This window comes from Aliirhizobium cellulosilyticum (assembly GCF_014198105.1).
GTDB lineage: Bacteria > Pseudomonadota > Alphaproteobacteria > Rhizobiales > Rhizobiaceae > Neorhizobium > Neorhizobium cellulosilyticum.
The window spans coordinates 346,029-403,699 of the sequence record NZ_JACIGW010000003.1; the positions used below are offsets into that span (position 1 = coordinate 346,029).

A 57,671-nucleotide genomic window follows, 5' to 3' on the forward strand; every position below is an offset into this window, starting at 1 on the left:
GTCGCCGTTGCCGGCCATGGAAAGCCATGCATCGGTGAAGCGCCAGCCAAGCGATGGGTCCTTTTTGCCATAGTCCATATGGCCATAAACCTTCTTCCCATTCACCTCGCGGCCAGTGAAGAATTCGGCAATGTCTTCATAAGCAGACCAATTGACCGGCACGCCGAGATCGTAGCCATACTTGGCCTTGAAATCGGCCTTGTTCTTTTCGTCGCTGAACCAGTCGTAACGGAACCAGTAGAGGTTGGCGAACTGCTGGTCGGGCAACTGGTAGAGATCGCCGTCCGGTGCGGTGGTAAATTTCAGACCAATGAAATCCTGAAGGTCGAGGCCCGGATTGGTCACGTCCTTGCCTTCATTCGCCATCCACTTGGTCAGCGAACGGGCCTGCTGGTAACGCCAATGGGTGCCGATCAGGTCCGAGTCGTTGACATAGGCGTCATAGACATTTTCGCCCGACTGCATCTGCGTCTGCAGTTTTTCGACCACATCGCCTTCGCCGATCAGGTCATGGGTGATCTTGATGCCGGTGATGTCACTGAATGCCTTGGCGAGAACCTTGGATTCATATTCATGCGTGGTGATGGTTTCCGAAACCACCTTGATATCCATGCCGGCAAAGGGTTTTGCTGCATCGATAAACCACTGCATTTCCTTTTCCTGCTCGGCGCGGGAAAGCGAAGACTGTTCGCCGATTTCCGCATCGAGGAATTTCGTGGCGGCCGCCATATCGGCATGGGCCGCACCTGTCATTGCCAGCAGCATGACTGCCGTCGTCGTCATAAGATGCCGTCGCATATCTAGTCCTCCCGGTTGATGCGATTGCAGTTCACTTTAGTCCTGGCGGCTGGACCTCCTCCCGCCGCCCTATTGTCTTGGCCCTAAACGAAACGGAATACGCCGATCGCGTAAACCACCGACAAGGCCAGAGCCCACCACAGGCTGGGGCCTCCAAGACCCAGCCATGCGAGATGAATGAAGGCGGAGCCGAGCAGCGAAACGAACAGGCGGTCGCCCCGTGTCGTCTCGAACCGCAGGATGCCGACCCGCGGACCGCCGCCCGGCGAGAAATATTCCCACACACCCATCGCGGCGATGAGCGCGAAAATGGTGATGAAGAAGATCGCCGTCGGCAGTGTCCAGGCCATCCAGGAAAAGCTCATGATCCCTCTCCCTTACTCAAACGCGGCCGAGGGCAAAGCCCTTGGCGATGTAGTTGCGGACGAAATAGATCACGAGCGCGCCCGGAATGATGGTCAGCACGCCGGCAGCCGCCAGCACGCCCCAGTCCATACCGGATGCCGAAACCGTGCGGGTCATGGTCGCCGCGATCGGCTTCGCATCTGTCGTCGTCAGCGTACGGGCGATCAGCAGTTCCACCCACGAGAACATGAAGCAGAAGAAGGCGGCCACACCGATGCCCGACGCAATCAGCGGCATGAAGATCTTCACGAAGAAACGCGGGAAGGAATAACCGTCGATATAGGCGGTCTCGTCGATTTCTTTCGGTATACCCGACATGAAACCTTCGAGGATCCAGACCGCCAGCGGCACGTTGAACAGGCAATGCGCAATGGCGACTGCGATATGGGTGTCGATCAAGCCGAAGGCCGAATAGAGCTGGAAGAAGGGCAGCGCGAAGACCGCAGGTGGCGCCATGCGGTTGGTGAGCAGCCAGAAGAACAGGTGCTTATCGCCGAGAAACCGGTAGCGAGAGAAGGCATAGGCGGCCGGCAGCGCCACCAGAACCGAGATCACCGTGTTCATCACCACATAGATGATCGAGTTGATATAGCCGTTATACCACGCCGGATCAGTGAAGATAACGGTGTAGTTTCGAAGCGTCGGATTTGTCGGCCAGAGCGTCAGCTGGCCTAGGATTTCGCTGTTGGTCTTGAAGCTCATGTTGACGAGCCAGTAGATCGGCAAAAGCAGGAAGATGATGTAGATCACCGGAATGATGAAGCCGAAACGGGAGCCGCTGCTGTTGTTGGTCATGGCGCTTCCCCCTCACTTCTGCTCTGCATCGCTCTGCGTCATCACGGTGTAGAATACCCATGACAGCAGAAGGATGATCAGGAAGTAGATGATTGACATGGCCGCCGCCGGCCCGAGATCGAACTGGCCGATCGCCATCTTGACGAGATCGATCGACAGGAATGTCGTCGAATTGCCCGGCCCACCCCCGGTGACGACGAATGGCTCGGTATAGATCATGAAACTATCCATGAAGCGCAGCAGAACGGCGATCAGCAGCACCCGCTTCATCTTCGGCAGCTGGATGTAGCGGAAGACCGACCAGCGCGAGGCGCCGTCGATACGGGCCGCCTGATAATAGGCATCGGGGATCGAGACGAGGCCGGCATAGCAGAGGAGCACGACGAGGCTCGTCCAGTGCCAGACATCCATGACGATGACGGTTGCCCAGGCATGCGCCGGGTTCTGGGTGTAATTGTAGGAAATACCGAGCGAATTGAGAAAATATCCCAAAAGCCCGATATCGACGCGGCCGAACACCTGCCAGATCGTGCCGACAACGTTCCATGGAATGAGCAGCGGTAGCGCCATCAGCACGAGGCAGACCGGCACCCCCAAGCCATGTTTCGGCATGTTGAGCGCGATCAGGATGCCGAGCGGCACTTCGATCGCAAGGATGACGGCCGAGAAGATCAGGTTGCGCCAGAGCGCATCCCAAAAACGGGGGGATGTCAAGATCTCGACAAACCAGTCGGTACCAGCCCAGAAGAACTGATTGTTTCCGAACGTATCCTGAACCGAATAGTTCACCACGGTCATCAACGGAATGACCGCCGAAAAGGCGACCAGTAACAGCACCGGCAACACGAGAAACCAGGCCTTGTTGTTCCATGTCTTTTCCATGGCTCAGCCCTCCTGGCGTCCGGTTTCGTTCATGGCACGCCAGCTATCGGAAAAGATGCCGATAGCCTGCTTTTCGAATGTCACCCTGGGATCGGCAGGAATTTCGTCATCCTCCGGCACAACGATCGAGATCGGCTGACCGCAAAAAGAGGCGCGGACGATCTTTTGGCGACCGATATCCTCAACCTTGTTGATGGTGACCGGCATGCCTTCGCGGCCGAGTTTTATGAATTCCGGGCGGATGCCGAGTTCGATGCGGCCCTGGCCCTTCAGCGCCGGCACAGCGGAAAGGGCGATACTCTGGTCGCCCACGCGTGCCGTTGCCCCGTCGATTGCGGCCGGCATGATGTTCATGCCCGGCGAGCCGATGAAATAGCCGACGAAGGTGTGGCTCGGTCGCTCGAACAGTTCCGCCGGCGTGCCGATCTGAACGATCTGGCCGTCATGCATGACGATGACCTTGTCGGCAAAAGTCAGCGCTTCCGTCTGGTCGTGGGTGACATAGACCATGGTGAAGCGCGATTGCCTATGCAGGCGCTTCAGCTGCGAGCGAAGCACCCACTTCATATGCGGGTCGATCACCGTCAGCGGCTCGTCGAAGAGGATGGCGTTGACATTGGCCCGCACCAATCCGCGGCCGAGCGAGATTTTCTGTTTCTGGTCGGCCGTCAGCCTTTGCGCCCGGCGCTTGGCCATGCCGGCAAGATCGGTCATTTCGAGGATTTCGTTGACGCGCTTTTTGACTTCCGCCTCCGGCACCTTGCGGTTGCGCAGAGGGAAGGCGAGATTATCGAACACGGTCATCGTGTCGTAGACGACCGGAAACTGGAAGACCTGCGCGATATTGCGCTCCTCGGTCGAGAGCTGCGTCACGTCCTTGCCATCGAACAGGATGCGACCGTCGGATGGCGTCAGCAGGCCCGAGATGATATTGAGAAGCGTCGTCTTTCCGCAGCCGGAAGGCCCCAGCAGCGCGTAGGCGCCGCCATCCTCCCATTCATGATGGACTTCCTTCAGCGCGTAATCACCGGCGGCCTTCGCCTTTTCGCTATAGGCGTGGCGGATATGTTCGAGCGTGATGCGTGCCATCTCGTCCTCCTCACGCTGCCAGCGGCGCGGCGATGAGCGCCTTGCCGGTCGATTGATCGAAGGCCATCAGGTGGCGGCTGTCGAGATGCACCTCGATCTGCCGGTCCTGCTCGATGTCGTGGATGCCATGCGCCAGCATAACCCAGCGGCGGCCGGCAAAATCGAGATGGATGAAGCTTTCAGAGCCTGCTATTTCCGAGACCAGCGTGCGCGCCTTCAGCAGTGTAGTATGGCCGTTTGCGGCATGCAGGAACAGGTGATGCGGCTGGAAGGCTAGCATTACCGGGCCATCAGCTATTGAGGCCAGATGTGCCGGAACAGGAATTACCGGCTCACCCTCGATGAGGAAAACATTGCCGGAACGCGTCAGAGCAATCGTGTTCAGCGGTGGATCGGCAAAGATTTCAGCGGTAACGAGATCGGCAGGCCGACGATAGACGTCCACTGTCCTGCCGAACTGCGTCACGGCTCCCTCATGCAAAGTCGCGGTATTGCCGCCGAGCAGCAGTGCTTCCGAAGGTTCCGTCGTGGCATAGACGAAGATCGCGCCGGAAGCGGCAAAGATTTTTGGCAGTTCCTCGCGCAATTCCTCGCGCAGTTTGTAATCGAGGTTTGCCAGCGGTTCATCCAGCAGGACAAGATTGGCATTTTTGACGATCGCCCGCGCAAGCGCCGTGCGCTGTTGCTGGCCGCCGGAGAGATTGAGCGGCGTGCGATCAAGGTAAGGCGTAAGCTTCAGTAGATCGGCAGCCTTCTTCACCTCACGGTCGATTGTGGCCGCGTCCTTGCCGGCGATACGCATCGGCGAGGCGATGTTTTCATAAACGGAAAGCGCCGGATAGTTGATGAACTGCTGGTACACCATCGCGACATTGCGCTTCTGCACCGGCAGGCCGGTGACGTCGGCGCCGTCGAAATGCACCGTGCCCTCGGTCGGCTTGTCGAGCCCCGCCATCAGCCGCATCAGCGATGTCTTGCCGGCAAGCGTCGGCCCGAGCAGGACGTTCAGCGTTCCCCGCTTTAATGTCAGGTCGGTCGGGCGAATGTGATATTCGCCCGCCACCGTCTTCGACACATTGCGCAATTCCAGCATATATACCTCGGGCCTCCCAACCCTCTGGCAACAGGCAGTTATCTCCCAGGCCTCACGCGGCCCGGCGAACGCCCGCCATGTATTCCTCCAGTCCCTGGGCTTCCTCTGCCGTCAGGAACAATCCCTGCTTGGTACGGCGCCACAGCACGTCTTCAGCCGTGCGCGCCCATTCCTTTTCGATAGACCAGCGAACTTCCGCTTCGTAAAGCGTGCCGCCAAAATGCCGGCCAAGCCCCTCGATGGATCTGGCCTCTCCCAATATCGCTTTGGCATCGGTGCCGTAGCACTTGATGAGCCGCGACGCTTGTCGCTGACTGATGAACGGATAGGCCGCCATCAATTTTCGCTCTTCTTCTATAGCCCCCGCGACTGGAAAATCCCCACCAGGAAGATGGCTCCTGGCCGTCCAGGGGACGCCCTTTTCGCCGATCGTCTCGCCGATCTTTTCCAGCGCGTGTTCGGAAAGGCGCCGATAGGTTGTCAGCTTGCCGCCGAAGACGTTGAGCAGTGGCGCGCCATCTGCCTCGTCTACCTTCAGCACATAATCGCGGGTCGCTTCCTGCGCCTTCGACGCGCCATCATCATAAAGCGGGCGAACGGCCGAATAGGTCCAGACGATGTCGTCCGAGGTTACAGGTTCCGAAAAATACTCGCTCGCTGCACTGCAGAGATAGTCTATTTCTTCCGGGCTGATCCTGACATCTTTCGGATCGCCTGGAAAATCACGATCGGTGGTGCCGATCAGGGTATAATCGGTCTCGTAGGGAATGGCGAAGAAGATGCGATTGTCCGGGTTCTGGAAGAAATAGGCTCTTCTGTCTTCGAACTTCTTGCGCACGATGATGTGGCTGCCCTGTACGAGCCGGACATTGTGGACATTGTTGCGACCAACCGCGTTCGACAGAACTTGATCCACCCACGGACCACCGGCATTGACCAGCATCCGAGCCTTGTGGCTGAAGGTTTCGTCTGACGCTTCGTCGCGAACCTCGATCTTCCATAAACCGTCTTCGCGCCGGGCCGAAACGACCTTTGCGCGACTCATGATCATCGCGCCCTTCGATGCGGCATCGCGGGCGTTCAGCACCACCATGCGGGCATCATCCACCCAGCCGTCCGAATATTCGAAAGCCTTGCCGAAGACCGGCTTCAGAGGCTTGCCGGCTGGATCGGTCTTCAAATTTAAAGTCTTCGTCGCCGGCAGAAGTTTTCGACCACCGAGATTGTCGTAGAGAAAAAGACCGAGCCGGATCAGCCAGGCCGGACGCACGCCACCCTTCTGGTAGGGCAGCACGAAACGGAGCGGCCAGATGACGTGCGGTGCCATGGCCCACAGCACTTCTCGCTCCATCAATGCTTCACGTACCAAACGGAATTCGTAATGCTCGAGATAGCGCAAGCCGCCATGGATCAGCTTGGTGGCACCGGAAGATGTGCCGGAGGCGAAATCGTTCATTTCGGCAAGCGCGACTGAATAACCACGGCCCGCAGCATCGCGCGCGATGCCGCATCCGTTGATGCCGCCGCCAATCACGAAGAGATCGAAAACCGTATCGCCTGACATCGCCCACTCACTTTCGCATTGCACAAAATCACGCAGTTGCGAAACCGATATCAGTCTAAAATGAAAGAAAAACGAATGTCAAATGAAGATTGACGAAAAACAAAAATGAGGCTGGATTAACCTGTTTCTATCAGTCGAACTTCGCTTTCAGCGCAGATTTTCCGAATCTCGGGCGATGGACAACAGTCGGTAATGAATGTGTGCACCTGCGAGATATGGCCCATGCGAACGGGCGCGGTTCGTTCGAACTTTGTGGCGTCGGACACGAGAATGACATGCCGCGCATTGGCAATGATCGCCTGCGCTACCTTTACCTCGCGAAAGTCGAAATCGAGCAGCGCCCCATCTGCGTCGATGGCCGAGACACCGATCACGGCATAATCCACCTTGAACTGGCGGATGAAATCGACAGCCGCCTCGCCCACGACACCACCATCCGAACCCCGTACGACACCACCGGCAATAATGACCTCGATCGAGGGAAACACGCGCAACCGGTTGGCTACATTGATATTATTGGTAATAACCATCAATTCGCGATGATCAACAAGCGCATCGCCGACGGCCTCCGTCGTGGTGCCGATATTGATGAAAAGTGAAGAATTATCAGGGATGATCTCGGCAGCAGCCCTGCCGATCGCTTGTTTCTCGACTGCAGCCATCGAGCGACGTGCCTCGTATTTGACATTCTCGTTGCCACTCGGAAATACCGCCCCGCCATGGATGCGATTCAGCGCTTTGCCATCGCAGAGATCATTCAGGTCTTTCCGGATCGTCTGCGGGGTGACCTGGAAATGCGCCGCCAGATCCTCCACCAGCACCTTACCTTGCTCCTTGGCGAGCGCGAGAATCTCTTCCTGCCGGCTGGTCAGATGCATGGCGTTTCCACAATCCCCTCGATTTTCGTTTTGCCATCACATTAGGACAAAACGAAACCGCGAACAATACACGCGGGAAGGTATGACTGACGGTACCAGTTTGCTATTCCGGTGATGCCATGAGCTGCGGGCTATCCTCTTTGACCGTTTGCATCACCACGTTTGTGGATGTGTTTGCCACGAAGGGAAGGGTTGAGATTTTCTCACCCAGCACGATCCTATATCGCCTGATATCTCTGGTGCGGACCTTCAGGAGATAGTCGAAGCGACCGGCGATCATGTGGCAGCCTTCGATCTCTCTGATCTTGCGAGCTGCATCGTTGAAGCTCTTCAATGCCTCCTCCCGTGTGTCGCTGAGTTTGACTTCAACGAAGGCAATGTGATCGAGACCGAGTTTTTGCGAACTGAGGATCGCTCTGAACCCTTCGATATAACCTTCTTCGATCAATCGACGCAGGCGCAATTGGCAGGGTGTTTTGGAAAGACCGATGCGGCTGGCAAGTTCTGTGATCGACAGGCGTCCATCTGCTGAAAGCTCCTGCATGATCTTCTTGTCGAACTGGTCTAATTCGCTAGCCATGACGCCATATTCCAACTTTTTGCCGCTATTTGCCCGTGTATTTAGTCCAAACAAATAGATTAAGCTCGAAAACTGGGCAACGTGAAAATTCGGGCTATGTTATCTTCCGCGACTTGTTGAACTCCTACGACAACCGGGAACCGCCATGACGAACCCTCGCTCCTTCGACAAGAATACCGACGCATTCCCGGCATTTGAAAATTTTGCGCCCGCTCTACGTGAGCAGAGCGAATTGCGCCGCGCCATCACCGCGGCCTACCGTAAGCCGGAGGGCGAAAGCGTTGCTGCGCTTATGGTGGAGGCAACGTTGCCGGAAGACGCCCGTCGCGAAATACGCAAGACGGCAAGCCAGCTGATCAAGGCACTCCGCGCAAAGCACAAGGGTACCGGCGTGGAGGGCCTGGTGCATGAATATTCGCTGTCGAGCCAAGAGGGCGTGGCCCTCATGTGCTTGGCAGAAGCACTGCTTCGTATTCCCGACACGGCAACCCGCGATGCGCTGATCCGCGACAAGATTTCAGATGGCGATTGGAAGTCCCATGTCGGCGGTGGCCGTTCGCTTTTCGTTAATGCCGCCACCTGGGGCCTCGTCGTCACCGGCAAGCTTACCAACACGGTCGATGGTCGCAGCCTTTCCGCCGCTCTCACTCGCCTTATCGCTCGCTGTGGCGAACCGGTCATCCGCCGTGGCGTGGATATGGCAATGCGCATGATGGGCGAGCAATTCGTCACCGGTGAAACGATTGACGAGGCTTTGAAGCGTGCAAAGCCGCTGGAAGAGCGCGGTTTCCGCTACTCCTATGACATGCTGGGCGAGGCCGCGACGACCGCGGCAGATGCCGAGCGCTACTACAAGGATTACGAAACGGCGATCAACGCCATCGGCCAGGCTTCTGCCGGTCGCGGCATCTATGACGGCCCCGGCATTTCCATCAAGCTGTCGGCGCTGCACCCGCGCTACGTCCGCGCCCAAGCCGACCGCGTCATGGGCGAGTTGCTGCCGAAGGTAAAGGCTCTCGCAGCGTTGGCGAAAAAATACGATATCGGCCTCAATATCGATGCTGAGGAGGCTGACCGTCTCGAACTGTCGCTCGATCTTCTGCAGAGCCTTTGCGAAGATCCTGATCTCGCCGGCTGGGAGGGCATGGGCTTCGTCGTGCAGGCCTATGGCAAGCGTTGCCCGGCCGTGCTCGACTTCATCATCGATCTCGCCCGCCGCAACAGCCGTCGCATCATGGTTCGTCTCGTCAAGGGCGCCTATTGGGATGCGGAAATCAAACGTGCTCAGGTGGACGGGCTGGAGGATTTTCCAGTCTTCACGCGTAAGGTCCATACCGATGTTTCCTACATTGCCTGTGCCCGCAAACTGCTGGCGGCGACCGACGCTGTATTCCCGCAATTTGCGACCCATAATGCGCAGACTTTGGCGACGATCTATCATATCGCCGGGCCGGAATTCAAAAGCGGCAAATACGAATTCCAGTGCCTGCATGGAATGGGGGAGCCGCTCTATGACGAGGTTGTCGGCACAAGCAAACTTGGCCGCCCCGCACGTGTCTACGCTCCCGTCGGCACCCATGAAACATTGCTTGCCTACCTGGTTCGACGCCTCTTGGAAAACGGCGCTAACTCCTCCTTCGTCAACCGCATCGGCGACAAGAACGTTTCGGTAGATGAACTGGTGATCGACCCAGTCGATGTGGTTCGCGGCATGGCTGAGATCGGCGCCCGTCACGATCAGATCGCTCTCCCCCGCGATCTTTATGGTGCTCGACTAAACTCCACCGGGCTGGATCTCTCAAACGAAACGACGCTTGCGGAACTCTCCACATCGCTGAAAAACTCGTCCACCCGTGAATGGACTTCCGCTTCAAGTTTGGAAAATGCCGGAGCCAGCCGTCCGGTGCTCAACCCTGGCGACCGGCGTGATGTTGTCGGCACGGTCACCGAGATCACGGAAGCCGGCGCCGGCAAGGCCATGACAATCGCCACGAGTGCAGCCGCGGGCTGGGCCGCCACGGCTCCCACAGACCGTGCTGCCTGCCTGGAGCGCGCAGCCGATATCATGCAGGCTCAAATGCCGGATCTGCTCGGCCTCATCATGCGCGAAGCCGGCAAGTCCATGCCGAACGCGATTGCCGAAGTACGCGAGGCAATCGATTTCCTGCGTTATTACGCCGAACAGGCACGCCGCACTCTCGGTCCCGGACATCTTCCGCTCGGCCCGGTCGTCTGCATCAGCCCATGGAACTTTCCGCTGGCGATCTTCACCGGCCAGATTGCCGCGGCGCTGGTCGCCGGCAATCCGGTTCTGGCGAAGCCAGCAGAAGAAACCCCACTCATCGCAGCGCAAGGCATCCGAATTCTACACGAGGCCGGCATCCCCGCCGATGCGCTTCAGTTGCTTCCGGGTGATGGCCGCATCGGTGCCGCCTTGGTCGCCGCACCGCAGACCTGCGGCGTCATGTTCACCGGCTCGACGGAAGTCGCGCGTCTCATCCAGGCCGAACTTGCCGGCCGTCTGCTGCCGAACGGCAAGCCCATCCCGCTGATCGCCGAAACCGGTGGCCAGAATGCGATGATCGTCGATTCCTCGGCGCTTGCGGAGCAGGTCGTTTTCGATGTCATAGCATCCGCCTTCGACAGCGCCGGCCAGCGTTGCTCGGCACTGCGTGTTCTCTGCCTGCAGGAAGAAGTCGCCGATCGTATCCTTTCCATGCTCAAGGGTGCACTGAAGGAGCTTTCGATCGGTCGTACCGACACGCTCAACATAGATATCGGCCCGGTGATCACTGAAGAAGCCAAGGGCAATATCGAAAGACATATCGACGCCATGCGCGCCCTTGGCCGCAAGGTTGAGCAGCTACCGCTTGGCCCTGAAACAAAAAACGGTACGTTCGTTGCACCGACCATCATCGAGATCGGCTCACTGAAGGATCTGAAGCGCGAAGTCTTCGGTCCGGTCCTTCATGTCGTGCGCTACAAGCGCGATGATCTGGAACGGTTGATCGAGGATATCAATGGCACCGGCTACGGCCTCACCTTCGGTCTGCATACTCGGCTCGACGAGACGATCGCCCAGATAACCGGCCTTATCCGGGCTGGCAATATCTACGTAAACCGCAACGTCATCGGCGCCGTGGTTGGCGTGCAGCCTTTCGGAGGCCGCGGACTTTCGGGTACAGGCCCCAAGGCAGGCGGTCCGCTTTATCTCGGTCGGCTGGTCGACAAGGCTCCGGTCCCGCCACGTCACAGCTCGGTCCATACCGATCCCGCACTCACGGATTTCGCCCGCTGGCTCGGCCAGCGCGGACGCAACAAGCTGGCGCAGGACGCTCGCGAGACGGGTGCGGTTTCCGCCCTCGGTCTGCATACCGATCTCACCGGCCCGGTCGGGGAGCGCAATGTCTATGCGATTCATCCGCGTGGCCGCGTCCTGCTTGTCCCACAGACGGAAATCGGCCTCTATCGCCAACTCACCGCAGCGCTTGCTACGGGGAACGAGGTCGCAATCGATGCTGCTTCAGGCCTCAAGGCTTCACTCGGCGATCTGCCGGCAAACGTCGCTGCGCGGATCACCTGGAGCGAGGATTGGGCCAAGGATGCCCCCTTTGCCGGTGCACTGATCGAGGGCGAAGGCGAGCGTCTCGTCGAAATCACGAAGAGGATCGCCGCGCTGCCAGGGCCACTCGTTCTCGTTCAAGCCTCACCCTCGGCAGAACTTGCGATGGATTCTGAGGCCTACTGCCTGAACTGGCTGCTTGAGGAAATCTCCACGTCAATCAACACGACCGCTGCAGGCGGCAACGCCAGCCTTATGGCGATCGGCTGATAGGTCATCTGGAAAGTCAACGCACCCGGTGTGAAAACCGGGTGTGACCTCACCAAATATATTCGACATCCGGCGTGGTCTTCGTTTCAAGATATTCCGTCAGCCGCTCCACGATCTGCCCGCAGGACAACGCAAGATGTTCACGGAGGCGCTCGCCCGCATCCGTACTCCTGCCGTCCAGTATAAGGGTGATGATCTCGTTGTGATCATGCATGAAGGTTTCGATCGTCGGGTTGTCGGATAAGGTGACCTGCAGATATTTTCCGCAGATATAGGTCGGTGCGGTGCGGGAAAGCGCCTCGATGATTTCCGGATTGGGACAATATCCGAGGCAGCGCTGATGAAGATCGTTTTCCAGCCTATCAAGATCGACGATATCCAGAGCAGGCGAGACGGCAATCGCTTCGCCAAGACGACCTCGCATGTCTTCAAGTTCGCTGCGCGGTATCAGCGATGCTGCGGCCTCCAGCGCGATCGGCTCCAGGATTCGCCGCAGGTCATAGAGATTTCGGCAACGTTCGACATCAAGGCCGACGATCTGCCAGTGTCCGCCGTTTCCCCGCGCAACGATCCCGAGCTTGTTGGCCCGGAAGATGAGATCGCGCGCCACCGTCCGGCCGATGCCGAAATGCCGGGCAAGCGCCAGTTCGTTTACACGCAGATGCCCGGACATCGAGTGCAGGATCAGTTCGCGCTCGATCCTGAAATACAGTTCGTCAAGAGCGCTCTGGTTTGCATCGATCTCGCCGTCGCCCAGCGTCAGATGATCAGCAGTCAGCGTAAAACGGAAAGGTTCGCTATCGTTTCCAACTACGAACCCCTGCCCGTCATGAGGGCGCACGCTGCCCTGCGCCTCCAGGATTTCGAAAGCCTGTTTCACCGGAGAGCGGCTCGACCCGAAGATCTTGGCGACTTCTGCTATCTTGATGATCGCGCCGGTAACGATCCGCTCGTCACGGATTGCCCCATCGAGATGTTCGGCTATGCGCCGATAGGCCGGCTGTCGCTCCAAGTTCCTCTCCGTTACAGGCTGCCGTCAGGTAATCGCGCCGAGCTGCCAGGGCACGAATTCATTATTGCCGTAGTCATAGATCTCGCTCAGCGTCCGCTGCCCCGATGCCACCGCGATCAGCGTCTCGAATATTCGCTCACCGGCGTCCTCGATGCTTTCGCGCCCATTGACGATATCGCCGCAATTGACGTCCATGTCCTCACTCATGTGTTCGAACATTTCTGTATTGGTTGCAACCTTGATCGTCGGCACCGGCTTGAAACCGGAAACGGAACCACGGCCGGTGGTGAAGATCAGCATATTGCAGCCACCGGCGATCTGGCCGGTCACCGCGACCGGATCGTAACCGGGTGTATCCATGAAGACGAAGCCGGTTTCGTCAATGATCTCCGCATATTCGTAGACCGCCTGCATCGGCATCGAGCCGCCCTTGGCAACCGCGCCCAGCGACTTTTCCAGGATCGTCGTCAGGCCGCCGGCCTTGTTGCCGTGCGACGGGTTATTGTTGAGTTCTGCACCGTGGCGCGAGGTATAGTCGCCCCACCATTCGATCCGGTCCATCAGCTTCTGCGCAACTTCAGGCTTTACCGCGCGCATGGTCAGCAGATGTTCGGCACCGTAGATTTCCGGTGTCTCGCTCAGGACAGCCGTGCCGCCGTGCTTGACCAGAAGATCGGAAGCATGGCCGAGAGCGGGATTGGCGGAAATACCGGAATAACCATCCGAGCCGCCGCATTGCAGCGCGAGCTTCAGCTTGGAAAGCGGCTGGGTCGTCCGCTCCAGCCCTTTCAGCGCGTCGAGCATTTCGACGATGATCGCAGATGCGACCTCGACCGTCTTGCGGGTGCCGCCAAGCTGCTGGATCGTCATGGTCCTGAGGAACTGGCTTTCCTCCAGACCATATTTCTCCTGGATCAGCGAGATCTGGTTCACCTCGCAACCAAGCCCGATCATCAGGATGCCGGCAAAATTCGGGTTGCGCGCATAACCGCTCAGCGTGCGGACCAGATATTCGTATCCCTCGGTTCCAGTGCCGATCGCGCAGCCCTGTCCATGCGTCAGCGCGACAACGCCGTCGATATTGTCGTAACCCTTCAGGCCGCCGCCGCGGTTGAAATGATCGGCAATCGCATGGGACACGGTGGCGGAACAGTTCACCGACGAAATGATGCCGATATAGTTGCGGGTACCGACCTGGCCGTCCGGCCGCAGATACCCCTCGAAGGTACGTCGCTCGGCCTCAGGTACGAAATCGATCACCGGCACATGTGACGAGAAATGGTGCGTCACGTCGCTATCCTGCATGGCGATATTCTGCAGATGCACGTGGTCTCCGGGCGCGATATCGCAGCTGGCGATGCCGATCGTCTGGCCGTATTTCGTCGCCGCCTCGCCCTTGGCAATAGCACGGATCGCGATCTTGTGACCCCGCGGGATGACCGCCGTTGCAACGATTCCGCTGACGCCTGACGCCTCGCCTATCGCGATTTCGCGCCGTGCTACGGCAACATTATCCAGTGAATTCAACAGAATGGCGGCCGGAATGTTCGAGCCGGCCTGGACATCAATTTTCATCTCATCCTCCTAAAGAAAGAAATTGACTTTGTCGACAAAAGTCATTTCACTGACGCCATCGAACTGTCAAGGAAAATAATCGGAGCAGATTTTCCGGTTTCGTGCCGTCGAGGAGGGCGACACGAAACACGCTGCAGCCGACCTGATGGTGAGGAGGAGGAATAGCTTGGACTATGTGTTCGATTTCAGCTTTCTCGAAAGCTTTCGATCCGAGATCATCAATGGCGTACGCCTGACCATCCTGTTGACGGTGGTCTCGATCCTGCCGGGTTTTGCGCTCGGCACGGCCTGCGCTGTCGGCCGGCTTTACGGCCCGCGCTGGCTGCAGACGGCTGTCACCATCTATATCGAGGCGATCCGCAATACGCCGCTGATCATCCAGGTCTTCTGGCTGTTCTTCGGCCTGACGGTGCTGGGCGCCCGGATCGGACCGTTCAATGCCGCGGTCATCGCGCTGGTCATCAATACCGGCGCATATTCGGCGGAAATCATGCGCGCCGGTTTTCAGGCAATCCCCAAGGGGCAGCTGGAAGCAGCGAACTGTCTTGCCATGACGCGACGCCAGATCTTCTGGAACATCCAGCTGCCGCAGGCTGCCGAACTGGTCTATCCGGCTCTGGTCAGCCAGTTCATCCTGATGATGCTGGCAACCTCGATCATGTCGCAGATCTCGGTCGAAGAACTGACCGGCGTCGGTTATCAGGTCCAGTCGATCACCTTCCGCGGTTTCGACGTCTATCTGGTGATCGCGGTGCTCTATCTCGCGCTCGCCACCATGCTGAGGCTCTGTCTTCACGGCGCAGCACAACTCGCCTTCACCCGCCTGCGCAAGTTGAGGACGCCGCTATGAGCCACTGTCCCGCTTCAATTTCCGCCTGTCCGAAAGGAGATCGCCCATGCTCGGTGTGAGCCTCGATCAATACGGCTTTCTGGTTCAGGGCGCCTTCTGGACCGTCGTCCTCTCGCTCATGGGTTTTGTCGGCGGCACGATCGTTGGCCTGCCGGTGGCGCTTGCCCGGATTTCGCGCGGCTGGTTTCTCTGTCGTGCCTCGAGTGCGTATGTGCAGTTCGTAAAGGGCATACCGCTGCCGGTCATTATGTTCGTCGTCTATTTCGGCGTCAGTATCTACGGTTTCGACGTCAATGCGCTGGTTGCAGCCGCAATCGCCATGACACTCTATTCCAGCGCCTATCTTGGCGAAATCTGGAAAGGCTGCATTCAGGCGGTGCCGAAGACCCAATGGGAAGCCGGCGAATGCCTGGCGCTCACCAACCTGCAGCGTTTCATCTACATCATTCTGCCGCAGGCATTGCGGATCGCCGTTCCGCCGACGGTCGGCTTCCTGGTGCAGATCGTCAAAAACACCTCCTATTCGGTGGTGATCGGCTTCTTCGATCTCACTTACTCGGCCAAGATTTTGAACAACGCCACGTTCAAACCCTTCATCATCTTCACCGCCGCGGCGCTGATCTATTTCGCCATATGCTTCCCGCTGTCGCGCTACGCCCGCCGGTTCGAACTGCGCCTTCACAGGAGAAACGCATGACCGTCATTTCCATGAACTCCGCCCACACCCCGGTCGCGCCGCAAGACGGTGCCCAGCCGATGGTCTCGTTTCGCGACGTGCACAAAAGTTTCGGCGCGCTGGAAGTGCTGAAGGGCATCGACCTTGATGTCATGCCGGGCCAGGTCGCGGCACTGATCGGCCGAAGCGGATCGGGCAAGAGCACGGCTTTGCGCTGTATCAATGGGCTGGAGAAGATCAATGGCGGTGAACTGACCGTCTGTGGCCGCAATCTGCGTGCCCGCGATTTCGAACTGCGGGAACTGCGCAAGGAGGTCGGCATCGTTTTCCAGAGCTACAATTTATTCCCGCATCTGACCGTCGAGCAGAACGTCACGCTCGCACCGAAAAAGGTCAACGGTCTCGACGCTGCCGAGAGCCGCGCCTTGGCCGCCGAAGTGCTGGAACAGGTCGGGTTGTCGGACAAGGCTCTGAGCTATCCCGAACAACTCTCCGGCGGCCAGCAGCAGCGTGTCGCAATTGCCCGCTCGCTCGCCATGCGCCCGAAGCTGATGCTGTTCGACGAGGTCACCTCCGCACTTGATCCAGAGTTGACGGGCGAAGTTCTGCGCGTCATCGGCAAGCTCGCGGCCGGCGGCATGACGATGGTGCTTGTCACCCACGAAATGGCGTTTGCCCGGCAGGTCGCCGATCTCGTCGTCTACATGCATCAGGGCCGTGTCTGGGAGGCCGGCAAGGGTGCGATGCTCGACGATCCGCAAACCGTCGAACTCAGGCAGTTCGTCGGCAGCGGGCTGTGACGGACCGGCATTGATTTTGCCGCCGTCATGGGACGGCGGATGGAGGAGGAGAAAGCATGAATATCAAACTGTCTCGCCGCGTCCTGTCCTGCGGCCTTGCCATGACCGTTCTGCTCGGCGGAGCTGGAGGAGCATTCGCCAACGCGCTCGAAACCATCAAGCAGCGCGGTCGCATCCAGATCGCCGTCGATGTCGGCCATCCGCCCTACGGCATGCTGGACGACAAGGCCCAGCAGACCGGTCTCGACATCGATACGGCAAAGCTGCTGGCAAAGGACCTCGGCGTCACGCTTGAAGTGGTGCCGGTCTCGGGAGCAAACCGCGTGCCGTTCCTGATCTCCAACAAGGTCGACCTCGTCATCGCCTCCTTCTCGATTACCGAGGAACGCAAGAAGGTCATCTCCTTCTCCAAACCCTATGGCGTCATCCCGGTGGTGATCCTTGGCCCCAAGGCAGAAGACCTGAAGGATGCTTCCGGTTTGGACGGCAAGAGCGTCGCGGTCGCACGCGGCACGACGGCCGATATCGAACTGACCAAGGCGGCCAAGGAAAAGGGCGTGACGGCCAATATCGTCCGTTACGAGGACGAGGCCACGACAAACACCGCGGTTGGCACCGGCCAGCAGGACTATATGTCTGCAGCGCTTTCCACCGCCCAGGCTGTGGCCGACCAAAATCCCGGCCGCAATCTCGCCATCAAGGTCGAGCTGGCCGCCTATCCAATGGCCGTCGGCATGCGCCAGAAGGAACCTGAGCTCGAAGCCTGGGTCAACGAATGGATCACCGCCAATCTGAAGAATGGTGAGTTGAACAAGGTCTACCAACATTACTTCAAGCAGTCGCTGCCGGAAGAAATGCTCAACCAGTAAGTCTGATAGGCTGCTGATCATCTAAGGCGGGCCGTAACGCGGCCTGCTCCCAATCCCCCACATCTCAGGAGAGACTATGAAACTGGTTCGATATGGCGAGCCGGGCGCGGAGCGCCCTGGCATATTGGATGGCGAAGGCCGCATTCGCGACGTGAGCAGCCTTGTTGCCGACTTCGCCGGCGAGGCACTGTCACCCGCAAGTCTCGGGCGTATCCGCAACGCCGATCTCGCCGCCTTGCCCTTAGCGGAAACGGGGGTACGTCTCGGTCCTTGCGTCAGCAAACCCGGCCATTTCATTGCGATAGGTCTGAATTACGTCGACCATGCCCACGAATCCAACATGCCTATCCCCACCGAACCGGTCGTATTCAGCAAAGCGCCGTCATCCATTTCAGGCCCGACCGACGATGTTGTCATGCCGGAGGGATCGGAAAAGTCGGATTGGGAGGTCGAGATCGCAATGGTGATCGGCACCGCCGCTTTCAACGTTTCCGAGGCCGATGCGCTCGACCATGTGGCTGGCTTCTGCATCTGCAACGACGTGTCCGAACGGTCCTACCAGATCGAACGCGGCGGCCAGTGGATCAAGGGCAAGAGCCTGCCGACCTATGGTCCTATCGGCCCCTGGCTCGTAACCCGTGACGAAATTGCCGACGTCCAGAACCTCGGTCTCTGGCTCGATGTCAACGGCGAGCGCCGACAGACCGGTTCGACAAGCTCGATGATCTTCTCGCTTGCCCATATCATCTCCTACCTGTCGCGTTTCATGCGGCTGGAACCTGGTGATATCATCACGACAGGCACACCGCCCGGTGTTGGTATGGGCATGAAGCCGCCGACCTATCTCAAACGAGGCGATGTGATGACGCTTGGGATCGACGGTTTGGGAGATCAGCGCCAAACTGTCAGGTAGCCCATACAGGCATCGAGCCAAGCACCGCGAATTGCATCCGTAGATGCGATTCCGATTTTGCCCGCGTCTATTGCAGAGGCGGGCATTCACAAATTCCGCGCAATGACCAGCCGCTGAATGTCGCTCGTGCCTTCATAGATCTGGCAAATGCGCGCGTCCCGATAGATACGCTCCACCGGATAATCGCTCATATAACCATAACCACCATGGATCTGGATCGCGTCAGAGCAGACGCGTTCGACGATTTCCGATGCAAAGAGCTTCGCCATCGAAGCCTCCGAAAGACAGGGCATCTCGGCCTCCCGCAATGCAGCCGCATGCCAGACGAGTTGTCGGGCCGCTTCAATCTGCGTTGCCATGTCGGCCAGCCGAAAGGCAACGGCCTGATGATCGAAGATCGGCTTTTCGAAAGCCTTTCTCTCGCGGGCGTAATCGCGTGCCGCCTCGAACGCCGCCTGCGCCATGCCGACCGATTGCGCCGCAATACCGATCCTGCCCCCTTCCAGATTGGCCAACGCGATCCGATACCCTTCTCCTTCTTCGCCTAGCCTCGAGTCCACTGGAATGCGCATCTCGTTGAATGCGATCTGGCAGGTGTCGGACGCATGCAGCCCCAGCTTTTCCTCGACGCGGATCACCTCATAACCGGGCGTATCGGTCGGAACGATGAAGGCCGTTATGCCCTTCTTGCCCGCATCGGGATCAGTGACGGCAAAGACGATGATCATCTGGCCGTTCTTTCCCGAGGTGATGAACTGTTTTGCGCCGTCGATCACGTAATGATCGCCATCGCGCCGGGCGCGCGTCTTGAGGTTCGAGGCGTCGGAACCCGCTTGCGGTTCGGTCAGCGCAAAACCGCCGATCCACTCGCCGGACGCAAGACGCGGCAAAAGGCGCTCCTTCTGTTCCTCCGTCCCGAATTTGAGGATCGGCACGCAGCCGACCGAACTGTGGACACTCATGATCGTCGAGCAAGATCCGTCGCCGGCAGCGATTTCCTCCACCGCCGTAGCATAGGCGAGCACGCCGGTATCGGAACCGCCATAGGCATCCGGCACCAGCATGCCGAGCAGCCCGAGCATGCCCATTTCCTGCAACTCTTCACTCGGGAAAAGGTGTTCCCTGTCCCGTTTTGCAGCACCCGGCGCCAGGCGCTCGCGGGCAAAACTCCGGGCCATTTCGCGGATCTGCTGCTGGGTTTCCGAAAGGATCATCGGTCTTCCTCCCGTCAGGATCGTTCGATGGCAATGGCCGTCGCTTCGCCACCGCCGATGCAAAGCGCCGCCATGCCGCGTTTCAGGTCATAACGCACCAGCGCCGCAATCAGCGTCACCAGAATACGCGCGCCGGACGCGCCGATCGGATGGCCGAGCGCACAGCCACCGCCATGCACATTGACCTTGTCATGCGGCAGGTCGAGATCCCGCATCGCCGCCATCGCGACGACCGCAAAGGCCTCGTTGATCTCGAACAGGTCGACATCGGAAAGCGACAGGCCCGTCCGGTCGGAGAGCTTTTGCAAGGCACCGATCGGTGCCGTGGCAAAGAGCGCCGGCTCCTGCGAATGCGTGGCATGGCCGATGATCGTCGCGAGCGGCGCAAGCCCCCGGCGTTCCGCTTCCGAGCGCCGCATCAGCACCAGTGCCGCCGCGCCATCCGAGATCGAGCTGGAATTGGCAGCCGTCACCGTACCACCCTCACGAAAGGCGGGTTTCAGGGTCGGGATCTTGTCGGGTTTGGCCTTGCCGGGCTGCTCGTCCCGATAAGCCACCTGCTCGCTTCTGCCGGATTTGACCGTGACCGGAACGATCTCTCTGTCGAACCAACCTTCCTCGATCGCCTTCTGCGCCCGCTTGAGTGAAGTGACGGCATATCGATCCTGCGCCTCACGGGTGAACTGATAGGCCTCGGCACAGTCCTCGGCAAACGTTCCCATCAGCCGACCCTTGTCATAGGCGTCCTCAAGCCCATCGAGAAACATGTGGTCGAGGACGCGGCCATGCCCCAGCCTGTAACCGCCCCGCGCCCGATCCAGCAGATAAGGCGCGTTGGTCATGCTCTCCATGCCGCCGGCAACAGCGATTGCGGCACTTCCAGCGGCAATCAGGTCATGGCTCATCATCACAGCCTTCATGCCCGAGCCGCACATCTTGTTGACCGTCGTCGCACCCGCGGCGAAAGGAAGCCCGGCATGGATCGCCGCCTGCCTTGCCGGCGCCTGCCCCTGTCCGGCCGGAAGCACGCAGCCGAAGACGACTTCGTCAACCCCATCCGCTTGCACGCCGCTTCTCTCAAGAGCGGCGCGAATGGATACCGCACCGAGATCTGCTGCGGTCACGTCCTTCAATTCGCCCTGAAAGCCGCCGATCGGCGTGCGGGCCGAACCAACGATGACGACGGGATCCTGCAATTGCATCTTGCCTCCTCTGTGCGCCAATCAGCGCGCTCCCATCCGGATTGCGCCGTCGAGGCGAATGACTTCGCCGTTCAGCATGGTGTTTTCCAGGATTTGGCGAACCAGCGCCGCAAACTCGGATGGCCTCCCGAGCCGTGGAGGAAATGGCACACTGCTACCGAGCGCATGGCGCACTTCCTCAGGCATGGCCGCCATCATCGGCGTTTCGAAAACGCCGGGCGCTATGGTCATGACACGAATGCCGTAACGCGCCAGTTCACGGGCGATCGGCAGCGTCATCGCCGCAATACCGCCCTTGGAGGCCGCGTAGGCCGCCTGCCCGACCTGCCCGTCGAAGGCCGCGATCGAGGCCGTATTGACGATCACGCCACGCTCACCCTCGGCATCGGGTTCGCTATCCCTTATCGCATTGGCCGCAAGCCTGAGCAGGTTGAAGGAGCCGACCAGATTAACATTGATCGTCCGGGCAAAATTTTCGAGTTCATGCGGCCCGTCGCGTCCGATCACCTTCTGCGCCGGTGCAATGCCGGCGCAATTGACCAGCCCGCGCAGATTTCCGAAGGTTTCGAGCGCCGCGGCCACTGCCGCTTCCCCATCTCCGGCGCTGGTGACGTCGGTGTGGACGAAGGACACGCTCCCTGCAAATTCCTGCGCGATCGCCTCCCCCTTATCTCGATCGAGGTCGGCGATCATCACGCGTCCACCAGCCTCAGCCAGCATGCGTACCGTCGCGGCGCCAAGGCCGGAACAGCCGCCGGAGACGATGAAACCGGCATCGCGGATCAGCATTTATCATTCCTCCCTTGCCGACAGGCTCCTCAACCCGCATGGCAGATCGCACTTTATAAGCTTTCACTGTTGCAAGCGATGACGGAAGTGATCCATAATTTCGGCCAGTTTTGCCATTTGGGCTGAAGTGATGGTCGAGACCGAAAGACATATGATCGCCCCGAGCTTTGTCGAGGAAGCCCTCGACAGCCTGAGGCGCAGCGGGCGTCCGACCGAACCGTTGCTTCGCGATCTCGGTCTGCCGCCTGTCGTCACCGAGCCGGTTTCGGCACAGACATTCGGGCAATTGTGGCTGGCAATTGCCGCCGAACTGGACGACGAATGTTTCGGTCTCGGCGCCCGGCCGATGCAGCGCGGCAGCTTTACCCTTCTCTGCCATTGCGTGCTGCATGCCCCGACGCTGGAGCGGGCATTGCGGCGGGCGCTGCGCTTTCTCAACCTCGTTCTCGGTGAGCCAACGGGCCGGCTTGTCGTTCATGACGGGATTGCGGAGGTGCAGTTGAGCGACGAGGGAGAACCTCGATCCGCCTTTGCCTATCGCAGCTACTGGATCGTCCTGCATGGACTTATCTGCTGGCTGGTCGGGCGGCGCATCCCGATCCGACTCGTCGATTTCCGCTGCGCCGAGCCGGAACGGAGCGCCGATCACCGGCTCTTCTTCGGCGCACCCATCCGTTTTTCGCAATCGGTCAGCCGGCTGGGGTTTGACGCGGCCATGCTCGACTTGCCGATCTCGCGCAACGAGCAGCAACTGCGGCAGTTCCTGCGCGGCGCACCTGCAAATATCCTGTTGCGCTATCGCTATGACGCCGGAACGGCTGCGGCGGTCAGGCGTCGCCTCACCCAGAGGGAACCTGCCGACTGGACAAGCTTTGCGACACTCGCCAACGACATGCGCATGTCGTCTTCGACGCTTCGCCATCGCCTGCATGACGAAGGCCAGAGCTACGCCGGCATCAAGGACGAGATCCGCCGCGACCTCGCTTGCGGAATGCTGACCAATACGGCCGAGACCGTCAGCGAGATCGCCACCCGTCTCGGCTATTCGGAACCGAGCGCCTTTTACCGGGCATTCAGGAAATGGATGGGGCAAAGCCCAGAAGCTTTTCGAAAAAGCTAGACGAGCCTGTAGCCGGCTCATCTGTGGCAAAACTGTCCGAAAATTCACAGCAGTTCTGTCATGGCTTGCCATTGGCGCTGCGAATACCATTCTTTTCTAATCGACACGCTTTTGAGGAGAAGCAGGTCGATCGGGAGGAAATATGGTTGATACAGGTCATCTGAGCCTGCACGTTCCGGAGCCTGCAGTGCGTCCGGGCGGGCAGCCCGATTTTTCCAATGTGAAGATCGCAAGGGCTGGTGCCGTACCGCGCCCGGGCGTGGATGCGGCAGCCGAAGACATTCGCGATCTCGCCTATTCGATCATCCGCGTGCTGAACCGGGATGGCGAGGCAGTCGGCCCCTGGGCCGGACTTTTGTCCGATGACGACCTGAGAATCGGCCTGCGCCACATGATGACGCTCCGGGCTTTCGATGCCCGCATGCTGATGGCGCAGCGGCAGGGCAAGACCTCCTTCTACATGCAGCATCTGGGTGAAGAAGCCGTCAGCTGTGCCTTTCGCAAGGCGTTGAACAAGGGCGACATGAATTTCCCCACCTACCGGCAGGCAGGCCTTCTCATCGCCGACGACTATCCGATGGTCGAGATGATGAACCAGATCTATTCGAACGAAAGCGACCCGCTACGCGGCCGGCAGCTGCCGATCATGTATTCGTCGAAAGACCATGGTTTCTTCACGATTTCCGGCAATCTCGCCACCCAATATGTGCAGGCCGTCGGATGGGCCATGGCGTCAGCGATCAAGAACGACAGCCGCATTGCCGCCGCCTGGATCGGTGATGGTTCAACGGCGGAATCGGATTTTCATTCGGCGCTGGTCTTCGCCTCGACCTACCGCGCGCCGGTCATCCTCAACGTCGTCAACAACCAGTGGGCCATCTCGACATTCCAGGGCATCGCCCGCGGCGGTTCCGGCACCTTTGCCGCCCGCGGCCTCGGTTTCGGCATTCCCGCGCTGAGGGTCGATGGCAATGATTATCTCGCCGTGCATGCCGTAGCCTGCTGGGCGGCAGAGCGGGCAAGGCGCAATCTCGGGCCCACGCTGATCGAATACGTCACCTACCGGGTCGGCGCGCATTCCACCTCCGATGACCCGAGCGCCTATCGGCCGAAGACGGAATCCGAAGCGTGGCCGCTTGGAGATCCGGTCTTGCGGTTGAAGAAACACCTGATCCTGCGCGGCCTCTGGTCGGAAGAACGGCATGTGCAGGCGGAAGCCGAAATTACGGACGAGGTGATCGCCGCCCAGCGCAAGGCCGAGGAACACGGAACGATGCATGCCGGCGGCAGGCCCTCCGTGCGCGATATTTTCGAAGGCGTCTATGCCGAGATGCCGCCGCATCTGCGCCGCCAGCGGCAGAAGGCGGGATACTGACATGGCCCGGATGACGATGATCGAGGCGGTGAGAAGCGCCATGGATGTCGCGATGGGGCGGGACGAGGATGTCGTGGTCTTCGGCGAGGATGTCGGCTATTTCGGCGGCGTTTTCCGCTGCACCCAGGGCCTGCAGGCGAAATACGGCAAGACACGCTGTTTCGACACGCCGATCAACGAATCCGGCATCGTCGGCACCGCGATCGGCATGGCGGCCTACGGGTTGAAACCCTGTGTCGAAATCCAGTTCGCCGACTACATGTACCCCGCCTATGACCAGCTGACGCAGGAGGCGGCGCGCATCCGTTATCGCTCCAACGGCGATTTCACCTGCCCGATCGTCGTGCGCATGCCGACCGGCGGCGGCATTTTTGGCGGACAGACGCACAGCCAGAGCCCGGAGGCTTTGTTCACCCATGTCTGCGGCCTCAAGGTCGTCGTGCCATCCAATCCCTATGATGCCAAGGGCCTGCTGATTGCCGCGATCGAAGATCCCGATCCGGTGATGTTCCTCGAACCGAAGCGGCTCTATAACGGCCCGTTCGACGGGCATCACGAACGGCCGGTCACCCCTTGGTCAAAACACGCGCTCGGCGATGTGCCGGATGACTATTATTCGATCCCGATCGGCAAGGCGGAAGTGCGCCGGCAGGGTTCGGCCGTCACCGTGATTGCCTATGGCACGATGGTGCATGTAGCGCTCGCCGCCGCAGAAGATACCGGCATCGATGCCGAAGTCATCGATCTCAGAAGCCTTCTGCCGCTCGATCTCGATGCGATCGTCAAGTCGGTCTCCAAGACAGGGCGCTGCGTGATCGTGCATGAAGCAACGCTCACCTCCGGTTTCGGCGGAGAGATCGCAGCATTGGTGCAAGAACATTGCTTCTATCATCTCGAAGCCCCGGTCATGCGTGTCGCCGGCTGGGATACGCCTTACCCGCATGCGCAGGAATGGGATTATTTTCCCGGCCCCGCCCGCGTCGGGCGCGCGTTGACCGACGTCATGGAGGCCTGAGCCATGGGCGAGTTCACCATCAAGATGCCGGATGTCGGCGAAGGCGTGGCGCAAGCCGAGCTTGTCGAATGGCTGGTGAAGGTCGGCGATCCCGTACGCGAGGACATGACGGTTGCCGCCGTGATGACCGACAAGGCGACGGTGGAAATTCCCACCCCCGTCAGCGGAACCGTCATCTGGCTCGGCGGCGAGATCGGTGACACGATCGCGGTCCGGGCGCCGCTGATCCGGATAGAGACCGAAGCTGGCAGCAACGAAGTCACCGCTCCGGAGCCGGCCAAGGCTGAAGTTCCCAAGCCCGAGCAGGTTGAGCCAGCCGAAAAACCAGCAAAGCCCGCCATGCCCGTTACCTTAGCGGCACCGCCCCTTTCCTCAACCCCATCACCGGAGATGGACAAACCGCTTGCGGCACCGTCGGTGCGGCTCTTGGCGCGCGACAGCGGCATCGACCTTCGCCAGTTGAGCGGAACGGGGCCGGCCGGGCGCATCCTGCGCGAGGATGTCGAGCAATTCCTCGCCCATGGCAAAGAGGCCCCAGTCCCGCAGCAGGGTTTTGCCAGGAAGACCTCGAAGCAAGAGATCAAGCTCACCGGCCTTCGCCGCCGCATCGCCGAGAAGATGACGCTCTCCACCTCGCGCATCCCTCATATCACCTATGTGGAAGAGGTCGACGTGACGGCACTGGAGGAGTTACGGGCGACGATGAACGGAGCGCGCAAAGCCGATCAGCCGAAGCTAACGCTCTTGCCTTTCCTGATGCGGGCAATGGTCAAGGCGGTAACCGATCAGCCCGACATCAACGCTACATTCGATGATGATGCCGGTATGCTGACCCGGTCCGGCGCGGTGCATATCGGTATCGCCACCCAAACACCATCGGGCCTCACCGTACCGGTCGTCAGGCACGCAGAAGCGCGCGGCATCTGGGATTGCGCGACGGAAATGAATCGGCTGGCCGAGGCCGCACGGTCCGGCACCGCCACGCGCGACGAGCTGACCGGTTCGACCATCACCATCAGTTCGCTCGGCGCGCTTGGCGGCATCGTCTCGACGCCGGTCATCAATCATCCGGAAGTGGCGATCGTCGGCGTCAACAAGATCGCCACCCGCCCGCTCTGGGACGGGACGCAATTCGTGCCGCGCAAGATGATGAACCTCTCTTCCAGCTTCGACCACCGCATCATCGATGGTTTTGACGCGGCGACCTTTATCCAGCGCCTGCGCACACTGCTCGAAACTCCAGCCCTGATCTTCATCGAGGGGTGAGCCATGAAAGAGATTTCCTGCAAGCTTCTCGTCATCGGCGCCGGCCCCGGCGGTTATGCCTGCGCCATCCGCGCCGGACAGCTCGGCATCGATACGGTCATCGTCGAAGCGGCCAAGCCCGGCGGCACCTGCCTCACCATCGGCTGCATCCCTTCCAAGGCGCTGATCCACGCGGCGGAGGTCTTCGATGCAACACGGCAGATGGCAGGCGGACGCAATGCTATGGGCATTCAAGTCGATCAACCGTCGATCGATCTTGCTGGAACCATGATCTGGAAGGACGGCATTGTCGGCCGGCTGACAAGCGGTGTTTCAGGCCTGTTGCAGAAGGCCCGCGTCAAAATCGTTTCCGGTCGCGCCCGTTTTCGTGACGGCAAGACGGTGGAGGTGGAAACCGAAACCGGCCAGCAGATCGTTCGCGCGGAAACCGTGGTGATCGCAACCGGCTCCGACCCGGTCGAACTTCCAGCCCTGCCCTTCGGTGGACGCGTCATCTCCTCGACCGAAGCGTTGTCGCTTAGGCAAGTGCCGAACAGGCTCATCGTGGTCGGCGGCGGTTATATCGGTCTGGAACTCGGCACCGCTTTTGCGAAGCTTGGATCGGACGTGACCGTGGTGGAGGCGACGGCGCGGGTACTGCCGATCTACGATGCCGACCTGGTCAAGCCAGTGACACGCAGACTGACTGAGCGCGGCATCAGGCTTTTCACCAACACCAAAGCGATCGGGCTTTCCAAGACGGGCGATGCGCTGATTGTCGAAGGACCGGATGGACGGCAGGAACTGCCGGCAGATCATATCCTCGTTGCCGTCGGCCGCCGCCCGCGCAGCGTGGGGTCCGGGCTTGAAGACCTCGATCTCGATCGGTCCGGCCCCTTTCTGCGCATCGACGATCGCTGCCGCACCTCGATGCGTGGCGTCTATGCTATCGGCGATGTCACTGGCGAACCGATGCTGGCGCATCGCGCTATCGCGCAGGGCGAGATGGTGGCGGAAATCGTCGCCGGGAAAAAACGCGCTTGGGACAAGCGCTCCATCCCCTCGATCTGCTTCACAGACCCGGAAATCGTCAGCGCCGGACTGTCACCGATAGAAGCACGCGCTCAAGGCTACGAGGTGAAGGTCGGGCAATTTCCCTTCATCGCCAATGGAAGGGCGATGACGATGCAGGACGAGGACGGTTTCGTCCGTGTCGTGGCGCGGGCCGATACCAATCTCGTCCTCGGGCTGCAGGCGGTCGGGTCAGGCGTATCCGAGCTTTCGGCGGCATTTTCGCTGGCAATCGAGATGGGAACAAGACTGGAGGATATCGCCGGCACGATCCATGTCCATCCGACACGCAGCGAAGCCCTGCAGGAGGCGGCGCTCAAGGCGATGGGGCACGCCCTGCATATCTAACTATCTGGGAGGAGGCCTGATGACCGAGATGGATTTTGGCTTGAGCGACATGGCCCTTTCGATCCGCGAGACGACGCAGCGTTTTGCGCGCGAACGCATTGCGCCGATCGCCGCCGAGATCGATGCGAAGGATCGTTTTCCCGTCGAGCTCTGGCCGGAAATGGGCACACTCGGGCTGCATGGCATCACGGTTACGGAAGAAGATGGCGGGCTTGGACTGGGTTATCTGGAACATGTCATCGCCTGCGAGGAGGTGAGCCGCGCCTCGGCATCGGTCGGCCTGTCCTACGGGGCGCATTCCAACCTCTGCATCAACCAGATCGCACGCTGGGCGACGCCAGAGCAGAAGGCGAAATATCTGCCAGGCCTGATTTCCGGAGACCATGTCGGAAGCCTTGCCATGTCGGAGACAGGTGCAGGATCGGATGTCGTCTCGATGCGATTGCGCGCCGACCGGGTCGATGGCGGATTTCGCCTCAACGGCACGAAATTCTGGATCACCAACGCCCCCTATGCGCAGACCCTCGTCGTCTACGCCAAGACAGAACCCGAGGCCGGATCGAAAGGCATCACCGCCTTCCTGATCGAGAAGGATTTTCCCGGTTTCTCCATCGGCCAGAAGATCGAAAAGCTCGGCATGCGCGGCTCGCCGACGGCCGAACTCGTGTTCCAGGACTGTTTCGTGCCTGAGGAGAACGTCATGGGACCACTGAACGGCGGTGCCAAAGTTCTGATGTCCGGCCTCGATTACGAGCGGGTGGTGCTGTCCGGCATTCAGCTCGGCATCATGCAGGCCTGCCTTGATGTCGTTTTGCCCTACCTGCGGGAGCGAAAACAGTTCGGAGTGCCGATCGGCAGTTTCCAGCTGATGCAGGCCAAGGTCGCCGACATGGTCGTGGCGCTGAACTCCGCCCGCGCCTATGTCTATGCCGTCGCGCGCGCCTGCGATGCCGGCCGCACGACAAGGCAGGATGCCGCCGGTGCTATCCTCTATGCCTCAGAAAGCGCGGTAAAGGTTGCCGAACAGGCAATCCAGGCACTCGGCGGCGCGGGTTATACGAAGGACTGGCCAGTGGAGCGTTTCTGGCGCGACGCCAAGCTGCTCGATATCGGCGCCGGCACCAACGAAGTACGCCGCATGCTCATCGGCCGTGAAGTGATCAGTGCGGGAGGCAACGGCTGATGCCCCAGATCCGCACCACGCTCGACCGCAACTCCGAAGGCTTCAAGGCCAATGAAGCGCATAACCGGGCGCTCGTCGAGGAACTGCGGACGAAAGTTGCGGCAGCAGCGCGTGGCGGATCGGAAAGCCATCGCGAGCGCCATGTCGCGCGCGGAAAACTGCTGCCGCGAGACCGGGTACAGAGGCTGCTCGATCCCGGCTCGCCTTTTCTGGAAATCGGCCAGCTTGCAGCAGGCGGCATGTATGGCGATGAAGCGCCGGCCGCGGGAATGATCGCCGGCATCGGAAGGGTGTCGGGTCGCGAATGCATGATCGTCGCTCATGATCCGACGGTAAAGGGCGGCGCCTATTTCCCGATGACGGTGAAGAAGCATTTGCGGGCGCAGGAGATCGCCTCAGAAAATCGCCTGCCCTGTATATATCTGGTCGATTCCGGCGGGGCCAACCTGCCGCATCAGGCAGAGGTCTTTCCGGATCGCGATCATTTCGGCCGGATCTTTTACAATCAGGCACAGATGTCGGCAGCCGGTATCGCGCAGATCGCTTGCGTGATGGGAAGCTGCACGGCGGGCGGCGCCTATGTGCCGGCCATGTCGGACGAGACGGTGATCGTGCGCAATCAAGGCACGATCTTCCTCGCCGGCCCGCCGCTGGTGAAGGCAGCAACCGGCGAGGTAATTTCAGCCGAGGAACTGGGCGGTGCAGAAACCCATGGAAGAAAATCCGGCGTCGTCGATCATGTCGCCGAGAATGACGAACATGCGCTGCTGATCGTTCGCGATATCGTCGCGACCCTCAATCGCCCCAAGGTGGTCGATATCGAGATCGCCACTCCGCGCCCTCCCCTGCTCGAAGCTTCAGAGCTTTACGGCGTCGTGCCGCAGGATGTGCGCACGCCCTATGATGTGCGCGAGGTAATCGCCCGCATCGTCGACGGATCGGACCTGCACGAGTTCAAACCCCTCTACGGTTCGACGCTCGTCTGCGGTTTTGCCCACATCTGGGGTATTCCGGTCGCCATTCTGGCGAATAATGGCGTTTTGTTTTCGGAAAGCGCGTTGAAGGGCGCGCATTTCATCGAGCTTGCCTGCCAGCGCCGTATTCCGCTGCTGTTCCTGCAGAATATTTCCGGTTTCATGGTCGGCGGCAGATATGAGGCGGAAGGCATCGCCAAGAATGGTGCAAAGCTGGTGACGGCCGTCGCCACCGCTTCCGTTCCAAAGATCACGGTCATTATCGGCGGCAGTTTCGGCGCCGGCAATTACGGCATGTGCGGGCGCGCCTATCAGCCACGTTTTCTGTTTTCATGGCCGAATGCGCGGATTTCCGTCATGGGTGGCGAACAGGCGGCATCCGTCCTCGCCTCCGTCCATCGCGACGCAGAGACGTGGAGTGCAGCCGAAGCGGAAGCCTTCAAAACCCCGATCCGGCAGAAATACGAGGACGAGGGTAATCCCTATTACGCGACGGCCCGAATGTGGGACGACGGCGTGATCGATCCCGCCCAGACCCGCGACGTGCTGGGCCTTGCCTTTTCAGCAGTGCTGAACGCGCCGATCCCCGAACGTGCGCAGTTCGGCCTGTTTCGGATGTGAGGAGGATGACCGGTGATTAAAAGTCTGCTGATCGCCAATCGCGGAGAAATCGCCCGCCGCATCATCCGCACCGCCCGCCGCCTCGGCATCCGCACCATCGCCGTTCATTCCGATGCAGATACCGCCATGCCCTTTGTGCGCGAGGCGGATGAAGCGGTACTGATAGGTCCAGCGGCAGCGCGAGACAGCTATCTCCGTCAGGACCGCACTCTCGACGCGGCCAGACAGACGAGCGCTGAGGCAATCCATCCGGGCTATGGCTTTCTGTCGGAAAATGCCGAATTTGCAGAGGCTGTTATCGCAAAGGGGCTTATCTGGGTCGGCGCTCCGCCCACAGCCATCCGTGCCATGGGGCTGAAGGACGCCGCCAAGCAGCGGATGGTTGCCGCAAACGTGCCGGTGACGCCGGGTTATCTCGGCGAAGACCAGGATCCCGCGCGGCTGCAGCGGGAAGCCGATGCGATCGGTTATCCGGTGTTGATCAAGGCCGTTGCGGGCGGCGGCGGCAAGGGCATGCGCAAGGTCGATAAGGCTTCGGATTTTCTCGCAGCACTCGAAAGCTGCCGGCGCGAGGCCGCTTCGTCCTTCGGCGACGACCGGGTTCTGATCGAGAAATACATCTTGTCGCCCCGGCATATCGAGGTTCAGGTTTTCGGCGATACGTTCGGCAATGTCGTGCATCTCTTCGAGCGCGACTGCTCGCTGCAACGCCGCCATCAGAAGGTGATAGAGGAGGCCCCCGCACCCGGCATGGATGCGGCTACACGCGAAGCCGTCTGCGACGCCGCCGTCAAAGCCGCCAAGGCAGTGGATTACGTCGGAGCAGGAACGGTTGAGTTTATCGCCGATGCCGCCGAAGGGCTGCGCGCCGACCGCATCTGGTTCATGGAAATGAACACACGTCTGCAGGTGGAACATCCGGTCACCGAGGCGATCACCGGGCAGGATCTGGTGGAGTGGCAGATCCGGGTCGCTTCGGGCGAGCGCTTGCCCCTGAGGCAGGACGAGCTTTCCATCAATGGCTGGGCGATGGAGGCGCGGCTTTACGCCGAAAACCCGTCCAACAATTTCCTGCCCTCCACCGGCCGGTTGGAGCACCTGCATCTTCCGACAAGTGTGCGCGTCGATAGCGGCGTCGAGCAAGGTGACGAGGTAACACCCCATTACGACCCGATGATCGCCAAGCTGATCAGCCATGCCCCAGGCCGCAGACAGGCGGCAAACGAACTTGCCCGTGCCATGGCGAGCGTCGAAATCTGGCCGGTTCGCACCAATGCCGTCTTTCTGGCACGCACCTTGAGACACCCGGATTTTCTGGTGGGCGCCGTGGATACCGGCTTCATCGCCCGCCATCTGGCCGATCTTGTTCCATCGACTGAGCCCGACGAGCGCGTGTTGCAGGCCGCTGCCGCGGCGCTCCTGCCGACCGGCGCACAGGAGGCATGGACCGCGCTTGCCGGCTTTCGCCTGAATGCGGAGGCCTATCGGCTGGTGAGCGTCGAAGTAGACGGCCGCCCCTATCTCGTGTCTTTGGACCATCCCGAGCTTAGAGCCCGTAATGGCTCCCAGGATGTCCTCTTCATCGATGGCGAAGCCTGGCCCTTCAGCCCACCCCGTGCCGATCATGCCGGTGGAGGCCTCAACTTGACGGATGGCGCGGTCATCGCCCCCATGCCCGGCATCGTCATCGCCGTATCCGTCAGCGAGAGAGAGAGGGTCGTCCGCGGCCAGCCGCTCGTGGTGATCGAGGCAATGAAGATGGAACAGTCGCTGAGCGCCCCTTTCGACGGCACTGTTGCGGAACTCAAAGCCATATCCGGCGCACAGGTCACGGAAGGCAGCCTGCTCGTGCGCATCGAAGGAGACAAATGATGGCCGGGCGTTATTTCGAGGACTGGACCATCGGCGACCGGATCGCCCACGAGATCCGCCGCACTGTGACGGAAACCGACAATCTCCTCTTCTCCACCATGACCCATAATCCGCAGCCGCTGCATCTCGATATCGAGGCGGCGAAGGCCAGCGAATTCGGCCGGATCATCGTCAACGGCACTTTCACCTTCGCGCTGATGATCGGGCTTTCCGTCAGCGACACGACGCTCGGAACTCTCGTTGCCAATCTGGGTTACGACAAGCTCACCATGCCCAAGCCGGTCTTTATTGGCGACACGATGAGGGCGGAAACCGAAGTGGTCGAGCTGAAGGAAAGCCGTTCGCGACCAGCGGCCGGTATCGTCACCTTCCGCCACGAACTGATCAACCAGCGCAACGAGATCGTCTGCGAATGCCTGCGCAGCGCACTTGTTCACCGGAGGCCGCAATGACATTGCGCTCGCTGCTCTTCGTTCCCGGTGGCCGGCCCGACCGGATGGAAAAGGCGCTCGGGCTTGATGCCGATGCACTGATCCTCGATCTGGAGGATTCCGTCGCGCTCGAGGCAAAAGCGACGGCGCGGCAAATGACCGCCGAATTTCTCCGTTCCGACAGGCGAGGCCGGAAACTCTTCGTCCGAATAAACCCGCTCGACAGCGGCCTTCTGGAAGATGATCTCGACGCGTTGAAGGATGCCGCGCCCGATGCTTTCGTCCTGCCGAAAGCCGAAGGGGGAGCAAGTGTCGAGGCGCTGGCTGTACGCGCTCCGGGCATTCCCATCCTGCCGATTGCCACCGAAACGCCGGCGGCAGTCTTCGAACTCGGCAGTTATCGCAGCGTCCGGCATCTGATCCTTGGCCTCACCTGGGGCGCGGAAGACCTGCCGGCCGCGATCGGCGCCATCAGTTCACGTGAGGAAGACGGGCGCTACACGCCTCCCTATGAGATGCTCCGCTCGCTCACTCTCTTCGGCGCGCATGCCGCAAGCGTGGAGGCAATCGAAACGGTCTATCCAGCCTTTCGTGATCTCGACGGGCTGGCTGCCTATGCCCGGCGCGCAAGACGGGACGGCTTTACCGGCATGATGGCGATCCATCCCGACCAGCTACCTGTTATCAATGCGGCCTTCACCCCGACAGCCGAGGAACTGGCGCAGGCGCAGGCGATCGTGGATGCATTTTCCGCCAATCCGGGACAGGGCGTCCTTAGTTTCGCCGGCCGGATGATCGATAAACCGCATTTGAAGCAGGCAAGGCGATTGCTTGGGCTTGCCGAAAAACAGTCTCCGTGATTCAACAACGCCGACAAAGCCGCGCGTGAGCGGCCGATCCATATCTCTAGGTGACCCATGCTGGAATTCGAAATCATCCAAAACGCCAATCCGATGGCAGAGGCAGATCGCGCCCTCGCCTTCCAGAACCTCGGTTTCGGAACGCTGTTCAGCGATCACATGGCCGTCATTCACTGGAGCGCCGACAAGGAGTGGCATTCGGCGCAGGTAACCGCTCGTGCACCCTTCGCTCTCGATCCGGCCAGCAGCGTGCTTCACTATGCGCAGGAAATCTTCGAAGGCATGAAGGCCTACCGGGCTGCCGATGGCAAGGTCGTGCTGTTCCGCCCGGATCAGAACGCAAAACGCTTCAACGCCTCGGCGCGCAGGCTCGCGATGCCCGAACTGCCTGAAGAGGATTTTCTCGCCGCCATCGAGAAGCTGGTCGCCGTGGACAGGAAATGGGTGCCGGAAGGCAATGGCGGCAGCCTCTACCTTCGCCCGTTCATGTTTGCCAACGAGTCCTTCCTCGGTGTCCGTCCGTCGAAGGAATATATCTTCTGCGTCATCGCCTCCCCGGTCGGCCCCTATTTCAAGGGCGGCGCCAAGCCGGTGAAGATCTGGGTTTCCGAAGATTACACCCGTGCGGCTGTCGGCGGCACCGGTGCTGCCAAGTGTGGCGGCAATTATGCAGCAAGCCTGATTGCTCAGGCTGAAGCAGGAAAGCACGGCTGCGACCAGGTGCTGTTCCTCGATGCCGCCGAGCGCAAGTGGATCGAGGAACTCGGTGGCATGAACATATTCTTCGTCTTCAACGACGGCTCGATGGTCACACCGCCGCTCGGCACGATCCTGCCCGGCATTACCCGCAACTCTGTCCTGACGCTTGCGAAGGACAATAATATCGCGGTCGAAGAACGCCCCTACGCCTTTGACGAGCTGCAGGCGGATGCCGCCTCCGGCCGCCTGGTCGAAGCCTTCGCCTGTGGCACGGCGGCCGTCATCGCCGGTATCGGAGAGTTGAAGCATCGCAACGGCTCGCTCACCATCGGCACCGGCGAGACGGGAGCAGTCACAACCCTGCTCCGAAACAAGCTAGTCGGCATCCAGACCCAGGCGCTTGCCGACAGCCACGGCTGGCTTCACACGATCCCGGTAAGCTGAATCTGCACGCATCCCCCTTGAGGACTTGGTGGCGCCCGTCATATGGAAGAGACGGGCGCCCCTAAAACCGATTGGTTGACGGAGAGGACCGTCAATAGGCGCTGCAGATGGACAGGAAGTCACGGGCCGTCAGGCTGGCACCTCCGACAAGTGCTCCATCCACGTTTTCCACGTGCAGAATTTCATCGGCATTCGAGGCCTTTACCGACCCACCGTACAAAATCCTCATACGATCGCCCTCGCTATTGAAGCGTTTGCAGAGTTCGGAACGGATAAAGCGGTGTGCTTCTGCAATATCTGCGATCGAGGCCGTACGACCTGTACCGATCGCCCAAACCGGCTCATAGGCAATAACGGTATTCTCTCCCGTCGCGCCGTCGGGCAATGATCCAGCCAGTTGGTACCGAAGCACGTCGAGCGTCCGGCCGCTCGATCTCTCCTCTTCCGTTTCGCCGATGCAGACGACGGCAATCAATCCGGACTTATGTGCGGCAATTGTCTTGGATCGCACCAGGGCGTCGTCTTCCCGGTATCTGGTGCGTCGTTCGGAGTGGCCAATGATGACATGGCTGCCAAGACTATCGGCAATCATGCCGGCGGAAATATCTCCGGTGTAGGCACCGTTTTCCCGATCATGGCAATCCTGCGCTCCAATTTTCAACGGCGTATCTGACGTCACTAAGGCCGCGGAATGCAGTAACGTGGCTGGTACGCAAATCAGCGCATCGAACTTGCCTGAAGCAAGCATGTTGCTGGCTGCAATCTCCTTGATCTGCGCAAGACTACCGCGCATGCCATTCATCTTCCAGTTCCCGGCAATAAGCGGCTTCGGCACCGGTCCCATGACATATCTCTCCCCGCGAACCCGGCTTCCGCTGGCCGCATCTCGTTATTCTCTGTCTTCAGTTCAGCGATGCCACAACGAAAATGTGTGACATCGCTGCATCCAACCCCGTCGCACCGTTTATTTCCGGATTCCAGCTCACCGTCGCGAGACATGTTCTCGTCGGCACATTTTGGCTGATCAGGGCAGGTAGAAAACTTCCTTCAATTCCTGCGAAACAGGGCTGTTATCGGGATTGCTGGGCATCACTTCAGTCATGAATGCCCACCATTCCTTGCAAATCGCGGTGTCGGCGACAGCCGCCCAGCGCTCTTCCGACACGATCTCGACAGAGGCGAAAAGCAGGCTACGCGCCTCGTCGAGATAGATGGCGTAAGAGGATGCGCCATGGTCCTTCAGCGTCTCGGCAAGCTTCGGCCAGATCTCGTCATGGCGACGTTTATATTCCTCATGCTTGTCGGCAAAGACCTGCATGACAAATGCCTTCCGGATCTTCGTTTCCACTGCGACCATGGCTTTACTCCCTTATTTTCCGGCAAGTCGCCAGTTTTCGACCGCCATGGCTTCCGCCATCGGCTCAACGCCGAAGCGCACAGCGAGATCGATGAGGTTGGCAGTGGTGATGGTCTGGCGGGCGCCGCCCATGGAGACGACCTTGACGAGAACTTCGGCTGCCTTTTCGGCGGTATCGATCAGGCCGAAGGCTTCATCGAGCGTATCGCCCGTGCCGAAGATGCCGTGGAAGGGCCACATGACCAGTGTGTGATTGGCCATCTCCTTGGCGGTCGCATCACCGATCGTATCGGTACCGGGAACCAGCCAGCCCATCGTGCCGACCCCCTGCGGGAAGACGACGAGGCATTCGGTGCTGCTCTCCCATAGGGCGCGGGTCACATTGGCCGGATCGAGATCCAGCACATAGGTCAGCGCCAGGAGATTGGTCGCATGGCAATGCATGATGACACGATCGCGACCATTGCTGACCTTCTGGCGAACGCCGTGGGACTTCAGATGGGAGGCAAGCTCGGAGGTCGGCGCGCCGCCATCGGTGAAGCCCCAGAGGATTTTCACCGAGGTTCCGTCAGGTGCCACCTGAACGACACCCATATTGGCTGCCGGATCGAGCTGAACGTTGCGGAAATATTTGCCGGTTCCGGTGACGATGTAATACTGGCCGGCCAACTCCGGCAGCGGATCGCTGATCGGCGCGCTGCGGTTTGCGGGCCACTGCGCCAGATAGGGCGCAACGTCTTCCGGCAGCAGACGCAGGCTGACATTGCCGCCATTGCGCTCGTCCCAACCCTTCAGCCACATGTCCGAAGTCGCCTTGACCATGGCGGTTACGAACCAGGAATTTGCAGTATGCAGTGTCATGATCATGCGGCCTTTCGTTTGCTCAGCACGTTGCGTTCATAATTTTTGACTTCGTCCAGCCAGGCGATGCCGACCGGCACGTTTCTGCTGAGGCAATAGAAATCCCAAACCGCAGACCACGGCATTGATTTGGCTTCTTCCATCATCGCCAATCGTGTCGTGAAATCCCGTTCGCTTTCCGCCTGTTTCAGCCTGGAAGCCGGCTCAAGCAGAGCGCGCAGAAGCGCCTTGCGGGTATTGCGCGTGCCGATCACCCAGGCCGCCACGCGGTTGATGCTGGCATCGAAGAAGTCGAGGCCGATATTGACCTTGCCAAGCACGTCGCCCCGGATCAATTCGTTGGCGATTGCCTGCAGTTCATCATCAAACAGCACGACGTGGTCGCTGTCCCAGCGGACCGGGCGGGAGACGTGGAGCAGAACTTCATCGACGAATTGCAGCACCGACGACAGCTTGTCGGAGATGACTTCGGTCGGATGAAAATGACCGGCATCGAGGCAAAGCAGCGTTTTGCGGCTCGTGGCATAACCCATGCAGAACTCGCTGGAGCCGACCGTGTAGCTTTCGGCTCCGATACCGAAAAGCTTGCTCTCGACGGCATCCTTGTGGAACTCGCGCGAGATCTTTTCGGCAATGATTGCATCCAGCGACTGGGCGAGACGCTCGCGCGGCGCGAACCGGTCTGCCGGAAGATCCTTCATGCCATCCGGCACCCAGATGTTCATCACCGATGGCGTGCCGAGCTGCCTGCCGAAATATTCGCTGACCTTGCGGCTTGCTTGGCAATGGGCGATCCAGAAGTCGCGCACCGACTTGTCGGGATGGCTGAGCGTCAGTCCATCTTCGCTCAAGCGATGCGAAAAGCAGGTCGGGTTGAAATCCAGGCCAATGCCGGATTTTTTGGCCCATTCGACCCAGTTCTGGAAATGGCGGGGTTCGATCGCATCACGCGCGACCGGCTTGTCGCTCTCGAGATAGATGGCGTGAAGATTGAGCCGCTTCTGGCCCGGGATCTGCGCCATGGCGAAATCGAGATCGGCGCGCAATTCGCCCGGAGTGCTGGCGCGACCCGGATAATTGCCGCTGACCTGAATGCCGCCGGTAAGCTGGCCCGCCGGGTTTTCAAAGCCGCGAACATCATCGCCCTGCCAGCAATGCATCGAGATCGGAATGGTATCCAGGCGGTTGAGAGCCGCCTCGGTATCGATACCGGTCGCGGCAAAGGCATCACGCGCTATGGTATAGGCAGCTTCGACTTTTTGTGATTGGCTCATCAATCTTGTCCTTCTAGAGCAGGCAGCGCGCTAAACGACTGGAAACGATCCCAGACGGATTGGGGTACGCGCTGGCGGGGAAGATATTCGGTTAGAGGGAATGAACGGCGCACAAGTGCGCGCGCTTCATCGAGGCCGGAAAGCTGGCCGAGAGCGATCATCTGGACGCAGACATTTCCAAGCGCCGTCGTCTCGATCGGGCCGGCTGTTACCGGAACGCCGCAGGCATCGGCGCAGAGCTGGTTGACGAGGTCGTTCTGGCTGCCGCCACCGACGATACGGATACGATTGACAGGACGCCCGCGCAGGGTTTCCAGCTTCTCTTTCACCTGGCGATAGGAAAGGGCCAGGCTATCGAAGATGCAGCGGGAAAGGGCGCCGGCGCTCTCAGGTACGGGCTGTCCAGTCGCCCGGCAGAACGCCTGGATTTCCGCCGTCATGTTATTCGGATTGAGGAAACGCGCGTCCTGGGGATTGATCAGGCTTCGCCAGGGCGTGCCGTCACGCGCTTCCGACACGAGCCCGCCGTGATCCGGTGATCCCAGTTCCTTGCGGACCCGCTGGATCAGCCAGAAACCCATGATGTTCTTGAGGACGCGGTAACGCCGCTCGACACCGCCTTCGTTCGAGACATTTGCGGCCAGCGCCTCAGCATCGGCAAATGGCGTCTTGCTCTCGATCCCCATCAGCGACCATGTGCCCGAACTGATGAAGGCCTCATCCTCGGTTTCCAACGGTGCGGCCGCAACCGCGGACCCCGTATCATGGGTGGCCGGGGCAACGACCTTGATGGCTGCCTCACTCTGCAAGGCCGGTATCTCGCCGATGATGGTGCCTGCCTCGACCGGATGCATCATCATCGTCTTGGGCAATCCCGCGACTTCGAGCAGATTCGTATCCCAATCGTTCTCATGCAGATTGAATAGCTGCGTCGTCGTCACGTTGGTGTATTCGTTAGAAAGCACGCCGCAGAGGCGGAAATGCAGATAGTCCGGGATCATCAGGAAGTGGCAGGCGCGAGCCAACCATTCGGGATGCTGACGAACGGTGGCTGCTAGCTGATAGAGCGTGTTGAACTGCAGGAACTGGATGCCGGTGCGACGGTATATTTCCGCACGCGAGATCTCAGCGAAGACCGTCTCCATCATGCCGTCGGTGCGATGATCCCGGTAGGACACGGCGGGACCGATGCGCTCCAGATTGTCGTCCAGCAATACGTAGTCAACGCCCCAGGTATCGACCCCGACGCTCGCCAAGCCCCCCTGCTCTTGGGCAATCGCCAGCCCTTTTCGCATTTCGGCTTCAAGGAAATCAAGATCCCAGCATTGATGCGCAAAGACATCGTCGCCCCGCAGGTTGTTTTCGAACCGGTGGATTTCCGTCAGCGACAAAATGCCATCCCTGACTTCGCTCAGGATAACACGGCCACTGCTGGCACCGATATCGACGGCAACGATTTTCTCAGGCACTTTCATGCTTGTTCTCTTGTTCGTTTTCAGCACCTTAGCCCTGTTGATGGGCATGGCGCCTTGAAGAAGCAGACATGAGATTTGCTGATACGTGTCATTATTCGAAGATGATGCTGGGGCTTTCGCGGCAAGCTGCCTGGCTGCATTATTAAGTCGCAGCGCCGCATTGATGCAGATCCGGATCGGCGTTTTCGAATGGGCTATCTGTACCGTTGTGCGCGATTATGAAGTTTTGATTCGATGAAGCTTTTGGCCAAGGAATTTTTCCGCTCGGACGCTCAAACGGTCATCGTGGAGGAAAGAACTCCGCAGACACCGTTTCCTCTGCATGACCATGACTTTCACGAGGTCATGATCGTTCTCTCCGGCAATGGCTGGCATATGTTGAATGATGAACCGCACTTCATCACTTGCGGAGAACTTTTCTACATCAAGGCAGAGGACCACCACGCCTATGAGCAGGTCGACGACCTCTACCTGACCAACATCCTGTTTCGGCCCGATAGGGCCTCCGGGCGTTATGATTTTCTCGACATCATGCGGCGTTCGGCAGATGGGGAAGATGGCACAAGGCGCCACTGGCAGGTTACCGAGGATGTACTTGCGCAGGTCAAGCCGCTGATCGAAGCGCTGGAGAACGAGGCCCGCCGGTCAGATCCGCTTTCGGACGCGATGTCGGAGGCGCTGTTCAACCAGCTCTCGATCATCCTGTCGCGCTCGCAATTCGCCACGGACGCACGCGGCCTGCCTAATTCTGCACGCCTCGGGCATGTGCTGAACTATCTCAGGCACAATTGCACCGAGGATATCGACCTCGAAAGTGTCGCGCAGCGCTTCGGCTATTCCTCGCGCAGCTTCAGCCGACTGTTTCGCGAGGCGACGGCCACGACGCCGCACAACTATCTCGTCAAGCTCAGACTGAGCAAAGCCATGCGGGCATTGCGCGCGACCAATGACAGCGTCACCGACATCGCCTTTTCCTGCGGCTTCAACGACAGCAACTATTTTTCCTACAGTTTTAGCAAGATGACCGGCATGGCGCCGAGCGAATATCGTCGCATGCCGCGTCACAACCACGCCTGAACCCGAACAAGGGGCATGAGGCGGCCGGCGTTGCGGCCGGAACGCCGAAAGGCCCGCCTTATGAGCGGGCCTTTCGTGTCTATTCGCAAATCGCGCTTCCGCGCGTAATCACAAAGCTTTCTTGTAGAGGTCCAGAATATCCGCATCCGTGGCCGCGACCGGGTTGCCCGGTGCGCAAGGATCCTTCTGTGCCTTCTGGACCCAGAGCGGGAAGTCGTCCTCGGTTACGCCAAGTTCGGCAAAGCCGCTGGGAATGCCGACCGTTTCCGACAGATCGCGGATCGCCGTGATCGCGGCCTTGGAGGCATCCTCAATGCTCAATCCCTTGATATCGACACCCATTGCTTCGGCGATGCGTGCAAACCGTTCGACGGCGTAAGGACGGTTGAACTCCTCGACCAGCGGCATCAGGATTGCGTTGCAGACGCCATGCGGAAGATCTTTCACTGCGCCCGGCTGGTGCGCCATGGCATGGACGAGCCCGAGACCGGCGCTGTTGAAGGCGAGACCGGCAATGAACTGGCCATAGGCCATCATCTCGCGTGCCTCCAGATCCTTGCCATCCTTGACTGCGCGCGGCAGATAGGCCGCGATCAGGCGGATCGCTTCGAGCGCTGCATAATCGGTCAGCACATGCGCGCCCTTGGCGACATAGGCTTCGATTGCATGGGTCAGAGCATCCATGCCGGTTGCAGCTGTCGTTGCAGCCGGGATACCGGTCATCATGGCGGAATCGTTGACCGAAATATCCGGGATGATGTTGGCGTCGATGATGACCATCTTCACCTGAGCGACCGGATCGGTGATGACCGCGTTGGAGGTGACTTCAGCGGCAGTTCCCGCAGTCGTGTTGACGGCAGCCAGGAATGCGCCTGCCTTGGCGACCTTGCCGACACCTTCATAAAGCGTGATCGGACCGGGATTGGCCGAGAGGATGCGCACGGCCTTGGCCGTGTCGATCGGGCTGCCGCCGCCGACACCGATGATCGCGTCGCACTTGTTGTCGACAAACACCTTGTAGGCAGCCTCGACGACCGGAACGGTCGGGTTGGGAACGACGCCATCGTAAACGAAAGCCTCGATACCCTTTTCTTTCAAGCCTTCCAGAAGTGGTGCGACAAGTCCGAACTTCACCAGCGTCGCGTCGGTGATAATGACCGGCCGCTTCAAGCCGCGAGCAGCAAGCTCACCGGGAACTTCGGCCAGACTGCCGGAACCGCTGATGTTGATTTTTGGGAAACACAGTCGAAATGCCATCTCGTTCTTTTCCTCCTGATCGGGAGGCTGCCGCTTCTATGGACGGCAGCGCTCCTGCTGATAATCTCCTTGGTGACCGGGAGTTTAGCGAAGGCCGAACGAGGAAGCCTTTGTGCCTTGGACATTGTTGCAGCCTGCATGGCCGGAAATTAGAGGTCGGAACATGGCAGGAGAGCACGGCAGCGGCGAACAGTCGGAGAGTTTATGCCATGAGCACTACGTTTAATGCATGCGCCTTGGATAGCAGAACTTCGACTTTGCCAGATCCCGGCAACAGCATTGCGCCAGAAAGAGCACCGGTCGTGATGATCGCACCGGCCTTCAGCGAGTTTGCGGGACGGGCACTGTCGTTCGCATAGGCGACCAGCCACGCAAGAACATCGCCAACCGGGTGCTTTGCCGGTCCTTTATAGATCGGGTTGCCTCCCTGAGTGACGATTAGCTCAGCCTCACCCACCGTATCAACGAGGGTTTTAGGGACAGCCGGGCCTAGCACGTATCCGCGATTTCCTATGCGATCTGCCACGAAAAGCGGGAAAGACAACGTTCCGCCCTCCTTTATGGCAGATGATAATAGTTCCGCTCCGAGATAAGCCTCTGAAACCGCATCATAGATCTCTTCACGGGAATAGAGATCACTTTTGATCGGAAGGGATCGGCCGAGGCGAACGGCGATCTCCACCTCGAACTTCATGCCAGGAAGATAGGGCAATTCCGCATCGCGTGAGGTTTCGACGTAAGGGTGCAGCGGCGCCACGACAGCATGTTTGTCAGGGGACATCGCCACCTTCCAGGCGTTACCCGGCACGCCTTCTTTTGCGGCAAGCGTCTGCTGGGCCTGCATCGCGGTCGCCAGATTCTGAGGCAATGAAAATTCCGCGGTCGCTTGCGATCGGCACGCTTCGCGTAACCCATACAAGCTGTCGGCGAGCGCCTGAACATCGAAAACCGTCGACGGACTATCGTTCATTTATCATCTCCGAATTGTTCAGGTTTTGATTTGGCGTGCAGGGTGTCACCCTACTTTGCCGATATGCCGTTGTTACAAAGGTTTCGGAAGCTCATGGCCAAGACGTTCGGCATGCGGCAGCACTGAATCTATCATGCCAACATATAAACGTCGCCGAGTTGACCGATACCCGCGCAAAAGCCAGGAAATCGACTTCCCATATGCCGAGGCAGGCCGCCATCTGGTAGCGCTGTATCGGTGCAGCGGATGATTTCCCAGCCGGTTTCCTCAAGCAGTTGCGGCAACCGGCCATGCCGCCCGACCGGGCGACGTCGTAGCGACAGCAATAGACATAATTGCCTCCCTTAGAGCAGGCCGAACTTCTTCAGTGTCTCGCCGATCTTGGCGTCCTGCTCAGCGTTGGGGAGAAGTGCTGGCTGACGGCTGGCACCAACGGAAGCGTCCTGAAGATAGAGCGCACGCTTGACCATGGCAGGCGGGAAACCGTGGGCGTAAAGATCGGTACGGAAGGCAGTGTAGATTTCCTGCTGGCGTTGGGCTTCCTCGATATTGCCGGAGTTGAAGCCGCCGACGATGCCGGCGAGAACGTCCGGCATGGCATTGCCCAAGCCTGAAATGCAGCCGGCAGCGCCGTTCTGCAACGACCACAGGACCAGATGGTCAGGGCCGGAATAAACTTCGAACCCTTCAACGTCCTCGGAAACCTGCAGATAGGCGGCCAGCGTTTCCTGTGCGCCACCACTATCCTTGATACCGGCGATGTTGCCGTGGACTGCAAGCTTGCGGGCGGTTTCCGGCTCGATGTGATTCTGCGTGCGAGCCGGGATGTCGTAGAGATAGACCGGCGTTTTGACGGCATCAGCGACGGTGGAGAAGTGGCGGATCAGGCCGTCCTGCGTGCAAGCGATGAAGAAGGGCGTGATGACAGCGATGCCGGTGACGCCGATACGGTCGAATTCCTTGGCCAGTTGCAGAGTTTCGAACGTGGCGGGCATGCCGGCATTGACGATGACGTCGACCTTGCCGCCGACTTCATCGACCACTTCCTCGAGCAGCTTGATCTTTTCGCCGTGTGTCAGCGCGGAGAAATCGCCATTGGTGCCGGCGCACATGATGTTGTTGCCGGCCGCCACCTGACGGCGCACCTGCGCCCGCGTCGCTTCATAATTGATGGTTTCGTCATCGTTGAAGCATGTCACGATCGCGACAAAAGCTTTCTTGGTCATCATTCTACTCCGGAATCAATCAAATCAGGATGCGGTTGCCAGCCGGGCATTGCGGTTGGCCGCCTGCACGTCCGGGTCCGGATCGAGGCTGGCGGCAAGAAGGGCCTGCGTGTAGGGCTTTTGCGGATTGTCGAAGACCTGCGCGACAGTGCCGAATTCGACCACTTCGCCCTTCTGCATGACCATCACATAATCGGCGAAATCGCGCACCAGCGGCAAGTCGTGGGCGATAAAGATGAAGGCGATGCCCATTTCCTTGCGCAGCTTATCGAGAAGCGTGATCACCTGCGCCTGAACCGAAACGTCGAGTGCCGAGACGGCCTCGTCGCAGACTATCAGTTGCGGTTCAAGCGCAAGCGCGCGGGCAATGGCGATACGCTGGCGCTGGCCGCCGGAAAACTGGTGCGGATAGCGCCCCATGTGCTCGGAAGAAAGGCCGACCTGACCAAGCAGCTCGGCGACACGCTCGCGCCATTTCGCCTTGGGCAAAATTTCCGGATGGATGACCCAGGCCTCGGAAATCAGCTGGTACACGGTCATGCGCGGGTTTAGCGACTGGGTTGGGTCCTGAAACACCATCTGCAGATCGCGGCGCAGCTTGAACAGGTCACCCGGCGACATGGTGAAAAGGTCTTTGCCCTTCCATTTTGCAGTCCCGCCATCGGCTTCTTCGAGACGCAGCAGGATACGGGCGAGCGTGGATTTTCCCGAGCCGCTTTCGCCGACGACAGCGACGGTCTCGCCAGCCTTGAGATCGAAGGAAACGCCCTTCAGGGCTTCGAAACCGCCATAAAACTTGCGGGCGTCCTTGACGCTGAGGATGGCGTCGCCGGAAGCTTCCGGTTCATGCATTTCGCCCTTGCCGGGAGCGGCGGCGATCAGCTTTTTCGTATAGGCGTGCTGCGGATTGTGATAGACCTCGCGCACCGTGCCGCTTTCGACCAGCTGGCCCTTTTCCATGACGACGACGCGGTCGGCGACTTCGGAGACAACGCCAAGATCGTGGGTGATGATCAGCACACCCATGCCGGTTTCGCGCTGGAGTTCCTTCAGCAGGTTCAGCACTTCCGCCTGCACCGTGACGTCAAGAGCAGTGGTGGGTTCGTCGGCGATCAGAAGGTCAGGTTTCAGGGCAAGCGCCATGGCGATCATGACACGCTGGCGCTGGCCGCCGGAAAACTCGTGCGGATATTTGTCGAGCGCGCGTTCCGGATCAGGCAGGGCGACGCGCTTGAAGAGGCGGAGCGCCTCGGCCTGGGCTTGCGTATTGCCTATTCCGTGGGTTTTCAGCGCCTCGCGCATCTGCCATCCGACCGTGTAGACCGGATTGAGATGACTGAGCGGATCCTGAAAGATCATGGCGATCCGGCGGCCGTTGACTTCGCGGCGTTGCTCCCCACTCATCGTCAGGAGATCCTTGCCGTCGAGCAGGATTTCCCCGGAGGAGATCTTGCCAGGTGGCATGTCGATCAGGTTCATGATCGCCGAGGACGACACCGACTTGCCGGAACCGCTCTCGCCGAGGATGGCGAGGGTTTCGCCACGATCGAGATGGTAGGAGATGTTGCGCACGGCGTGCACGACACCTGATGCGGTGTGGAAGTCGACCGAGAGGTTGCGGACTTCGAGCAGATGATCAGCCATGTTTCGGTCCTTTCATTTCCAGGCGCCAGCGCTGCACGGGGTCGAGCGCGATACGCAGCCAGTTGGACAGAAGGTTGAGCGAGAGCGTGGTGAGGATGATCGCAAGGCCCGGCCAGAAGGACAGCCACCAGGCATTGGTGAGGTACTGGCGGCCCTGAGAGATCATCAGGCCCCAGGTGATTTCCGGCGGCTGGATGCCGATGCCGAGGAAGGACAGCGCGCTTTCCGCCAGCATGACATAGGCAAAATCGAGCGTCATCAACGTCGTCAGCGTAGGGATGACGACCGGCAGGATATGGCGGAAGAGAATACGGTTGGACGACGCCCCCATGACCCGTGCGGCTTGCACGAACATACGCTGGCGGATTTCCAGAACTTCCGCTCGGGTGGTGCGCAGATAGACAGGAATACGGGTGATCGCGAGTACCAGCATGAGGTTGAGGATGGACGAACCGAGGATGTAGAGAACGATCACGGCCACCAGCAACGACGGAAAGGACATGATGACATCTGCCAGACGCATGATGACCTGGCTGACGCGTTCCGACGCAAAACCGGCGATAAGGCCGAGCAGCGTGCCGACGACGGCCGAGATGACAACGGCACCTGCTGCAACCATCATGGTGTTCTGGGTGGCGACGATGATGCGCGGCCAGAGCGGGCGGCCAAGCGCATCGGCGCCGAGCCACATATACCATTCGCGGTCGAACATGAATGGCGCAAGGTTACGGCCACGCAGGTTTTGTTTGGTCGCAAGCTCATCGAGCCATGTCGGGCCGATGATCGCCATGACGATGACGAAGACGAGGAAGATTGCGGCACAGAGGGCGAACTTGTCTGCCCAAAGCATGCGCGCCATACGCACAACGGCACTTGGTTCTTCTGCGACTGTTTCTTTTGGGGTGTGGGTAGATTGAATGGCCATGGTCATGTCGATCCTCAGTAGCGGATGCGCGGATCGAGAAGCGCGTAAGCGAGGTCGATCACGAGGTTCATGAGGAAGATGGCGAAAGCGGTGACGAGGATCGCCGCAAGCACTACGTTAAAGTCACGCTGGAGAATGCTGTCGATCATCAGTTTGCCGACGCCGGGGAACCCGAAGATCGTCTCGATGATGACAGCACCGTTCAAGAGGCTTGCCGCCTGATCGCCGATAACGGTGATGACCGGCAACATGGCGTTGCGCAGTGCATGAACGAAGATGATCGGGCCGGATTTGACGCCCTTGGCGCGCGCCGTCTTCACGTAAGCCGAGGAGAGTGCCGAAATCATCGAGCCGCGCACCACCTGAACGATGATGCCGAAGGGACGCACGAACAGAACGCTGATTGGCAGGATCCAATGGGCGAGCGTACCGGTACCGGAGGTCGGCAGCCAGGAAAGCTGGATGGCGAAGATAACGATGGCGACGATGGCCAGCCAAAAATCCGGTACGGAGGCGCCTATCAACGACAACATCGAGGAAAAGCGATCGAAAAAGCCACCGGTACGGAAGGCTGCGAGCGAACCGACGACAATGGCGCAGACTGTGACCAGCGTCATGGTGATGACCGCAAGCCACAGAGTCCATGTGAAGGCTTCGAGCACGACGTCAAGTGCGGGACGGGCCTTGCGCAGGCTCTCCCCCAGATCACCGGTGACGACATCGCCGACATATTGGCCAAACTGCACGAGAAGCGGCTGGTCCAGCCCATGCAGGGCACGGAATTCGGCCTTCATTTCGGCGGATGCTTCGACGGGAAGAAAGAGCGATGCCGGATCGCCGGTCAGGCGGGACAGAAAGAATACCATGACCAGCAGCCCGATCAGCGAGATAAGGCTGGCGAGGGCGCGTTTGCGGATGAATCTGAGCATTGGGACCTCGATCTTGCTGGAATGGACGGCGAACGCCTTGCCGCCCACTTCGCTTCGATAGGGCGATCAAATCGCCTGGCGGTAGTTACTTCTTGAAGCCGATTTCAGAGAGCTGCAGCATCCCGTTGGTGGCAATGCTGGGCTTGAAGTCCAGACGTTCGGATACGCGAGAATAACCGACCATGTGGAATAGCAGGACGTCGGCGACAAGATCGTCGTGGACATAGGCGATCAGCTGCGACCACAGCTTTGCACGCTCATCACCGGTGGCGGCCGAAGCGCGGGCGATGAGATCATCGACCTTGGGGTCGGCGTAACCGGACTGGGTACCCTTCGAGTCGTACTTGAAGAACATGGTGAAGGACGGGTCACCCTTGGAGTTGTCGTGCATGGCAGCGACAATGATCGGGCCACGGCCTTCTTTGAATGGCTTCGAGTAATAGACTTCGTGCTCGGCGACTTCGACAAACTTCAGGTCGATCTTGAAGCCAACGTCCTGCAGCTGCGCCTGGACGGCTTCCATGATTTCCGTCACGTTGGGGAAATTCGCAGTACGGGCGACGACTGTGATCGGAGTATCGACCGGAACGCCGGCAGCCTTGGCTTCTTCAAGCAGCTTCTTGGCCTGATCCGGATCATACGGGAAAACCTTGACGTCCGGGTTCCAGCCGAGCGTGGTCGGCGGCACAAGGGCTGTTGCCAGAACAGCATCCTGCGGCACGAGTGTACCAAGGAACGCCTGACGGTCGATCGCCAGATTGAGTGCCTTGCGGACGCGGACATCGTTAAGCGGCGCGATGTTTCCGTCGATACGCAGATAGACCGTTTCGCTGTCGAGATAGGAGAAGTCGGTCTTCTCGTTCGTGGCTTCGACCTGCGAGATCGACGGTGCGAGATCGGCTTCACCGGCCTGAACCATGGCGGCGCGGACGGCAGGATCAGCGCGGAAGACGTAGGTTGCCTTGGTGACGGCGGGCTTTTTGCCCCAGTAATCGTCACGCGCATCAAGCACGATCTGCTGGCCCGGCGTCCAGTTGGACAGCTTGTAAGGACCGGTGCCAATCGGCTCGCGAACGAATTCTAGCGGCGTGCCTTCCGGAACTATGGTGACGAGCGACAGGAGCAGCGGCAAGATCGGCTGGACTGGATCAACCTTGAAATCGATCGTGTTGTCGTCGACGACCTTCACGTCAAACTTCATGCCACCGAAATAGCGACGGGATTCGCAGACATTCTTGTCGCTGAAAATGCGGTCGAAGCTATATTTGACATCCTTGGCGCCAAAAGCCTTGCCGTCGGAAAATTTCACGCCCTGGCGCAGATGGAAACGCCAGCTGCCATCGGCATTTTGCTCCCACTTTTCAGCCAGACGAGGCATCACACCGTTCTTGGTGCGGACATCGAGCTCGGTCAGCGTTTCGCTGACGTTTTCCATGATGACGCGACCAATATTGGAGCGGGTCGCCATGCACGGCTCGAGAAGGTCTGCCTCTTCCGGCAGAACGATCTTGATATCCGTAGACGCGGCATGAACCGGTGCAATGCCGGCACCGAATGCCATGACAGAGCCAAGAACGGCTCCAAATAGATGCGAGGTTTTCATGTCATTTCCTCCCTCTGGGGTGCATGTCGCACCGTTTGCTGTTCATCTCGCGGCGCATTGGCGTTCGCGTGCTGAAGGCACTCCTCCTGAAGCCCTGTGCGTCGGTCGGGATGCCTCCGTCCTTAACGATCGCCTTGATCGAGCTGGCACCGACCATCGGATTTCTCGATAAGTTTGTCAAATTAAATATTCGGAACTATCGATTTGTACAAACTTAACTTTCGTAAAACGATTTAATTTCAAACAGATGTATCGCAACATAGGGTCGTCAATGGCAAATTTCGTTTTTTTTCAAACTTGACAACTTTGTTATTTGGGTGATTTTCATAGGGTCAAGAGGAGACCCCGATGACGCCTGAACAGATTGCATCCGCTATGAACGGCGCGGTAAACGCCGCCGGAAATGGACGACATGAGGCCATGTTGGCCTCTCCGATGATCCAGAACCATGCTTCCTTCCTTCACATGACCGATGAAGGCGCACTTATCTGCGCCTGGTTTGGCGGCACGCTGGAAGGGAAGTCGGATATCTCGATCTTTGCTTCGGTCCTGCCTGAAGGCTCCGACCAATGGGGCGAGCCGCAGCGGCTGAGCTTCGACCCAGATCATTCCGAACAGAATCCGGTTCTGTTTGCCGCACCTGATGGCAAGCTCATCCTGTTTCACACCTCGCAGCCATCCGGCAATCAGGACGAATGCCGGATTCGTCTGGCAGAGATTTCGCGCGATGCCTCCGACCCGACCAAGCTGACGGCAAGCGAGGGACAATATCTCGATCTGCCGCGCGGCTGTTTCGTTCGCGCTCCTCTGGTGGTACGCGATGATGGCGCGTGGCTTTTGCCGATCTTCCGCTGCATCCAGCGTCCAGGCCAAAAGTGGAATGGCAGCCATGACCGTGCCGCTGTCGGCATCTCTGAAGATGGCGGGAAGACATGGCGACTGGAGGATATCGACCAGTCGACAGGTTGCGTACATATGAGCCCTGTCTTGATCGGCGAGAATAAACTGGCGGCAGTATTCCGCCGCCGCCAGGCCGATTCCGTCTATCGCACGGAAAGTGGCGACGGCGGCCGCACTTGGTCCGCGCCGCAGGCAACCGATGTGCCAAACAACAATTCTTCAATTGCAGCGATCCGCCTGCAAGACGGCCGGATCGCAATGATCTGCAACCCGACCAATGCGGAAATGTCCGCGGATCGCCGCGCGTCGCTTTACGATGAGTTGGGCGAAGAAGACGACCGGCCGGATGCCAACCCGGATGGCGGCTGCGTGCCCATCTGGGGCGTGCCACGCGCTCCGGTTTCCGTCTGCATTTCGGCTGACGGCGCCAGAAGTTTTTCACAACGGATCGTGATTGAAGATGGTGCTGGCACCTGCATGTCGAACAATTCCATCGACGGCCACAACAAGGAAATGTCCTATCCGTGGCTGCTGGAAGGACCAGACGGCAGCCTCCACATCGCCTACACCTATTACAGGCGCGCCATCAAATATGTTCGTCTAGCTCCGGGCTGGGCCAATGCCAGTTCGAGTGCAGAAGCGGGAGAATAATCATGAGCAATATCATCGGTATCACCATGGGTGACCCCTGCGGCGTCGGACCGGAAATCACGGTGCGGGCGCTGGCCGAAATGGACGATGCGGACCGCGCCGCCACCCGCATCTACGGCAACCTGCCAACGCTGGAAGCGGCCCGTGAGGCACTGAATGTCGATATCGATCTCAAACCTTATGTCGTTGACCTCCCTATCGAAGGTGCGCCGCTTCCATGGGGCACGCTGTCGCCGGTCGCCGGCGACGCAGCTTTCCGTTTCATCGAAAAAGCGGTGCGAGATGCGGAAGCCGGAGTGATCGGCTGCGTCGTTACAGCCCCCATCAACAAGGAAGCACTCAACCTTGCCGGCCACCATTACGATGGCCATACGGGCATGCTGCGAAGCCTGACCAAATCAGCGGCGGCCTATATGCTGCTGGCATCGGAAAAGCTGAAGGTCATCCACGTTTCCACGCACGTCTCGCTACAGGAAGCCATCCGCCGCGCCACGACCGAACGGGTACTGGCAACGATCAAGGCCGGCAATGACCACCTGAAGCGCACCGGTTATGCCGCTCCCCGCATCGCGATTGCCGGCATCAATCCGCATTGCGGCGAAAACGGCCTTTTCGGCACTGAAGACGATGACCAGATCGCACCGGCCGTTGCAGCAGCGCGTGCCGAAGGCATCGATGCCTATGGGCCGATTTCCGCCGACACTGTATTCCACCGCGCCTATTCCGGCGCATTCGATCTCGTGGTCGCGCAATATCACGACCAGGGTCATATCCCGATCAAGCTTGTTGCCTTCGATACTGCCGTGAATGTCTCCGTCGATTTGCCGATTGACCGTACTTCGGTCGATCACGGAACGGCCTTTGACATTGCCGGCAAGGGCATTGCCAACCACGGCAACATGCTCTCGGCCATAGCCTATGCCCGCAAATTGGTGAACGGCGGCAAAGGAGAACAGGCATGAGCAGCGCTCCCGTTATCACCCTGCATCAGCCGAAAAGACTTCTCGTTGGCGCTGGCACAATTGGCGAAGTTGGGCCATGGGCCGGCGACGTATCCTCGACGCTGGTGATCGCGACGCCGATCACTGTCGCCTTTGTCGATCGCCTTAAACTGCCAGGCAAAATATCCGTGTTCGATGCCATTCCGGGCGAGCCGGAAATCGCCACGCTTGAGGCGTCACTGGCCGCGGCACGCGCAGCCAAACCGGATCTCGTTGTCGGTCTCGGCGGCGGCTCCGTCATGGACGTCGCCAAACTGGTGGCCGCCCTTTGGGATGGCGATCAGACGCTTGCCGACGTTGCCGGGCCTAACAAGGTTACCGGCCGCAAGACCCGGCTGGCGCAGGTGGCAACGACAGCCGGCACCGGTTCGGAAGCCGGTATCCGCTCGCTGATTACCGACCCGGTCAAGGGCAGCAAGATCGCGGTCGAAAGCCCGCATCTGATCGCCGATCTGGCGGTGCTAGACCCGGAATTGACCTATTCGGTGCCGCCGGCCGTAACGGCGGCCACCGGCGTCGATGCCATGGCGCATTGCGTCGAGGCATTCACCAACAGACGCGCCCATCCGATGATCGACGGTTTTGCCCGCATGGGCTTTCATCTTGTCGGCAAATTCCTGGCACGTGCGGTCAAGGATGGATCGGACCGAGAAGCCCGCGAAGGGCTGATGCTCGCGTCCTATTACGGCGGCATTTGCCTTGGCCCGGTCAACACGGCGGCAGGTCATGCCATTGCCTATCCGCTCGGGACGCTTTTGCATCTGCCGCATGGGCTCGCCAACGCCATCGTGTTTCCGCACGTCCTCGCCTTCAACCAACCGGTCATGAGGGACAAGACGGCAGAAGTTGCTGAGGCACTCGGCCTCGGCAAGAACCTTTCACAGGCCGACCTGAGCAGTGCGGCACATGGCTTCTGCGCTGATCTTGGCATCCAGATGTCTCTCGCCAAACACGGCGCCGCCGAAGCTGATTTGCCCCGCTTTGCCGCGGATGCCCACGCCATTCGCCGACTGATGGACAATAACCCGGTCGATATGAGCGTTAACGACGTTCTAGGGATCTACAGGGCCAGCTTCTGATCACAGGCCGCTGGAGGAGGAGAGGTGGCGCGATAGCTCGCGCCACCTCTTTTGTCTGATATCGCTGCGGTATAGACTTGAGAGAGCTATTTTCGATCTCTCCCACCCTACTTATGAGATGACTGGAAAAGCCTCTCGCGCGAGCCCTTCAGATGTTCAAGCATCAGCCGCCGCGCTTCATTCTCGTCACGACTGGCAATCGCAGTGGCGATAGCCTCATGTTCGCCAAACACGCGGGACAAGCCAGACGCCTCCCGCTTGATCGAGGCGCCATGGAACTTCATTCCAACGGCAATATGGTCCTTCAACGCCTCCATGGCGGTGGAGAAATAATTGTTCTGGGCGGCGCGGGCGATTGCGAGATGGAACTGAAAATCTGCGTCTTCGCGATGTGACTGGCGGTTTGTCGCGTCACGCAGCAGTTCCAGCGCCTGGCGGATCGCCTTCAGGCTTTCGGCATCATGCCGCGTTGCGGCGGCAGCTGCTGCAGCCGGCTCCAGTGTCAGGCGGAATTCGTAACAATTCAGAAGATCGGCGACATTTTCCAACTGGCCAAAACCGAGCGGATTTCTCAGACCCATCGAGCGGACAAAACTACCCGCCCCGCGGCGGGAATAGATCAGGCTCTGGTCGCGCAAGCGCTTCAATGCCTCGCGGATAACCGGGCGGGAAACCTCGAATTCGGCGGCGAGATCATGTTCCGTCGGCAGACGCTCATCCGGCTTGTAGGCACCGGACTTGATCGCACGCAGCATACGCTCGAAAACGACGTCAGCGAGACCTTTGCGAGCTGTTCCTGTTTCCAATCCCATCATCAACCTGCTTTCTGCAGGACAGTATCTGCAATCTGTTTCAACGTATCGGGCTGACCGAACCCACCCGATTTGGCGATAATGCAGCGCCCCTCGGCTGAAGCAATACCCAGGCCCGGCATACATTCACCATGCAGGCGCATCCGCGAAAGACCGAACCTGCGCAGCACGGCTTCCGCAGTCGCGCCACCAGAGAGAAGCAGTATGCCTTCGTAATCGGCGAAATTCCGCTTCAGACCGTCCGCCAGAGCTTCTGAGACAAGCTGAGGGTTTACATCGTCGGTACCCGACGTTGCCTGAACCAGCGTCAAGTCAGATCCGGTATCGGTTGCCGCGTCGAGATGACCGTTGGGCGCAGGCAGATAATTCAACCTGTGTTCATGGCGCAGAATTTCTATCTGCCTAAGCGTTATCGGATCGCGCGAGCCGATAACGAAAGCAATCCGGCCGGAGGGAATGGCTGCCGCACGTGCCTCGGCTCCGGCGGTCATGCGTCGAGCAAGCGCTTCGGCAAGGCCACGAGCTCCGACCAACAGGTCCGTGCCGTCGCTCTGCGCCTCAGCCAGAATGGCATCCATATCGGCCGGCGTGCGGGTATTCGGAATGCGGGCGCAGGCAGCATGGGCGCCCAGCCGATCGGCAATCACGATCGGTGTCTCTATGCCGAAACCGGAGACGCGCCCATCCTCCACGATACGGTCAAATTCCGGGATCGCCGGCGCGACGAGAGCTTTCTTGAAGGGGGTAGCATCCAACTCGGCGACAATATTGCCCTTCAAGCGGGAGTCGACCTTCTTGAAAAGTTTTGTCCCCTTCGGCAGCAGAGCAATGACCGCAGTCGTTACAGCACGAGCCTTATCTGAATCAATTTCCCGCGTATTAAGATTGATCGACAAAACGTCTGGGCGGTCCCCAACGACACCAGAGATTGCATCCCGGTCGAGCGCGACTTCCGTACGAAGACCACGCCCGGCAAAAGGGGCTGCAGAGTCGAGCGCACCTGTCAAATCGTCCGCGAGAATGGCTAACATATGTCTCCGCCCACTTATGTTGTAATCTTTATACCATAAAAAAACGCTTATATGTCAACAATAATATAGAACTAAATTACAAATGAGATCACCTCTTCTGACAAAGCGAGGGGACGTAAAGCCTACTCTGCCAGGCCTGCGATCGGAGAGAAACCTCGCAGCCATCAACAAGGCCAGCTATCGAATCGACAGCAATTTCGCCGTTTTGATCAATTGCAAAGAAAACAAGGGCAGCAGCAATCGCTCAGCCCTTCTGGAACTTGACGGACATTTTCCGAATGGCAAGGATGCGGTATTTTATCGATGCGGTGGCGTACTGGCACTCGGTGAAATCTCGACTGCCAGTCACAAGCCCGCTCTTCGCTATACGGAAATAGCTTTGGACTGCCATGATTTTCTTCTACCGCTCCAACCGAGGCCGCCAACCATGACGTTGGGCGAGGCTCTCGGTCGAAACGCGATTTTATGCTAGTTACTTTTGCCTGACTTGGCCTTGGTCGGCCACCAGGCGCCCCTGTTTGAATACTTTGCGATTTCCGGGGAAGCCGACGACCGCTTCCGCAACATGTTCGGCGGCGATCGCAACGAAATCAGCCTTGGCGCCGACTTCGATCCCGTAACCATCGAGCCTGAGCGCCTTGGCGCCCGCCGTGGTGACGATATCGAAGGCCGCCTGCAGTTCCGCGTCGGTAAAAAAGCCGGAGCGGTAACCGATGATTTCTGCCCGGCGCAGCATGTCGCCATCGCCATAAGGCCACCAGCTATCGCGGATATTGTCGCTGCCGCTGAAAACGTTGACGCCTTCCGAGCGCAGCAGCGCGACCGGCGGAAAGCTGTGATGCCCCGGCGCATTGGTCATGATCGAGATACCGCTTCTGGCAATCCTTGCGGCGATCTTGCGCGCGGCATCGACTGGAAGATCGCCGAGACCATAGGCGTGACTGATCGAGACGTGGCCCTGCATGCCGAGCGCTTCTGTCCGTGCGCAGATTTCCTCGATGGTGAATGCCCCCATCGTGCCGCCTTCGTGCAGATGGATATCCGCATCGACGCCGCGTTTTTCGGCTATGCCGAAGACGACGTCGAGATTGGCGCTGACATCGCGGTCGAAACTAGCCGGGTCCAGCCCGCCGATCAGGTCTGCGCCGAGGCCGATGGCCTCGTCGAGAAGCTCCGGAGTGCCGGGGCTTTTCAGAATGCCGCTCTGCGGAAAGGCGACGAGCTGGATATCGATGACATCCCTGTATTGCTCCCTCACCGCCAGGATGGTCTCCAGCGATTTCAACCCGATAGAACCATCGACCATGACATGGCTGCGCATCTGCAACGTGCCGTGTGAAACGCAAAGTTCGAGCTGCTTTATCGCACGCTCGGCCATCGGCTCCGCTTTCGCCATGTTTTCGGCCTGGAAGGCGACCCGTTCATGCACGTCGAAACCGTTGGTGCAGGGACGATGCGGCACCCATTTTCCGCCGTAGAAGCTCGTATCCAGATGGATGTGACCTTCGACGAAACCCGGAACGAGCAGATCCCCTGCGATATCGACGACAATGCCTGAAGCGGATGCCTCGGTCGCCGGCTGGATACCGGTTATCCGGCCGTTCTCGACATGAATATCGTGCAGCGTCCCATCGGCAAGCTTCGCATTGGTGAATATCGTCTTGGTCATGATCGGGTATTTCCTGAAAATCTTGGTCGTTGAAGGATTCAGACGGCTGGCGCCAGATGACAGGCAACCAAACCGCCGCCCTTGCGTACCCGAACCTCGGGCGCCGCCTTGCTGCAAATATCCGTCGCCATCGGACAGCGCGGATGAAACGCACAACCCTTTGGCGGATCAAGCGGGCTTGGTGGTTCGCCGCCCATCAGTTCCCGGTCGCGATTGGGAGCCGCAACATCCGGGATCGTCTGGAGCAGCAGTCGCGTATAGGGGTGTTGCGGATCGGCAAAAAGCGCCTCGGTATCGGCCTCCTCGACGATCCGGCCGAGATACATGACCGCGATCCGGTCCGCCATATGCCGCACGACGGCAAGGTTGTGGCTGATGAAGAGATAGGTGAGGCCAAGTTCGTCCTGCAGGCGGCGCATCAGGTTGAGGATCTGCGCCTGCACCGAGACGTCGAGTGCAGAGGTCGGCTCGTCGCAGACGAGGAATTCCGGTTCGCTGGCGAGCGCCCGGGCGATCGAGATGCGTTGACGCTGTCCGCCGGAAAATTCGTGCGGATACCGTTTCGCATCATCCGCAGAAAGGCCGACCGTGCGCAACAGTTCGGCGACACGCGCCTCGATCACGTCAGCGCCACTGCGCAGGCCGAATTCGCGAATCGGCTCGGCGATGATATCGCCGACACGCCAGCGCGGATTGAGGCTCGCATGCGGATCCTGGAAGATCATCTGTGCTTCCATCGGCTTGCCGCGCCCCCTGCCCTTGACTGCGGGTGCAAAAAGGATTGCGCCTTCGCTCGGTGCATAAAGCCCGGTGACCAGTCGCGCGACCGTGGACTTGCCGCAGCCGGATTCACCGA

General features: G+C 59.6%; 52 protein-coding genes (2 of these 52 cut by a window edge). 21 read left to right on the forward strand and 31 right to left on the reverse strand.

Annotated features, from left to right (window positions below; all coding sequences use genetic code 11):
• The 9 genes from GGE33_RS16045 to GGE33_RS16085 form a co-directional block, all read right to left on the reverse strand.
• On the reverse strand, window positions 1-798 hold the 5' portion of the coding sequence (locus tag GGE33_RS16045; protein ID WP_183824930.1) for an ABC transporter substrate-binding protein. 924 nt of this gene lie to the left of the window's left edge; the window shows 798 of its 1,722 coding nt (coding positions 1-798); it begins with the start codon at window positions 796-798; the stop codon falls past the left edge of the window.
• An 83-nt stretch (window positions 799-881) separates the two neighbouring features.
• The gene (locus GGE33_RS16050; protein ID WP_183685360.1) at window positions 882-1,163 is read right to left on the reverse strand and encodes a DUF2160 domain-containing protein; all 282 of its coding nucleotides are present in this window, start codon (window positions 1,161-1,163) and stop codon (window positions 882-884) included.
• 16 nt (window positions 1,164-1,179) lie between these two features.
• Window positions 1,180-1,998, reverse strand: a complete 819-nt coding sequence (locus tag GGE33_RS16055; protein ID WP_183824932.1) for a carbohydrate ABC transporter permease — start codon at window positions 1,996-1,998, stop codon at window positions 1,180-1,182.
• Window positions 1,999-2,010: 12 nt separating this feature from the next.
• On the reverse strand, window positions 2,011-2,880 hold the full coding sequence (locus tag GGE33_RS16060; protein WP_183824934.1) for a carbohydrate ABC transporter permease: 870 nt from the start codon (window positions 2,878-2,880) through the stop codon (window positions 2,011-2,013).
• A gap of 3 nt (window positions 2,881-2,883) precedes the next feature.
• Entirely contained in the window at window positions 2,884-3,969 is a 1,086-nt protein-coding gene (locus GGE33_RS16065; protein ID WP_183824936.1) for an ABC transporter ATP-binding protein, read from the reverse strand.
• Between the two features lie 10 nt (window positions 3,970-3,979).
• Entirely contained in the window at window positions 3,980-5,062 is a 1,083-nt protein-coding gene (locus GGE33_RS16070) for an ABC transporter ATP-binding protein (protein WP_183824938.1), read from the reverse strand.
• 52 nt (window positions 5,063-5,114) lie between these two features.
• Window positions 5,115-6,626: a glycerol-3-phosphate dehydrogenase gene (glpD, locus tag GGE33_RS16075; RefSeq protein WP_183824940.1), complete on the reverse strand. Its 1,512-nt coding sequence runs from the start codon at window positions 6,624-6,626 to the stop codon at window positions 5,115-5,117.
• Between the two features lie 116 nt (window positions 6,627-6,742).
• Entirely contained in the window at window positions 6,743-7,504 is a 762-nt protein-coding gene (locus GGE33_RS16080; RefSeq protein ID WP_148144664.1) for a DeoR/GlpR family DNA-binding transcription regulator, read from the reverse strand.
• Between the two features lie 103 nt (window positions 7,505-7,607).
• Window positions 7,608-8,084 carry an Lrp/AsnC family transcriptional regulator gene (locus tag GGE33_RS16085; RefSeq protein WP_148144759.1) on the reverse strand — a complete coding sequence of 159 codons (477 nt, stop codon included), beginning with the start codon at window positions 8,082-8,084 and terminating at the stop codon, window positions 7,608-7,610.
• Window positions 8,085-8,229: 145 nt separating this feature from the next.
• Here GGE33_RS16085 and putA point away from each other — a divergent pair, with 145 nt between their 5' ends.
• The gene (gene putA, locus GGE33_RS16090; RefSeq protein ID WP_183824942.1) at window positions 8,230-11,916 is read left to right on the forward strand and encodes a trifunctional transcriptional regulator/proline dehydrogenase/L-glutamate gamma-semialdehyde dehydrogenase; all 3,687 of its coding nucleotides are present in this window, start codon (window positions 8,230-8,232) and stop codon (window positions 11,914-11,916) included.
• 49 nt (window positions 11,917-11,965) lie between these two features.
• On the opposite strand, the gene GGE33_RS16095 is transcribed toward putA, so the two are convergent.
• Window positions 11,966-12,928, reverse strand: coding sequence for a GntR family transcriptional regulator (locus tag GGE33_RS16095; protein ID WP_183824945.1), 963 nt, complete (start codon window positions 12,926-12,928; stop codon window positions 11,966-11,968).
• Window positions 12,929-12,952: 24 nt separating this feature from the next.
• Window positions 12,953-14,503, reverse strand: a complete 1,551-nt coding sequence (locus tag GGE33_RS16100) for a UxaA family hydrolase (protein ID WP_183824948.1) — start codon at window positions 14,501-14,503, stop codon at window positions 12,953-12,955.
• A 175-nt stretch (window positions 14,504-14,678) separates the two neighbouring features.
• Here GGE33_RS16100 and GGE33_RS16105 point away from each other — a divergent pair, with 175 nt between their 5' ends.
• From GGE33_RS16105 to GGE33_RS16125, 5 genes are all read left to right on the forward strand, one after another.
• Entirely contained in the window at window positions 14,679-15,353 is a 675-nt protein-coding gene (locus tag GGE33_RS16105; protein WP_343062499.1) for an amino acid ABC transporter permease, read from the forward strand.
• 46 nt (window positions 15,354-15,399) lie between these two features.
• Window positions 15,400-16,050 (forward strand): amino acid ABC transporter permease, encoded by a 651-nt coding sequence (locus GGE33_RS16110; RefSeq protein ID WP_183824951.1) that lies wholly within the window; start codon window positions 15,400-15,402, stop codon window positions 16,048-16,050.
• Between the two features lie 11 nt (window positions 16,051-16,061).
• Window positions 16,062-16,829, forward strand: a complete 768-nt coding sequence (locus GGE33_RS16115) for an amino acid ABC transporter ATP-binding protein (RefSeq protein WP_281388810.1) — start codon at window positions 16,062-16,064, stop codon at window positions 16,827-16,829.
• 56 nt (window positions 16,830-16,885) lie between these two features.
• Complete coding sequence (locus GGE33_RS16120; RefSeq protein ID WP_183824954.1) at window positions 16,886-17,698, forward strand: transporter substrate-binding domain-containing protein; 813 nt, start codon at window positions 16,886-16,888, stop codon at window positions 17,696-17,698.
• Between the two features lie 76 nt (window positions 17,699-17,774).
• Complete coding sequence (locus GGE33_RS16125; protein ID WP_183824957.1) at window positions 17,775-18,611, forward strand: fumarylacetoacetate hydrolase family protein; 837 nt, start codon at window positions 17,775-17,777, stop codon at window positions 18,609-18,611.
• 86 nt (window positions 18,612-18,697) lie between these two features.
• On the opposite strand, the gene GGE33_RS16130 is transcribed toward GGE33_RS16125, so the two are convergent.
• From GGE33_RS16130 to GGE33_RS16140, 3 genes are read right to left on the reverse strand one after another with little or no spacing between them, the layout of a single operon-like run.
• The gene (locus GGE33_RS16130; RefSeq protein WP_183824960.1) at window positions 18,698-19,825 is read right to left on the reverse strand and encodes an acyl-CoA dehydrogenase family protein; all 1,128 of its coding nucleotides are present in this window, start codon (window positions 19,823-19,825) and stop codon (window positions 18,698-18,700) included.
• 14 nt (window positions 19,826-19,839) lie between these two features.
• The gene (locus GGE33_RS16135; protein ID WP_183824964.1) at window positions 19,840-21,027 is read right to left on the reverse strand and encodes an acetyl-CoA C-acyltransferase; all 1,188 of its coding nucleotides are present in this window, start codon (window positions 21,025-21,027) and stop codon (window positions 19,840-19,842) included.
• Between the two features lie 21 nt (window positions 21,028-21,048).
• Complete coding sequence (locus GGE33_RS16140; protein WP_183824966.1) at window positions 21,049-21,816, reverse strand: 3-hydroxyacyl-CoA dehydrogenase; 768 nt, start codon at window positions 21,814-21,816, stop codon at window positions 21,049-21,051.
• 130 nt (window positions 21,817-21,946) lie between these two features.
• Between GGE33_RS16140 and GGE33_RS16145 the strand changes: the two genes are divergently transcribed.
• The 11 genes from GGE33_RS16145 (at window position 21,947) to GGE33_RS16195 (ending at window position 35,074) form a co-directional block, all read left to right on the forward strand.
• Complete coding sequence (locus GGE33_RS16145) at window positions 21,947-22,936, forward strand: AraC family transcriptional regulator (protein ID WP_183824969.1); 990 nt, start codon at window positions 21,947-21,949, stop codon at window positions 22,934-22,936.
• Between the two features lie 142 nt (window positions 22,937-23,078).
• Window positions 23,079-24,311: a 3-methyl-2-oxobutanoate dehydrogenase (2-methylpropanoyl-transferring) subunit alpha gene (locus GGE33_RS16150; protein ID WP_183824972.1), complete on the forward strand. Its 1,233-nt coding sequence runs from the start codon at window positions 23,079-23,081 to the stop codon at window positions 24,309-24,311.
• A 1-nt stretch (window position 24,312) separates the two neighbouring features.
• On the forward strand, window positions 24,313-25,326 hold the full coding sequence (locus GGE33_RS16155) for an alpha-ketoacid dehydrogenase subunit beta (RefSeq protein ID WP_183685374.1): 1,014 nt from the start codon (window positions 24,313-24,315) through the stop codon (window positions 25,324-25,326).
• A gap of 3 nt (window positions 25,327-25,329) precedes the next feature.
• Entirely contained in the window at window positions 25,330-26,592 is a 1,263-nt protein-coding gene (locus tag GGE33_RS16160; protein ID WP_183824975.1) for a dihydrolipoamide acetyltransferase family protein, read from the forward strand.
• A gap of 3 nt (window positions 26,593-26,595) precedes the next feature.
• Complete coding sequence (gene lpdA, locus GGE33_RS16165; RefSeq protein ID WP_183824978.1) at window positions 26,596-27,990, forward strand: dihydrolipoyl dehydrogenase; 1,395 nt, start codon at window positions 26,596-26,598, stop codon at window positions 27,988-27,990.
• Window positions 27,991-28,009: 19 nt separating this feature from the next.
• Complete coding sequence (locus GGE33_RS16170) at window positions 28,010-29,173, forward strand: isovaleryl-CoA dehydrogenase (protein WP_183824981.1); 1,164 nt, start codon at window positions 28,010-28,012, stop codon at window positions 29,171-29,173.
• Complete coding sequence (locus GGE33_RS16175; protein WP_183824984.1) at window positions 29,173-30,768, forward strand: carboxyl transferase domain-containing protein; 1,596 nt, start codon at window positions 29,173-29,175, stop codon at window positions 30,766-30,768. The genes GGE33_RS16170 and GGE33_RS16175 overlap by 1 nt, the downstream gene beginning before the upstream one ends.
• Window positions 30,769-30,780: 12 nt before the next feature.
• The gene (locus GGE33_RS16180) at window positions 30,781-32,640 is read left to right on the forward strand and encodes an ATP-binding protein (RefSeq protein ID WP_183824987.1); all 1,860 of its coding nucleotides are present in this window, start codon (window positions 30,781-30,783) and stop codon (window positions 32,638-32,640) included.
• Window positions 32,640-33,092 (forward strand): MaoC family dehydratase, encoded by a 453-nt coding sequence (locus GGE33_RS16185; RefSeq protein WP_183824991.1) that lies wholly within the window; start codon window positions 32,640-32,642, stop codon window positions 33,090-33,092. Before GGE33_RS16180 ends, GGE33_RS16185 begins: the two co-directional genes overlap by 1 nt.
• Window positions 33,089-33,931, forward strand: coding sequence for an HpcH/HpaI aldolase/citrate lyase family protein (locus GGE33_RS16190; RefSeq protein WP_183824994.1), 843 nt, complete (start codon window positions 33,089-33,091; stop codon window positions 33,929-33,931). Before GGE33_RS16185 ends, GGE33_RS16190 begins: the two co-directional genes overlap by 4 nt.
• A 57-nt stretch (window positions 33,932-33,988) precedes the next feature.
• A complete protein-coding gene (locus GGE33_RS16195; protein WP_183824997.1) occupies window positions 33,989-35,074 on the forward strand; it encodes a branched-chain amino acid aminotransferase in 1,086 nt (361 codons plus the stop codon).
• 91 nt (window positions 35,075-35,165) lie between these two features.
• Here the strand turns inward: GGE33_RS16195 and tpiA are convergent, their stop codons facing one another.
• From tpiA to rhaB, 5 genes are all read right to left on the reverse strand, one after another.
• Entirely contained in the window at window positions 35,166-35,918 is a 753-nt protein-coding gene (gene tpiA / locus GGE33_RS16200; RefSeq protein WP_183825000.1) for a triose-phosphate isomerase, read from the reverse strand.
• A 180-nt stretch (window positions 35,919-36,098) separates the two neighbouring features.
• Window positions 36,099-36,431 carry an L-rhamnose mutarotase gene (rhaM, locus tag GGE33_RS16205; RefSeq protein ID WP_148144640.1) on the reverse strand — a complete coding sequence of 111 codons (333 nt, stop codon included), beginning with the start codon at window positions 36,429-36,431 and terminating at the stop codon, window positions 36,099-36,101.
• Between the two features lie 12 nt (window positions 36,432-36,443).
• Window positions 36,444-37,298 carry a rhamnulose-1-phosphate aldolase gene (gene rhaD / locus GGE33_RS16210; RefSeq protein WP_246436155.1) on the reverse strand — a complete coding sequence of 285 codons (855 nt, stop codon included), beginning with the start codon at window positions 37,296-37,298 and terminating at the stop codon, window positions 36,444-36,446.
• Window positions 37,295-38,566 (reverse strand): L-rhamnose isomerase, encoded by a 1,272-nt coding sequence (locus GGE33_RS16215; protein WP_183825003.1) that lies wholly within the window; start codon window positions 38,564-38,566, stop codon window positions 37,295-37,297. Before GGE33_RS16215 ends, rhaD begins: the two co-directional genes overlap by 4 nt.
• Window positions 38,566-40,041 (reverse strand): rhamnulokinase, encoded by a 1,476-nt coding sequence (rhaB, locus tag GGE33_RS16220; protein ID WP_183825006.1) that lies wholly within the window; start codon window positions 40,039-40,041, stop codon window positions 38,566-38,568. The genes GGE33_RS16215 and rhaB overlap by 1 nt, the downstream gene beginning before the upstream one ends.
• Window positions 40,042-40,275: 234 nt before the next feature.
• On the opposite strand from rhaB, the gene GGE33_RS16225 reads away from it, so the two are divergent.
• The gene (locus GGE33_RS16225; protein ID WP_183685385.1) at window positions 40,276-41,118 is read left to right on the forward strand and encodes a helix-turn-helix domain-containing protein; all 843 of its coding nucleotides are present in this window, start codon (window positions 40,276-40,278) and stop codon (window positions 41,116-41,118) included.
• Window positions 41,119-41,226: 108 nt separating this feature from the next.
• Here GGE33_RS16225 and GGE33_RS16230 read toward each other — a convergent pair whose 3' ends face one another.
• The 7 genes from GGE33_RS16230 to GGE33_RS16260 all read right to left on the reverse strand — a co-directional run bounded on the left by GGE33_RS16230 (window position 41,227) and on the right by GGE33_RS16260 (window position 49,672).
• A complete protein-coding gene (locus GGE33_RS16230) occupies window positions 41,227-42,375 on the reverse strand; it encodes an iron-containing alcohol dehydrogenase (RefSeq protein WP_183825009.1) in 1,149 nt (382 codons plus the stop codon).
• 202 nt (window positions 42,376-42,577) lie between these two features.
• Window positions 42,578-43,345 (reverse strand): fumarylacetoacetate hydrolase family protein, encoded by a 768-nt coding sequence (locus tag GGE33_RS16235; protein WP_183825011.1) that lies wholly within the window; start codon window positions 43,343-43,345, stop codon window positions 42,578-42,580.
• Between the two features lie 344 nt (window positions 43,346-43,689).
• Complete coding sequence (locus GGE33_RS16240; RefSeq protein WP_183825014.1) at window positions 43,690-44,571, reverse strand: dihydrodipicolinate synthase family protein; 882 nt, start codon at window positions 44,569-44,571, stop codon at window positions 43,690-43,692.
• Window positions 44,572-44,595: 24 nt separating this feature from the next.
• Entirely contained in the window at window positions 44,596-46,215 is a 1,620-nt protein-coding gene (locus tag GGE33_RS16245) for an ABC transporter ATP-binding protein (RefSeq protein WP_183825017.1), read from the reverse strand.
• Entirely contained in the window at window positions 46,208-47,140 is a 933-nt protein-coding gene (locus tag GGE33_RS16250) for an ABC transporter permease (protein ID WP_183825020.1), read from the reverse strand. Before GGE33_RS16250 ends, GGE33_RS16245 begins: the two co-directional genes overlap by 8 nt.
• A 14-nt stretch (window positions 47,141-47,154) precedes the next feature.
• Complete coding sequence (locus GGE33_RS16255) at window positions 47,155-48,069, reverse strand: ABC transporter permease (RefSeq protein ID WP_183825023.1); 915 nt, start codon at window positions 48,067-48,069, stop codon at window positions 47,155-47,157.
• A gap of 85 nt (window positions 48,070-48,154) precedes the next feature.
• Complete coding sequence (locus GGE33_RS16260; protein ID WP_148144631.1) at window positions 48,155-49,672, reverse strand: ABC transporter substrate-binding protein; 1,518 nt, start codon at window positions 49,670-49,672, stop codon at window positions 48,155-48,157.
• Between the two features lie 348 nt (window positions 49,673-50,020).
• Between GGE33_RS16260 and GGE33_RS16265 the strand changes: the two genes are divergently transcribed.
• From GGE33_RS16265 to GGE33_RS16275, 3 genes are read left to right on the forward strand one after another with little or no spacing between them, the layout of a single operon-like run.
• Window positions 50,021-51,223, forward strand: coding sequence for a sialidase family protein (locus GGE33_RS16265; RefSeq protein ID WP_183825026.1), 1,203 nt, complete (start codon window positions 50,021-50,023; stop codon window positions 51,221-51,223).
• Window positions 51,224-51,225: 2 nt separating this feature from the next.
• Window positions 51,226-52,185 carry a 4-hydroxythreonine-4-phosphate dehydrogenase PdxA gene (gene pdxA / locus GGE33_RS16270; RefSeq protein ID WP_183825029.1) on the forward strand — a complete coding sequence of 320 codons (960 nt, stop codon included), beginning with the start codon at window positions 51,226-51,228 and terminating at the stop codon, window positions 52,183-52,185.
• Window positions 52,182-53,303, forward strand: a complete 1,122-nt coding sequence (locus GGE33_RS16275; protein ID WP_183825032.1) for an iron-containing alcohol dehydrogenase — start codon at window positions 52,182-52,184, stop codon at window positions 53,301-53,303. Before pdxA ends, GGE33_RS16275 begins: the two co-directional genes overlap by 4 nt.
• Before the next feature lie 107 nt (window positions 53,304-53,410).
• Here the strand turns inward: GGE33_RS16275 and GGE33_RS16280 are convergent, their stop codons facing one another.
• From GGE33_RS16280 to GGE33_RS16300, 5 genes are all read right to left on the reverse strand, one after another.
• Window positions 53,411-54,115: a FadR/GntR family transcriptional regulator gene (locus GGE33_RS16280; RefSeq protein ID WP_148144756.1), complete on the reverse strand. Its 705-nt coding sequence runs from the start codon at window positions 54,113-54,115 to the stop codon at window positions 53,411-53,413.
• A gap of 2 nt (window positions 54,116-54,117) precedes the next feature.
• Window positions 54,118-55,146, reverse strand: a complete 1,029-nt coding sequence (locus tag GGE33_RS16285) for a four-carbon acid sugar kinase family protein (protein ID WP_183825035.1) — start codon at window positions 55,144-55,146, stop codon at window positions 54,118-54,120.
• Between the two features lie 244 nt (window positions 55,147-55,390).
• Window positions 55,391-55,537, reverse strand: coding sequence for a hypothetical protein (locus tag GGE33_RS16290; RefSeq protein ID WP_183825037.1), 147 nt, complete (start codon window positions 55,535-55,537; stop codon window positions 55,391-55,393).
• A gap of 81 nt (window positions 55,538-55,618) precedes the next feature.
• Window positions 55,619-56,815, reverse strand: a complete 1,197-nt coding sequence (locus tag GGE33_RS16295) for an amidohydrolase family protein (RefSeq protein ID WP_183825040.1) — start codon at window positions 56,813-56,815, stop codon at window positions 55,619-55,621.
• 38 nt (window positions 56,816-56,853) lie between these two features.
• Window positions 56,854-57,671 carry the 3' portion of an oligopeptide/dipeptide ABC transporter ATP-binding protein gene (locus GGE33_RS16300; protein ID WP_183825042.1) on the reverse strand. Its footprint extends 163 nt past the window's final position, so 818 of the gene's 981 nt are visible here — the last part of the coding sequence; the start codon falls outside the window, past its right edge; the stop codon is at window positions 56,854-56,856.

Excerpts from the sequence above, each read along its gene's own strand:
- GGE33_RS16115 (WP_281388810.1), top strand. The coding sequence starts at position 16,062 with ATGAACTCCGCCCACACCCCGGTCGCGCCGCAAGACGGTGCCCAGCCG.
- rhaM (WP_148144640.1), bottom strand. The coding sequence starts at position 36,431 with ATGGTCGCAGTGGAAACGAAGATCCGGAAGGCATTTGTCATGCAGGTC.
- GGE33_RS16100 (WP_183824948.1), bottom strand. The coding sequence starts at position 14,503 with ATGAAAATTGATGTCCAGGCCGGCTCGAACATTCCGGCCGCCATTCTG.
- GGE33_RS16080 (WP_148144664.1), bottom strand. The coding sequence starts at position 7,504 with ATGCATCTGACCAGCCGGCAGGAAGAGATTCTCGCGCTCGCCAAGGAG.
- GGE33_RS16135 (WP_183824964.1), bottom strand. The coding sequence starts at position 21,027 with ATGCAATTGCAGGATCCCGTCGTCATCGTTGGTTCGGCCCGCACGCCG.
- tpiA (WP_183825000.1), bottom strand. The coding sequence starts at position 35,918 with ATGGGACCGGTGCCGAAGCCGCTTATTGCCGGGAACTGGAAGATGAAT.
- GGE33_RS16150 (WP_183824972.1), top strand. The coding sequence starts at position 23,079 with ATGGTTGATACAGGTCATCTGAGCCTGCACGTTCCGGAGCCTGCAGTG.
- pdxA (WP_183825029.1), top strand. The coding sequence starts at position 51,226 with ATGAGCAATATCATCGGTATCACCATGGGTGACCCCTGCGGCGTCGGA.
- GGE33_RS16185 (WP_183824991.1), top strand. The coding sequence starts at position 32,640 with ATGGCCGGGCGTTATTTCGAGGACTGGACCATCGGCGACCGGATCGCC.
- GGE33_RS16240 (WP_183825014.1), bottom strand. The coding sequence starts at position 44,571 with ATGACCAAGAAAGCTTTTGTCGCGATCGTGACATGCTTCAACGATGAC.
- GGE33_RS16190 (WP_183824994.1), top strand. The coding sequence starts at position 33,089 with ATGACATTGCGCTCGCTGCTCTTCGTTCCCGGTGGCCGGCCCGACCGG.
- GGE33_RS16170 (WP_183824981.1), top strand. The coding sequence starts at position 28,010 with ATGACCGAGATGGATTTTGGCTTGAGCGACATGGCCCTTTCGATCCGC.
- GGE33_RS16260 (WP_148144631.1), bottom strand. The coding sequence starts at position 49,672 with ATGAAAACCTCGCATCTATTTGGAGCCGTTCTTGGCTCTGTCATGGCA.
- rhaB (WP_183825006.1), bottom strand. The coding sequence starts at position 40,041 with ATGAAAGTGCCTGAGAAAATCGTTGCCGTCGATATCGGTGCCAGCAGT.
- GGE33_RS16175 (WP_183824984.1), top strand. The coding sequence starts at position 29,173 with ATGCCCCAGATCCGCACCACGCTCGACCGCAACTCCGAAGGCTTCAAG.
- GGE33_RS16125 (WP_183824957.1), top strand. The coding sequence starts at position 17,775 with ATGAAACTGGTTCGATATGGCGAGCCGGGCGCGGAGCGCCCTGGCATA.
- GGE33_RS16145 (WP_183824969.1), top strand. The coding sequence starts at position 21,947 with ATGGTCGAGACCGAAAGACATATGATCGCCCCGAGCTTTGTCGAGGAA.
- GGE33_RS16055 (WP_183824932.1), bottom strand. The coding sequence starts at position 1,998 with ATGACCAACAACAGCAGCGGCTCCCGTTTCGGCTTCATCATTCCGGTG.
- GGE33_RS16215 (WP_183825003.1), bottom strand. The coding sequence starts at position 38,566 with ATGAGCCAATCACAAAAAGTCGAAGCTGCCTATACCATAGCGCGTGAT.
- GGE33_RS16085 (WP_148144759.1), bottom strand. The coding sequence starts at position 8,084 with ATGGCTAGCGAATTAGACCAGTTCGACAAGAAGATCATGCAGGAGCTT.
- GGE33_RS16155 (WP_183685374.1), top strand. The coding sequence starts at position 24,313 with ATGGCCCGGATGACGATGATCGAGGCGGTGAGAAGCGCCATGGATGTC.
- GGE33_RS16245 (WP_183825017.1), bottom strand. The coding sequence starts at position 46,215 with ATGGCTGATCATCTGCTCGAAGTCCGCAACCTCTCGGTCGACTTCCAC.
- GGE33_RS16235 (WP_183825011.1), bottom strand. The coding sequence starts at position 43,345 with ATGAACGATAGTCCGTCGACGGTTTTCGATGTTCAGGCGCTCGCCGAC.
- GGE33_RS16230 (WP_183825009.1), bottom strand. The coding sequence starts at position 42,375 with ATGGCATTTCGACTGTGTTTCCCAAAAATCAACATCAGCGGTTCCGGC.
- GGE33_RS16295 (WP_183825040.1), bottom strand. The coding sequence starts at position 56,815 with ATGACCAAGACGATATTCACCAATGCGAAGCTTGCCGATGGGACGCTG.
- GGE33_RS16065 (WP_183824936.1), bottom strand. The coding sequence starts at position 3,969 with ATGGCACGCATCACGCTCGAACATATCCGCCACGCCTATAGCGAAAAG.
- GGE33_RS16130 (WP_183824960.1), bottom strand. The coding sequence starts at position 19,825 with ATGATCCTTTCGGAAACCCAGCAGCAGATCCGCGAAATGGCCCGGAGT.
- glpD (WP_183824940.1), bottom strand. The coding sequence starts at position 6,626 with ATGTCAGGCGATACGGTTTTCGATCTCTTCGTGATTGGCGGCGGCATC.
- GGE33_RS16110 (WP_183824951.1), top strand. The coding sequence starts at position 15,400 with ATGCTCGGTGTGAGCCTCGATCAATACGGCTTTCTGGTTCAGGGCGCC.
- GGE33_RS16070 (WP_183824938.1), bottom strand. The coding sequence starts at position 5,062 with ATGCTGGAATTGCGCAATGTGTCGAAGACGGTGGCGGGCGAATATCAC.
- GGE33_RS16140 (WP_183824966.1), bottom strand. The coding sequence starts at position 21,816 with ATGCTGATCCGCGATGCCGGTTTCATCGTCTCCGGCGGCTGTTCCGGC.
- GGE33_RS16255 (WP_183825023.1), bottom strand. The coding sequence starts at position 48,069 with ATGCTCAGATTCATCCGCAAACGCGCCCTCGCCAGCCTTATCTCGCTG.
- GGE33_RS16250 (WP_183825020.1), bottom strand. The coding sequence starts at position 47,140 with ATGGCCATTCAATCTACCCACACCCCAAAAGAAACAGTCGCAGAAGAA.
- GGE33_RS16195 (WP_183824997.1), top strand. The coding sequence starts at position 33,989 with ATGCTGGAATTCGAAATCATCCAAAACGCCAATCCGATGGCAGAGGCA.
- GGE33_RS16060 (WP_183824934.1), bottom strand. The coding sequence starts at position 2,880 with ATGGAAAAGACATGGAACAACAAGGCCTGGTTTCTCGTGTTGCCGGTG.
- GGE33_RS16160 (WP_183824975.1), top strand. The coding sequence starts at position 25,330 with ATGGGCGAGTTCACCATCAAGATGCCGGATGTCGGCGAAGGCGTGGCG.
- rhaD (WP_246436155.1), bottom strand. The coding sequence starts at position 37,298 with ATGATCATGACACTGCATACTGCAAATTCCTGGTTCGTAACCGCCATG.
- GGE33_RS16265 (WP_183825026.1), top strand. The coding sequence starts at position 50,021 with ATGACGCCTGAACAGATTGCATCCGCTATGAACGGCGCGGTAAACGCC.
- putA (WP_183824942.1), top strand. The coding sequence starts at position 8,230 with ATGACGAACCCTCGCTCCTTCGACAAGAATACCGACGCATTCCCGGCA.
- GGE33_RS16285 (WP_183825035.1), bottom strand. The coding sequence starts at position 55,146 with ATGTTAGCCATTCTCGCGGACGATTTGACAGGTGCGCTCGACTCTGCA.
- GGE33_RS16050 (WP_183685360.1), bottom strand. The coding sequence starts at position 1,163 with ATGAGCTTTTCCTGGATGGCCTGGACACTGCCGACGGCGATCTTCTTC.
- GGE33_RS16275 (WP_183825032.1), top strand. The coding sequence starts at position 52,182 with ATGAGCAGCGCTCCCGTTATCACCCTGCATCAGCCGAAAAGACTTCTC.
- GGE33_RS16120 (WP_183824954.1), top strand. The coding sequence starts at position 16,886 with ATGAATATCAAACTGTCTCGCCGCGTCCTGTCCTGCGGCCTTGCCATG.
- GGE33_RS16225 (WP_183685385.1), top strand. The coding sequence starts at position 40,276 with ATGAAGCTTTTGGCCAAGGAATTTTTCCGCTCGGACGCTCAAACGGTC.
- GGE33_RS16290 (WP_183825037.1), bottom strand. The coding sequence starts at position 55,537 with ATGGCAGTCCAAAGCTATTTCCGTATAGCGAAGAGCGGGCTTGTGACT.
- GGE33_RS16280 (WP_148144756.1), bottom strand. The coding sequence starts at position 54,115 with ATGGGATTGGAAACAGGAACAGCTCGCAAAGGTCTCGCTGACGTCGTT.
- lpdA (WP_183824978.1), top strand. The coding sequence starts at position 26,596 with ATGAAAGAGATTTCCTGCAAGCTTCTCGTCATCGGCGCCGGCCCCGGC.